We start from the raw sequence: 57,671 nt of genomic DNA on the forward strand, positions 1-57,671 counted from the left end.
CACATTGAAGAGATTAACAAAGCAGTTGAAGTTTTTTTAGCGGAAATAGAGCAAGACATGAAAAAGATTTTGACAAAAGCTGCTTAAAGCTATGGGGGTGCTCCTCTCCTCCCGAGCATCCCCGCCCATTTAATTAATATAAAAAAGAGAAAGGTAATGAGATGATATTTGATGATGGTGATAGATATGTAACGACATGTGAATGCGCAGAGCTTTTTAGCGTATCCACAACAACGATTCGCAATTGGGTGCTTCAGGGGTTATTTCCGGAGCCATATAAGCTAGGGAGAGCAGTAAGGTGGAGAAAGAAAGAGATCTTAGCCTTCACTCCAAAGAAAAATAAGGAGCAAATAGGAGCAAATTAGGTAAGATTGTATAAACCGTAGAAGGTGGTCTGAAAGGTGGTCTGAAAATAGCTCTTTAAAGAAAAAATCTATATATTACAGCGTGTTAAGAAAAGAAAATGGTGCCCAGACGCGGATTCGAACCACGGACACGCGGATTTTCAGTCCGCTGCTCTACCAACTGAGCTATCTGGGCACGTTTCACAAAACACGTGAAACGTGTGCGGTTATAACATTAAAATTTTCTCTGTCCAGTCATGAAACGAAAAATAATTGATTTTTTATAAGTTTATCTCCGTATTCTAAGCAATATAATGACTCTTTCCAATAAAATAAACTTGATAGCTATGTCACGTTAGTGTATCGTTATCAGGATGCTGTCTTTATCGTGGTGATGACGCGAGGAAATTATTTTAGAGAATCAATCTCGAAGCATGGTTTAAGAGAGATGTTTTTAAAAGATTTCCGCGTATTTTGAGCTTACGAAATAAATAGAAAACATTTTTGATTTTTGTTCGCAAAGACTATTGGCGCAGTCTTTGTCGTAAGACGCCTTTCTTTAAAGAAAGGCAAGCCGTCTAAAGGGGAGAAAGAATGATCACGTTAAAAAAACCAAGTTGTCGTCCAAATAATCCTAATTTTTCTTCAGGTCCTTGTAGTAAACGTCCTGGTTGGAGTCTTGAAGTTCTTAAAAATGCATTAGTTGGACGTTCACATCGATCGAAAGAAGCGGCATTAAGACTTGCTGAAGTCGTTAATTTAACCCGTGAGGTTCTTGAAGTGCCTTCTGATTATCGTATAGGAATTGTTCCTGCTTCAGATACCGGTGCTGTTGAGATGTCTCTATGGTCTTTATTAGGTGAGCGTGGCATTGATATGGCGGCGTGGGAAAGTTTTGGATCGGGATGGATTGCAGATGTTGTTGAGCAATTAAAACTTCCTGATGTGCGATGTTTTGAAGCCCCTTATGGTGAATTACCAGATTTAACACAAATTGACTTTGATCGTGATGTTGTTTTTACATGGAATGGAACGACTTCAGGTGTGTGTATTCCTAATGCAGATTTTATTCCAGATGAGCGAGCAGGGTTGACAATTTGTGATGCAACATCAGCAGCTTTTGCGCAAAATCTTGATTTTTCAAAATTAGATGTTGTTACTTTTTCATGGCAAAAAGTTTTAGGAGGGGAAGCAGCACATGGTATGTTGATTTTAAGTCCCCGTGCTGTTGAAAGACTTGAGAGTTATGTTCCAGCTTGGCCTATGCCGCAAATTTTCTCTATGACGAAAGAGAGAAAATTAAACGAAGATATTTTTAAAGGGGTAACCATTAATACACCTTCTCTGCTATGTGTTGAGGATTTTCTTGATGGTTTAAAGTGGGCAAAGGCGCAGGGAGGTTTAGGGGCATTAATAGCGCGCGTTGAGAAAAACTTTTCTGTACTTGATGCTTTTGTTCGTAAAACTCCGTGGTTAGAATATTTGGCAAAAGATCCTCACATACGTTCTCATACATCTGTTTGTTTGGATATTGTTGATCCCGTTATTACTGCTTTAGAGACTGAAAAGCGGGTATCTTTTATAAAAGCGGTGGTGAAGCATCTTGATGAGGAGGGAGCTGCTTATGATATTGGTTCATATCGAGATGCTCCTCCAGGACTGCGGATTTGGACGGGTATAACGATTGAGGCTTCCGATCTTGAAATTTTAACGCAGTGGCTTGAATGGGCATATCAAGTTGAAAAAGCTCGGCTTTAAGTCACTCTTAGCGATTTTTCCAGAAAAAAGAATACGGGAGATTATCATGATCTTTCGTATTTTTATATCGTACAAACAGTTTGCAAATGCTGTATAGATTGTAAAAGGTCACAAGGGGGGAGGGATGCTTTGTCAAGTGTTGACGACAAAACTAGCAAAAGCTCTCAATTTTTTTACTTTTTGTGAAAAAAATGACTGATTTAAAATAAAAATATATTTCATAATGCTAGTGTTTTTGCCTTTTATTATCATGAATCTGAAAATTTAATGACTTAAAGATTGGGAAAAAGCTGAAATGAAGAGTCGCACTTGCTCTAAGGTTTCGTTATAAAGAGGCACTTGTTTTTGAATGCTGGTTTTATTTGACAAAATGCGACGGAGAAAGTTATGGCCAATGTAGTAGTTGTCGGTACACAATGGGGTGATGAAGGCAAAGGTAAAATTGTAGATTGGCTGTCTGAACGGGCAGATATTGTGGTGAGATATCAAGGCGGGCATAATGCAGGTCATACATTGGTTGTTGATGGGGTTAGTTATAAATTATCGCTTTTACCGTCTGGTTTAGTTCGTGGAAAGTTATCAATTATCGGTAATGGTGTTGTTATTGATCCCCACCATTTTGTAGCAGAATTAAAAAAACTACGTGAACAAGGTATAAAAATTACTCCAGAAATTTTACGTATTGCTGAAAATGCTCCGTTGATTCTTTCTTTGCATCGTGATCTTGATGCGACTCGTGAAAGCGGTTTATCTGGTTTAAAAATTGGTACGACAAAGCGTGGTATTGGTCCAGCTTATGAAGATAAAGTGGGGCGTCGTGCTATCCGCGTGATGGATTTGGCAGAATCTGAAACGCTTATGGCTAAGATCGAACGGCTTTTGGGACATCATAATGCTTTGCGGCGTGGGATGGGTGTTGCAGAGATTGATTCTCAAACGCTTTATGATGAGTTGATGCAAGTAGCGGATGAAATTCTACCCTTTATGGATTGTACGTGGCGTCTTTTAGATGAAAGTTATCGGATGGGAAAGCACGTTCTTTTTGAGGGTGCACAAGGTGCTTTATTAGACAATGATTTTGGAACTTATCCTTATGTGACGTCATCTAACACAGTTGCTGGACAGGCATGTACTGGTTCAGGTATGGGACCTCACGCAATTCATTATGTTTTGGGGATTGCAAAAGCTTATACAACACGTGTTGGAGAAGGACCATTTCCAACAGAGCAGATAAATGATATTGGCGAATTTCTTGGGATGCGTGGGTATGAATTTGGTGTTGTAACGGGTCGAAAACGCCGATGTGGTTGGTTTGATGCGGTCTTAGTACGACAGATGGTATCGGTTTGTGGTGTTCAGGGGATAGCACTGACGAAGCTTGATGTTTTGGATGGTTTGGATGAAATTAAAGTTTGTATTGGTTATGAGCTTAATGGTAAAAAGATTGATTATTTACCCTCCTCCATGGGAGCCCAAGCCCGTGTAAAACCTATTTATGAGACATTAGAAGCTTGGAAGGAAGCAACAGCACATGCGTTGAGATGGGAGGATTTACCAGTACAGGCTGTCAAATATATAAGGTATATTGAAGAACAGATTAACACAAAGGTGGCTTTATTATCCACTAGCCCTGAGCGTGAAGATACTATCCTTATTACTGACCCTTTTGCAGATTAATCATTATTTATGATTTTTCTACGGGTTTTTCTGTGTTTTTATACCAAGAGAGTTTTAAGAGCAAAGGAGAGAAAAGTATAAATAGCATTGTTTATTTTTCACATTCATTTTAAATTATTACGATAGTTGTATCGATATAAATGACAATCAATTTAGAAGGCTAAGAGGAGGGGGTTTTTAGCTTCATGATTGGGGTTTCTTTTTTCAGTCTGAGAAAGACATAGAAGATATGGTAGATTTCGTTGGAATCTTAAAAAAGGCAATTAATGCGCAGAGTCATGGTACACCACAAGTGCGTAAGCGGATTTATAAACGGGCTATCGAAACATTAGAACATCAGTTTGTCGCGGCAAAAGTACCACACGCAATAATAGATGAGCAGAGAAAGATTTTACATAATGCTATTACAACTGTTGAAGAAGAGTATTTAGCAGTTGAAAAAAAGTTGCTTTCTTCAGTAATTGGATGGAATCCTACACACACTGCTGAAGATGACAAGCACATACAAAGTTCGAAATTGCCGCAGAATAATGCGTTTTCAGAGGTAGAAACAAAAGAAAGACAGGGGTCTTTTATAAGTTCAAAGGACAAAAAGGCACTTAATAAGCCTTATGTACCAGTTATGCCAGATGCAGAGCCTGTCAATATGAAAGCGGATTTTCCTTCTCAACATATTGATAACAATATGAAAGCTTCCCCTTTAACTTCTTCTTCGCAAGGTGATAATCCGCACATTGTTTCGCATATTTTTTCTCAGGCTTTGCGTCGTGCTCATCGGTCATCTATGCAGAAGCGGATTATGATAAGTACTGCTGCTTTTACTAGTTTTGTCCTTTTAACTGCTGGTATTTGTTTCGTTGGGGGGCGTGTGTTTGTATCAGATGATTACAAATTAACGGAGCAAAATCTTCAAGTTTCTCATACATTACCAAAGGCAATTTCGATTAACCAAAAATTCACGAAACGTTTATTAGAGGATGGAAGTGAAGTTGACGTCGGTTTAGATAAAACAGCAGATTCTTCGAATGAAGAAGGAACCTCAACAGTTGTTGCGAATAATATGCAATTACCTGAGAAACTAGGTGAAGCTGTTTTTTATCAAGCGCGTACAAATTCTGATACAGAAAAAATGGCAACAGGGAGTGCTCGTTGGACGCTTATAAAGGAGTCTCGTGTAAAGGGGGCTCCAGAAGAATCAGCCATACAAGGTGATATAACAATTCCAGATGAAGGGTTATCATTGCGGTTAATTTTACGTCGTAATACAGATATGTCTTTTCCTGCTGCCTATATGATGGATCTTATCTTTATTCCTACTGATAAATTTTCAGGTCAAGCTATAAGTAATGTTCAAGCATTAACTTTTAAAGCAAGTGAACAATCCATTGGACAGGCTTTAACAAGGGCTGTTGCAGCGAAGATTGACGATGATTTTTTTCTTGTTGCTTTGAGTGGCAATCATCCATTTCTTGACCGGAATTTACAATTGATGCGGGAATTGGATTGGGTGCGCTTGGTGTTAACTGATAAAAACGGACGTATAAATGAATTAACCTTTGCAAAAGGGCCAACAGGTGAGTCTATTTTTAATGAAGTTATTGGACAATGGCTTGCGCAAGCAGATAAGCTCACAGTTCTTGGTCAGAAAAAATAAAACACTAATGTGAATAATGGGAAAAACCATACAACAAACCCTTTTGCTAAAGGGGTTCTGTTGACCGTTTCAAGAGTACAAAGCCAATACAGCTTTTCTTCTTATCAAGAACATGCAAACAAATTGAATTTATATCTAATTTCGTAAGCTCTACACTTAACTTTGGGATAAAGCAGAAGCTTTGATAGAATTTTGTACTTTTTCAAATGCACGCATTTCAATTTGTCTGACACGTTCACGACTAATATTAAATTCACTTGAGAGCTCTTCTAGCGTTAATGGTTTATCGCTTAAACGACGAGCTTTAAATATACGCTTTTCACGTTCATTTAGGTTGTCCATAGCATTTACAAGCATGGAACGACGATTTTCCAATTCACTTTGTTCAATCAAAGCCTGTTCTTGATTGTCGGAGTCATCCACCAACCAATCTTGCCATTCACCGTTTTCACCTTCTTTTGTGCGAAGAGGTGCATTGAGCGAAGTGTCACCACCAAGTCGGCGGTTCATAGAAACAACTTCATCTTCTGTGACATTCAATTGGGTTGCAATTTCTTTTACTTGTTCCGCATTAAGATCGCCGCTGTCAAGGGCTTGAAGCCTACTTTTCAATTTACGAAGATTGAAAAACAAACGCTTTTGATTAGCGGTTGTCCCCATTTTTACCAAACTCCAAGACCGCAATACATATTCTTGAATTGATGCTTTAATCCACCATATTGCATAGGTCGCAAGGCGAAACCCCCGTTCCGGCTCGAAACGCTTAACAGCCTGCATAAGCCCAACATTGCCTTCTGAAATAACTTCCCCAATAGGCAACCCATAGCCTCGATATCCCATGGCGATTTTGGCTACAAGGCGCAAGTGACTCGTTACCAGTTTATGTGCAGCTTTTAAATCATTGTGTTTACGATAACGTTGAGCCAGCATATATTCTTCCTTTGGCTCAAGCATTGGAAAACGACGTACTTCTTCTAAGTAACGATTCAATCCTCCGTCACCTGTTGTGACTGATAGCAGATTCATATGGGCCATAAAGCACCCTCCTTTTGTATGAATTCCCTCATAAGGCAAATTCTTTTTCCAGATATTATAAACATCTTTTCAACTCTACCCTAGCATAATTTTCAAATTTGTTCAAAAAGAGATATCTATTGTGAAATCCTGATAAGGAAAAAAGTTTCAATTTATTTTTTAAAATGCTTGATAAGTGCAGCCATATCTTGAGGGAGTGGTGAAGAAAAAGACATAATTTGGCTTGTCGCAGGATGTTCAAAAGTAAGGCTAGCGGCATGGAGTGCTTGACGGTTGAATTGATCAATTGCATTTTTAAGGGTGGGATTGAGCATATTTGATTTTGTTCTAAAAGCATTTCCATAAACAATATCACCTATGAGCGGGTGTCCAATATGAGCCATATGAACACGAATTTGATGCGTGCGTCCAGTTTCCAAACGACATTCCAGAAGACTGGCAAAAGGGGGGGTATTTGCACAGGTTCTATATTTTTCGAGGAGAGAAAAATGTGTAACAGCATGGCGCGCATGAGTATTTTGGTTATGGACGACAGCTTGCTTTGTTCGGTTATGGGAAGAACGACCAAGGGATGCATCAATTGTCCAAACATTGCGACTAGGAGATCCCCAAATCAAAGCGTGATAACGCCGATCTAATGCGCAAGTACGTCCATGGTCAGAAAATTGGGCACTGAGGTTTTTATGAGCGAGATCATTTTTTGCGACAACCATAACGCCACTTGTGTTTTTATCGAGACGATGAACAATACCAGGGCGCTTAACACCGCCGATACCAGACAAACTGTTACCGCAGTGATAAATAAGGGCATTCACCAATGTTCCGGTCCAATTCCCATTGCCGGGGTGAACAACAAGACCAGCTGGTTTATTGATGACAATAACATGATCATCTTCAAAAAGAATGTCCAAAGTGATGGCTTCACCACGAGGTTCTGCATCACGAAGGACAGGCATTGTCAATTCAATAATTTGGTTGGGTCTTAATTTTGTTTTTGGTTCCTTTATGAGTTGACCATCAACTTTAAGACAGCCTTCACGGATGAGGGTTTGTAGGCGTGAACGTGACAGGGCATTGTGGTATTGTTTAGCAAGCCACTGATCGAGTCGTTGTCCAAGAGCATCTTCATCCGTTATTCGCTGTGTGATCATACAATTCCTATTAAGCTTTTAATAAGATCTTTTTACCAATATGAAATTGCTTTGGTATCGAGAAATTCTTTAATTCCCCAATGACTGCCTTCACGAGCACGTCCAGAAAATTTTACACCTCCAAAATAACTCCCACTAGGCAACCCATGTCCGTTAATTTCTACCATACCGGACCGTAGTTGGGCTGCGATACGACGACATTTGTTGCGATCTTGTGATTGTATATAGTTTGTAAGACCATATTCGGTATCATTGGCAAGAGCTACTGCTTCATCTTCTGTATTAAAGGAAAGAATTGAAAGAACTGGACCAAAGATTTCTTCTCGAAAAATACGCATATGAGGTTTTACATCGGTAAAGACAGTGGGGCGTACATAATAACCGCGCTCCATTTCCATTGGTAAACCAGTTCCACCTGCAACAAGAGTTGCACCTTCATCAATTCCGGATTGGATAAGATTTTGAATTTTATCGTATTGTTGTCTTGAAACTACGGGACCAATATGATTTCCTGCTTGATGGCTTGGTCCCACTTTTGTCTGTTCTGCAATTTCTTTGGCTGTTTGGATAGCTTTGTCATAGAGGGCTTGTTCCACAAGCATACGGGTTGGGGCATTACAGCTTTGTCCACTGTTATAAAAGCAGTGTCGTACCCCACGTTGAATAGCGTCTGTATCGGCATCAGCAAAGATGATATTAGCGCCTTTACCTCCAAGTTCCAGACAGACTCGTTTTAAAGTATTGCTGGCATTTTTAGAAATATCTTTTCCAGCTCTGGTTGATCCAGTAAAACTAATCATTTCGAGATCTGGATGAGCAGAGAGGTAAGAGCCAACGTTAGCACCATCACCATTGATTAAGTTAAAAACTCCGGCAGGCAAAGCGGCTTCATCTAAAATTTCAGCAAAGAGCATAGCAGAAAGAGGAGCAATTTCAGAAGGTTTTAATACCATCGTGCAGCCAGCTAAGAGAGCAGGGATGACTTTAAGTGTTACTTGGTTCATAGGCCAATTCCATGGAGTAATGAGTCCTACAACGCCGATGGGATCATAATGGAGAATTGCTTGTTCATTTCCTTCTATTAAAACCTCTTGGAATGAAAACTCTTTATAAGCTTTGATAAAGTTGCGAATATGAGAACTGCCGGTTGCTGTTTGCGCATTGAGTGCCATATCAATTGGTGCCCCCATTTCTATTGAAATGGTTTTTGCCATATCTTCCGAGCGTTTTTCGTAGATTTCTAAAATTTTTTCAACGAAACCAAGACGTTCACTAGGCTGGGTTGTTTTCCAAGTTTGAAAAGCTGCTTTAGCAGCGTTAATTGCTTTGTCTGCGTCTTTTACGCTACCAAGGCTAATGACAGCACAAGCTTCTTCTGTCGATGGATCAATGACGTATAGATCGTGAGGAGTGCTTGGATCATCCCATAGACCATTGATATAAAATTTCCGCTTATTAAACATGAACATTCCCTCATTTTTCTCTTTTTATATTGTTAAATTTTACCCTATTTGATCCTTTTTAAACAAGAATAACAAGGATAATTTTATCAAAGCAAGAAATTGATTTATTTTTATGACAACAAAGCATGGAGAATTGAAAGAGCACTTATGATAGGAGTTGTTTATATTATTGTGCTCATCATTTTTATGAAAGAAGCAAGGAAGAGAATAATTGACAGTTTTTTTATCAGAGAGTTTTCTTCAAAATAAAGAGAGTACAGCTTCATGACATCATGAATTTTGTGATTTATCCAGTGTTTACGGAGACAATCTCGTGAAAAGAAATTATGGCATTATTTTTTGTTAAAAAATGACAGCCAGCAAAATGTTATTAACCTTCATGCTATAGTCTCTATGTATTCTTTTTGAAGAGGCAATTGTTCTCATTATTATAAGTTTGTTGGGTATCATGCATAATTCGAAAAAAAAATCTGTTTCTACGTCTTCTTTTTCTGATGAGAATCCACAAAGTGCATCAGAAGGCAATGCTTCTACTAAGATTGTTGAGATATTTCCTTATCCGGAAGTATGGAAGAAGGCATTTTCTTTGGGGCAGAACGTGCGTTTTACAAGGACACCAGAAGTTGAAATTTTACGTCGTCGGATAGAAACAGATCCAGTTTTTGCAAAACAGTTTAAAATTTTTACAAAGCAAGAGCAAAAAAATCTGACAAATATTATACGTACACACAAAAAAACAAAAAATCTCTCATTAACAAAAAGAGTCATTAATTCTCAATCGATAGAGAATAAAACATCAATTTGTCATTCAGCGGTTTTGAAGCAGTTGTCACGGCAAGCTGTTAGTAGGCCACTTGAGAAGGATACAGAGGAGAACAAATTACAAGTAGAAAGTGTGGAAGAAAAAATAAAGCCTGTTTTTCATCTTTCTGATGATGCATTTTTTGAGTGTGAATCTTTTATGCTAGAACAGGTTGATGCTCAAATTTCAGGAGAGGATTTGTCAATTGAGTGCACAAATAATGAGAGTACATCCGATACGCCTTCTGCCTTTGATGAATCAATTACTGCTCTTTACCGTGTCCTTGAATATCGCTTTCCACAATTTTACGATTCAATTACAGCAGAAACTCCAGCGGGAAAGATTCGGGAAAGAAAGCAAATTTCTGATTTAATGTATGCAAAGAATCACCCTGTTAAAGAAAATCAAGAGTGTTATTCTAAGCTTGTTTTTAAAGACTCTTCTGATGGGTTAAGCGATGGAGAGGTTTCTATAGAAACCAAAAATACGAGCAATATTGCTTGCTCTACATCAAAAAATATCACAAAGAAATCAAAAGATTCTTCTGTAATGAGAGCAAAAGGCGAATCATTACGATCTACTAGCACGTTGTTAAGCAATTATAATTCCTCTTTTAGGTCAGATGTTCAATCTTTTGATGATGCTACTTATGAGTTTCCTCCAATTAATTTATTGCAGGAACCTGTTTTTCATGAAGGCACGGTGATTCCGCAGGAAACATTAGAACGTGGTGCTGGACTTTTGGAAAGTGTTTTGGAAGATTTTGGCATTAAGGGTGAAATTATCCATGTTCATCCAGGACCAGTGGTGACAATGTACGAGTTTGAGCCTGCAGCTGGAGTAAAATCATCGCGGGTCATTAATCTTTCTGATGATATTGCGCGTTCTATGTCTGCTATTTCTACACGCGTAGCTGTCATTCCTGGACGCAATGTTATTGGAATTGAGTTGCCAAATGCAGTTCGTGAAACCGTTTATTTACGGGAATTAATCCAAACAAGTTCTTTTCGTGAAAACCAATTTAAACTCGCTCTTGCTCTGGGGAAAGGGATTAATGGTGAACCGGTCATTGCAGAATTGGCAAAAATGCCTCATTTATTGGTTGCAGGAACAACAGGATCGGGCAAATCCGTTGCAATTAATACAATGATTTTGTCGATTCTTTATCGCATGACACCAAAGCAGTGTCGTTTGATCATGGTTGACCCTAAAATGTTAGAACTTTCTGTTTATGATGGTATTCCTCATCTTTTAACGCCTGTTGTAACGGATCCGCAAAAAGCTGTAACAGCTTTAAAATGGGCAGTTCGTGAAATGGAAGAGCGTTACCGAAAAATGGCTAAGTTAGGTGTGCGTAATATTGATGGTTTTAATGCTCGAGTTGCCCTTGCAGCACAAAAAGGCGAAACGATCATGTGTACTGTACAATCGGGTTTTGATAAGGAAAGTGGGGAAATACTGTATAATGAAGAAGCAATGGATTTAACGCAGCTTCCTTATATTGTTGTGATTGTTGATGAGATGGCTGATCTCATGATGGTAGCAGGGAAAGAAATTGAAAATGCTATTCAACGTTTAGCACAAATGGCGCGTGCAGCGGGAATCCATCTTATTATGGCGACACAACGTCCTTCTGTTGATGTTATCACTGGTACGATTAAAGCAAATTTTCCGACCCGTATTTCTTTTCAGGTTACATCGAAAATAGACAGCCGTACAATTTTGGGAGAACAAGGTGCTGAAACACTTTTGGGGCAAGGAGATATGCTTCATATGGCAGGTGGTGGACGTATTGTACGCGTTCATGGGCCTTTTGTTTCTGACGAAGAAGTTGAATCCGTTGTGGCACATCTTAAAATGCAAGGAAAGCCTGATTATTTAGCAACGGTAACGGATAGTGAAGACAAGAACACAGAAGATGAGTTGGCCGCTTCAGTTTCTGGAGTTTCAAAGGAAGAAAGACTTAATGAAGATGGTGAGGAACTTTATATGCAAGCTGTAAAGATTGTTATGCGTGATAAAAAATGTTCAACATCTTATATTCAACGCAGGCTTGCAATCGGTTATAATAAGGCAGCTTCTCTCGTTGAGCTCATGGAAGAAAGAGGCGTTGTTGGAGCTGCTAATCATGTAGGGAAACGTGAAATTTTACTTAATGAGTACACGTAGTAAGCAAGACAATTTTAAGAATATATGGCTTTAAAAATGCCTCACGATCATTATTTAAATGGTTAATGCTTGCTTTATGTTATGAGAGCGGGAGGGGGCTGTATTTGTTTTTAAACTGTGGAATATTGAATGGGGAATGCCAAAATAGAAGCGATATTTTGTATTAAGGTTATTGGTATGTAGCATAAATACAAAGAAGGGTTGGAGATGTCTTTTACATTTTTAGATTATCTGGAATGTGAAGAAATTAAACAAACCTTCATGCGAGGACAGAGGGCTTTTGTTCTTTCCTCTGATTGTAACAGTCTTCTTTGGTCCAATGGGGCAGCGGCATATTTTTTTGGTTTTTCTTCTGTAGCGGATATGATGAAAGACCGGTCTTTTTTAGACCAAGTGGAGCATCATAAAATATTGAAGAGTGCTCAATGTGCACGTTCTATTGCATTAGATGGTTTAAAGCATATTGCTGAATTTTCTGTAGTTTCTGTTGATATTATTGGTTTAGGCAAGGTATTTTTATTAGAAGCCTCTCTGGAAGAGGAAAGGATTTCTCTTATCTCTGGTTTGGATGATGCAACAATGTCCGTTGCAATAATTGGTGAACACGCAACAATATTAGAAGCTTCTTCTCATTTTTCTTTTGTTGATGAGACAATTCAAATTCTCCTACAGACGATTGATCATGAGAAGCCAGTTAAAACCATTTTATCGATAGCAGGTGTTTATACACAAGTTGGTATTATTCGTTTAGAAACAAAACCAGCAAGTTTTTTGGTTTTATGCATGCCATTAAAAGCGGAAGAGTTGAAGAGTAAACAGGAGCTTTTTCATTTTAGGCCCGAACTTTTACCACAACGGTTTACTTGGAGGATGGATAAAAATGGACGATTTTGTGATGTTTCAAAAGAGTTAGCTGAAATTGTTGGGCCTCTATCGTCTTCTATTTTAAGGTCTGATTTTTGTGAACTTACCAAGAGATTTAGTGATGAACGGTATCAACCCTTAAGTGACTTTATTAAAGCAGCTTTACCTTGGAGCAAATGGACTGTTCAATGGCCTATTGATGATTATCCAGAGTGGCTTGATGTTGAATTATCTGCTGTACCAATTTTTGATAACAAACAACGGCTTGAGGGATTTCATGGCTTTGGTATTTTGAGGATGCAAGAAAAGGGACAAGAGAAAAAGGATGAGAATCTGGAGAAAAAAACACCAACTCTTTCAGAGATAGAGCGTTCAGCATTTCGTGAAATTGCACAACGGTTGCGTGGAGAATTGGATTCATCGGTAGGATGTGATCATTTGGTTAAGGAGACAGCTGTTTTGTTGCCAAGTGCACAGACATTACCGGAAAATGTTATAGAACAAACTCTCATAAAAGAACCAGCAGTTGTTTTATCATTATTGGATACAGCAACGGATGGCATTTTTTGGTTGGATGAACAGGGGGATATTCGAGCGGCAAGCAGTGCTGCTTTGGCATTAACTGGCTATGAAATCAACGAATTATTGGCACAGCCATTATCATCATTATTGACTTTGCAAAGTCGATTTTTGTTTGAAAAATATTTTAAGTTGATCCGTGTGAAAGAAAAAAATCAGGTTTTTCATTGTGGTGAGAGAGCAGAACTCGTGACGAAAAGTCATAAAAATATAATGGTTTCTATGACGATTATCCCTTTGGCACGACAAGACAATTATGCTGTTATATTGCATAATATGACAGGAGTAATTCTACCAATAGATAAAAAAATAGAAGAGAATCAAATGGTTGTGGTGATTCATGAAATACGAACACCTTTAAATGCTCTCATTGGTTTTGCAGAAATTATGAAAGATGGCCGTTTTGGTCTGATAGACAATGAGCGGTATCGTGGATATTTACGCGATATTATCTCATCTGGAAAACATATATTATCGCTGGTTAATCAATTACTAGAATGCTCGAAAGCAAATTATTCTAGCTTAAATAACAAGATTAATATGTCCGCGGAAGCGTTTGATGTGATATCTTGTTTACGTGCCAGTATAACTTTTCTTGAAACACAGGCTAATCATAATGGCATTATGATGCGCATTGCTGCTCCATCGCATGTGCCATTTATTGGTGTGTCACAACAGATATTTCGGCAAATTATATGGAATCTTCTTTCCAATGCCATCCGTTTTACACCATCAGGCGGACAAATTATTGTTCACGTTTCTTATGGAAAAAAAGAGCACGTAAAGATTTCAGTAAGTGATAACGGTGTCGGGATGAGTGATGAAGAGATTATACAAGCATTGCAACCCTATGGACAGGTAGAGCGCAAAGATGGACGCTCTGGCGACAGCGCTTTTGTTGGAACAGGTTTAGGACTCCCGATGTGTAAGGCAATGGTAGAAGAAAGTGGTGGCCAATTTTTGTTATTCTCAAAACCCAATCATGGAACAACTGTGGAAATGTTTTTTCCTGTGTACCCTGCGTCAAAAGTTCCATGAGTTAAATCACGCATAAGTTTATTTTTTCTTAGCCAAAAGATCTCTGATTTCTGACAGAAGTTGTTCTTCTAGAGACATTTTTTTTGAACTTTCTTCTTCTTCTTGTTTTCGACGGAGCTTATTCATAGCTTTAACAAATAGAAAAAGGACCCAAGCAATAATGAGAAAATTAATAAGTAAAGTTATAAAGTTGCCGTAGCTAATGGTTGCTCCCGCTGCTTTAGCGGCACTCAATGTAGCTTGTTTTTCACCAGCAAGCTGAAGAAACATGTTAGAAAAGTCAATTCCACCTGTAATAAGTCCAATGATTGGCATAAAAATATCGTTGACAATTGAATTGACCAAACCACCAAAAGCTCCTCCTATAATCACGCCGATGGCGAGATCAATCATGTTACCTTTTAAAGCAAATTCCTTGAATTCTTTAAGCATTGCGTCTTCCCCTTTATGTATGCGATAGATGCTCATTTTAATTATCGCTTTTGATAAAAAAGAAAAGGGCAGTTATGATTTTCTTGGTAAGCATTATATTATAATATGAAAATTCTTTTTTTGAAAATATTATGATATATTTAAAAATTAACAAAGGTCATTGTTTGACTTCATATAAAAGAGTATCACATAGAGTACAGAATGATAAAAAGCTTTTTAAAGTGCTATCTATTCTCTTTTTTAACTAAATGCGGAGCATTTTGATTGATTTATAAAATTGTTTCAGGTTTTTTTATAATACAATTAAAAAAATGCTTCACTACACAATGTGAACAATTGTGAAAAAGAGAACAATTTTTTTAAAAATCAGAAAAATCTTTTTTTCAATGTTCATAAAGAGTATGAGCGATAATGTTATAAAATCTTTTGCCGGTGAGATTTCTATTCTTGTTTGAATAGCATACCATCTCTTATGGAATGTTATGCGTGTTAAAAAGAAAGTTTGTGCAAGACATAAGGGGACGTTTTTATGTTGTGGAGAAAAATAAATGAATTTTTTTCGTTGTATTGGTCGTTCTGCTTTATTTATGTTAGATCCAGAACATGCACACCGTTTAGCCATTATTGGTCTGAAAAGTGGATTGAACAGCTATCAAAAGGTCGTTGATAAGCGTTTAGAAGTAACAGTTGCGGGTCTCAAGTTTGAAAATTTTGTTGGTCTTGCAGCGGGATTTGATAAGAATGCAGAAGTTGTTGATGCTATTTTTCAATTAGGATTTGGTTTTACTGAAATTGGTACAGTAACGCCAAAACCTCAGGGGGGAAGTCCTAAACCACGACTTTTTCGCTTAAAAGAAGATGAAGCAATTATTAATAGAATGGGATTTAATAATGACGGATATCACGTTGTTTACAGCAGACTTTGTGCATGTAAACACCTTGGTATTATAGGAATCAATATTGGTGCCAATAAGGATACGGTTGATAAGATTAATGATTATACTGCTGGTATTGCCTATTTTTATGATGTTTCTGATTATTTTACGATTAATATTTCTTCGCCTAATACGCCGGGGTTGCGCGCTTTACAAGCGCGGGACAGTTTACATCTTTTGATGAATGCAATTTCGCAGGCGCGCAATGAGCAAAAGAAAAAACATGGATTTTCCGTTCCCATTTTTTTAAAAATTGCACCTGATTTATCAGAAAAAGAATTGGATGATATTGCTGAAGAAATGAAGTTTTCTGATTTTGATGGGCTTATTATTTCCAATACCACTCTTTCACGCCAAGGACTTAACAATAGTTTTTTCAGTGGTGAGGAAGGGGGGCTTTCTGGACGTCCACTCTTTGAGCGCTCTACCATTGTGCTTGCAAAAATGCGTCAAAAATTAGGTAAGGAGATAGCAATTATTGGCGTTGGTGGTGTAAAGGACACACAAACGGCTTTAGAAAAAGTTAAAGCAGGTGCAGATTTGATTCAATTGTATAGTGGGATGGTTTATGAGGGACCAGATCTTGCTGTCACTATTCTGAAAGAGATTTTGCAGTGTATGCAGCAAGATGGGGTTGAGAGCATAAAAGCTTATCGTGATCATAGTGTTGAGTATTGGGCAAAGCGCGCGCTTCCTTTATAAAAACTCTTTTTTTGATAAAAAATGCGGGATTTTTTTAAATGGGCTTGCAAACTCTTTTATTCTTCCTTATGTCACACAGACAGAGAATAAGTGTTTACAAAAGAGTAAACACTTATGATACATTAAGTTTTTATGCGGTTGTAGCTCAGTTGGTTAGAGCGCTGGTTTGTGGCACCAGAGGTCGTAGGTTCAAATCCCACCAACCGTACCATTTTTTACTCTATTTGATAGTGTAAGCAGCTTATAATGATGGTAAGGTCTCTTTTACCTTGATAGAAGTTGTGGCATTCTTTAAACATTACATTGATAAAGTTTTTTTGTGAAGTTCATAGATGGGATGGTACCATGAGGGCGGAATTTGGTTATTTTTTTTTGAGTTAATGTGTCATGGCTGTGAAAAATGGTAAACAAATGAAAAATGAGGTTTCTAAACCTGTTTCTGGCTTTCTAAAAAATTTACGTGGTGTAAATAATTGGGAGCAAGTTTCGCAGTGGCTTGCTTTCCGTAATGTAGAAGATATTGAGTGTATTACGCCTGATCAAGCAGGTGTACCACGTGGCAAGATGATGCTTTCTAAAAAATTTACATCAGAAACATCGTTGGCATTGCCTTCAGCCGTTTTTGTGGCAACAATTTCAGGCGATTATCCTGAAGATGGACATGGTTTTGAATATCCCAAAACAGATGGAGATTTACGCCTTGAACCTGACCTTTCTACGTTAAGCATTGTGCCATGGGAAGAAGCGCCTACAGCGCAAGTGATTTGTGATCTTGTGTATCAAAACGGGCAGATTGTGGATTATACACCACGCAATGTTTTGCGAACAGTGATTGATTTTTACACAAAAATGGGTCTAAAGCCGGTTGTTTCACCAGAAATCGAGTTTTATTTAGTAGAAAAAAATCCTGATCCTGATTATCCTTTAGTACCTCCAGTTGGTCGTTCCGGACGATCAATTGGCGGGGGACAGGGCTATTCGATTGCCGGTGTAAATGAATTTGATGAGTTCATTGATGATATTTATCATTTTTCAGAAGCACAAGGGTTGGAAATTGATACGCTCATTCATGAGGAGGGAGCTGGCCAGTTTGAAATCAATTTACGCCATGGTGATCCAATTGAATTAGCTGATCAAGTGTTTATGTTCAAACGCACAATTCGTGAAGCGGCACTTAAGCATAATATGTACGCGACTTTTATGGCCAAGCCCATTCAAGGACAGCCGGGTTCTGCTATGCATATTCACCAGTCGGTTGTTGATCAGAAGACAGGTATGAATATTTTTACCCAAGAAGATGGTAAGGAAAGTGTCTTTTTTCGCCATTTTATTGGTGGATTACAAAGACATATGGCGGGGGGACTTGTTATGCTGGCTCCTTATGTAAATTCTTATCGACGTCTTATGCCTGATATTTCAGCACCTGTTAATTTGCGATGGGGATATGATAATCGTACCACGGCTTTTCGTGTACCTCGCTCTGCTCCACAAGGACGGCGTGTTGAGAATAGACTCCCTTCGTCAGATGCGAATCCCTATTTAGCTCTTGCAGCTTCTTTGGCTTGCGGTCTCATTGGATTACAGCAAAAGCTTGAACCTGATGAACCGACAACAAATAATGTCAATGCTGATAATATTGAATTACCACGTGGACTCATTGAAGCGGTCACCTTATTTGAACAAGATACAGCGATACGTGCAATTCTAGGAGATGTATTTGTCAGTACTTATGCTGCAATCAAACGACAAGAGTTTGAAACTTTTATGGAAGTGATTAGTCCGTGGGAGCGTGAATATCTCTTGCTCAATGTTTGAGGTTTATCACGATGATGAATGACAATCCGATTTCTCCGGGAATTTCTTGGTATGAAGATGGTTTAAAAGAACGCCCCTCTTATCCGTTTTTGGATGAACAGATACAGTGCGATGTGGTTATTATCGGCGGTGGATTTACAGGCCTTTCAGCAGCTTATCATTTAGCTAAGGCTGGCGTTCATGTTGTTGTGTTTGAAGCTTCACGGTTTGGTGATGGTGCTTCAGGGCGCAATGGTGGGCAATTGGGTACGGGGCAAAGACAATGGGTAGAAACACTGGAAAAAAAATATGGTTTTGAGCGAAGTAAAGTCCTCTTTGATCTCGCTGAAGAAGCCAAAAGAGATGTTTTATCTTGGTGTGCGATGTCCAATTGTCAGTGTGACTTTATGGAAGGGCATCTTTCCGTTACTCATAAAAAACGTAAACTCACATCTTATCAACGGCATGTGGAAACGATGCAGCGTTATGGCTATCAGGGGCTTACTTTTATGGATAAAAATGAAACAGCTAAACGACTTGGCTCTTCTTTTTATCATGGTGGTATTTATGATGCGAACACTGGTCATATAAATCCTCTAAAGCTTGTTGTTGAGTTGGCAAAAAACGCAAAAAACGCTGGTGCTAAGCTTTATGAGAAGACACAAGTAACTGCAGTAAAACGCGATGGTAGCCATTATAGCGTGCTAACAGAACGGAGCAAAATAAAGGCTGAACATGTTTTATTGGCGACCAATGGTTATAAACTTGGACTTCAACATTTTATTGAAAAAAATATTTTTTCTATCCGCTCTTATATTGGAGCAACTGAACCCTTATCAAAAGACAGTCCCATTCTTCAGAGAGGCGAATCGGTAGATGATTCCCGTTTTATGGTACGCTATTTTCGTAAAAGCACTGATAATCGCTTATTATTTGGTGGAGTAGAAAGTTATGATAATCAGTATCCTGCAAATTTAGATGAGTGTATACGACGGCAGATGATTGAAATTTATCCTCATCTACACTCTATAAAGCTGACTCATCATTGGGGGGGGACGGTTGCAATCACAGTTGAGCGTATGCCTTATGTTCGCCAACTTCTTTCGGGTATAACTTATTGTGGTGGTTATTCAGGACATGGGGTTATACTTGCTCCTTTTATAGGGAAATTATATTCTGAGTGGCTCACTGGGAAGCGTGAACGTTTTGCGTCTTTTCAGGATTTAAAGATTTCATCTTTCCCAGGTGGGAAAGCTCTGCGTTATCCGCTTGTGTTTTTGGCAATGCGCTGGTTTTCTTTAATGGATCATTTGTAACTGGATATTGTTTAAAACGAAGAAAATTAATGGCTTGTTTAAGATCTGTCTGCTTTAATAATTGGAGCTTCTATAAATTGTTTAAGCTTTTATAATTAAATGGGAAGAGAGACAAGTTCATGGTGAGTCAAATTATTCCAGTCTCTTCCTTTGATTGTATTGTTTTTGGTGGCAATGGCGATTTAACGTCACGCAAACTTATTCCAGCTCTCTATCATTGCCAGTGTGTTGGACAATTGAGTGAGCCAACACGTATTATTGGGGTTTCACGCTCTTCACTGAATAGTGAAGAGTATCAAAATTTTGTTCGCGCTTCTCTAGAAAAACATGTTCATCCAAAAGATCTCAATCAAATTGAACTGAACCGTTTTCTTTCGCGTTTAACCTACGTTTCTGTTGATATTACATCAGATCGGGGATGGCGTGATCTTGCTCTAGTGCTGTCAAAAAATCCAGCTGATATTCGGGCTTTTTATTTAGCGATTGGTTCGCATCTTTTTGATGATATCGCGATGAGATTAGGCCAAAATGGTTTGGTAACGCAGAAAACACGGATTATTATTGAAAAACCTATTGGCCGTGATGTAAGAACAGCAATTGCACTCAATGATATATTTGCAAGAGTGTTTAATGAAGATCAAATCTTTCGCATTGATCATTATCTTGGCAAGGAAACAGTTCAAAACTTAATGGCATTGCGCTTTGTCAATACACTCTATGAGCCGTTATGGAATTCCAATTATATTGATCATGTTCAGATAACGGTTGCTGAATCTTTAGGATTGGAGGGACGTGCAGAATATTATGAAAGTGTGGGTGCACTACGCGATATGGTACAAAACCATATGCTGCAATTGCTCTGTTTGGTTGCTATGGAAATACCATTTACCAATAGAGCAAATGCTGTGCATGATGAAAAACTGAAGGTCTTACATTCTTTAACACCTCTTGATGTGCATAATGTAGAGCAATACACTGTACGTGGGCAGTATCTTTCTGGTATCTTGAATGGTGTTTCTGTAGGCTCTTATCTTGATGATTTAGGGAAAAAAGTCAGTAAGAGCGAAACATTTGTAGCACTTAAGGTTAAGATTAACAATTGGCGTTGGGCAGAGACACCTTTTTATTTACGAACCGGTAAACGCATGTCTACACGGATGTCTGAAATTGTTGTCGTTTTTAAACCCATCCCTCATAATATTTTTACTACGAATTTTGATGAAATTTTTTCTAATCGGCTCGTTATTCGTCTTCAGCCTAATGAAGGGGTAAAACAATGGTTGATGATTAAGGATCCAGGTCCTGGTGGTATGCGATTTCGTCATATTCCATTGGATATGAGTTTTGCATCTGCGTTTTCTGAACGTAATCCTGATGCTTATGAACGCCTCTTGATGGATGTTATTCGCGGAGATCAAACCCTATTTATGCGTCGAGATGAAGTTGAGGCTGCTTGGGGTTGGATTGATCCTATTCTTGAGGGATGGCAAGCAATACAGCAGCCTGTTCATGGATATAGTGCTGGTTCGTGGGGGCCATCTGCTTCGACACTTTTGATGGAACGTGATGGGCGTATATGGAACAACTTAGTTTAGAGTAATGAGTGTGCATGGAATGAATATTGACCGTTTAAATTTTGAAACACCGGCGACCCTAGCTTTAGCATTAGCTGATCATGTTGCAGCAGAGCTTAGTGTGGCTGTCCTTGAGCGTAAGCGCGCAATTTTAGCAGTTTCTGGTGGTAAAACACCAGAATTGTTTTTTCATTATTTGTCAAAAGCTGATATTGATTGGCAAAATATTATCATCACTTTGGTTGATGAACGCTTTGTACCTACTCAGCATGAGCGTTCAAATGAACATAAGGTACGGCGTCATTTGTTACAAAATTTTGCAGCTAAAGCGCATTTTGTAGGACTTTATCATAAGGCAATCACTGTTGAGCTTGCTGCTTTTTCAGCCGCTAGTCATATCAATACCTTGCCTAAACCATTTGATGTTATTGTTTTAGGAATGGGGAAGGATGGACATACTGCTTCTTTTTTTCCTGATGCTAATCGTTTGAAACAAGCACTTGATCTTCAAACGCAAGCACTTGTTTTGCCACTTCATGCAAAGAGTGCTCTTGAGCCAAGACTTACGCTCACTTTGCCAGTTATTATACAATCTCGTTGTATTGTTCTCCATTTTGAAGGTTTTCAGAAACGCGATTGTTTTGAAGCAGTTTGTCAGGATGGGGATGAAATAGAAATGCCTGTTCGTGCAGTTTTACGCAATGCCCATCATCTTGTTCAGGTTTATTGGTCACCGAATGAAAATGAAATAAGTGAAGTGAAAATGTGATACAGATGTAGAGGATACGCAATCTCTCGTTAATGATGGAAAGCGTAAATGAGGGGGTATAAAACTATGGCACTTTCTAAGATAATTGCTACGGTTACACGAAAGATTTATGAGCGTTCTCTATCAATACGAGAAATTTATTTAGATCGCATTGCGAAGGCGCAGGAAAATCTCCCCAAGAGAAGTTTTTAGGATGTGCCAATCAGGCTCACGGGTTTGCGGCCAGTGGTCAAATAGACAAAGAGCGACTAAAGCGTAATATTGTTGGAAATATTGGTATTATCACTGCATATGATGATATCCTTTCATCACATCAACCTTTTTCATCTTTTCCTCACCTCATTAAAGAGGCTGCCCGTATGGTTGGTGGTGTTGCACAAGTGGCAGGCGGTGTTCCTGCAATGTGTGATGGTGTAACACAAGGAAATGCGGGAATGGAGCTTTCTCTTTTTTCGCGTGAAGTGATTGCAATGGCGACAGCTATAGGCTTATCACACGAACTGTTTGATGCTGCTTTGTATCTTGGCGTTTGTGATAAAATCGTACCTGGTTTAATAATTAGGGCGCTCACATTTGGTCACTTACCAGGAATTTTTGTTCCAGCTGGGCCTATGACAAGAGGGCAAGGCAATGATGAAAAAGCCAAGATACGCCAGCTTTACGCAGAAAATAAGATAGATCGCCAAACATTGCTGGAATCAAAAGCGCGTTCTTACCATGGACCAGGAACATGTACATTTTATGGGACCGCTAACTCAAATCAAGTGATACTGGAGATGATGGGGCTACATATGCCGGGAAGCTCTTTCAGCAATGCGGACACACCATTGCGTGATGCTTTAACAAAGGAAGCTACTCAGCGTGTACTTGAAATGACAGCTCTTGGTGATGGTTATAGTCCCCTTGGTATGATAATTGATGAACGTTCTTTCGTGAATGCTATTGTAGGATTAAATGTGACAGGAGGATCGACCAACCATGCGATTCATTTGATTGCTATGGCTGCTTCTTGCGGTATTCAATTGACATGGCATGATATTGCAGAAATTTCCTCAGTTGTTCCTCTTTTAGCACGGATTTATCCTAACAGTTTGGCTGATATTAATCATTTTCATGCTGCTGGTGATATGGGATTTGTTATTCGCGAGCTCATTGAGGCAGGGCTTGTGCACGAAGATGTCTGTACAGTTTTTGGTAAAGACCTCAATGCTTATGCAATTGAAGTAAAACTTTCCGCTGATGGTAGCGTGATGCGTGTGCCTGCTCTCAAGGAAAGTGGTGATCAGAAGGTATTAGTAGGGTGGAAACACCCCTTTCAACCTGATGGTGGTATTCGTGTTTTATCAGGAGATTTAGGGACAGCTATTATTAAAGTTTCTTCTGTTAAATCTGAACATTGGCGAATTGAAGCACTCGTTCTTGTCTTTGATGATCAAGAGGGGTTACAAAAGGCTTTTAAATCTGGAGCATTGAATGACAAAGACTTTATCGCTGTCATCCGTTATCAAGGGCCAAGAGCTAATGGCATGCCAGAACTTTATAAATTAACGACAATTTTAGGTCTTTTACAAGATCGAGGTCAAAAGGTAGCGTTAATAACGGATGGTCGTATGTCCGGTGCATCAGGGAAAATTCCTGCCGCAATCTACGTGACACCAGAAGCTTTGGAGAGTGGTCCCATTGCGCATTTGCAAGATGGTGACATCATTCGTCTTGATGCGCATATAGGAAAATTAGCTCTTTTGGAAGATTTGTCAAAATTTAATGCACGAACGATCATACTTCCTGATCTTTCAAAGAATGAATATGGTGTTGGGCGTGAGCTTTTTCGTGTTTTTCGCCAATCCGTTAACCGTGCAGATCAAGGGGCATCTGTTTTGATAGTATGAGTAAACGAATATTCATTGCAATAAATATGAAAAATATGCGTAAGATTTCTTAAAATTTGGGTACAGGCAGATTGTGTGCTCGAGCAGCTGCTTTGAGCGTATTCACCATGAGCATGGCAATTGTCATAGGTCCAACTCCTCCTGGAACAGGGGTAATTGCAGCAGCTTTTCCTTTTATTTCTTCAAAATCGACGTCACCAACAAGACGTGTCTTTTCTATACCTTTTTCTGGAGCTGCAATGCGGTTAATGCCAACATCAATAACAATGGCACCATTTTTAACCCAGTCTTTTTTAATCATTTTTGGGTGACCTATAGCTGCTACTAAAATATCCGCGCTACGACATACATCATCAAGGTCACGGGTACGACTGTGGGCAATTGTTACGGTAGCATTTGCAGCTGTTAAAAGAGCGGCCATAGGTTTTCCTACAATATTAGAGCGTCCAATAACAACGGCATCAAGACCGGATAAATCTCGCCCGCATTGTTGTTCAATCATCATCATAGCGCCTGCTGGTGTACAAGGAATGATAGCATCTTCAAGGTTATTGGTTGCGAGTTTTCCTACATTGATATAATGGAAGCCATCCACATCTTTTTGGAAAGCAATGGCTTGTGTTATGCGGTTTGTATTAATATGGGCAGGCAGGGGAAGTTGTACTAAAATACCATGGATTTTAGGGTCAGAATTTAATGCAGCAATGCGTTGAAGAAGTTCGGGTTCTCGTGTTTCTTTGGAAACCATATGTTTAATTGAAAAAAAACCACATTCTTCGGCTTTTTTGCTTTTCGATGAGACATAAACCTGACTTGCAGGGTCATCTCCGACAATAATGACGGCGATACCAGGTTGTATATTGTAGTGATTGCGAAGTTTTGTTGTTTCAGCCTTAACTTTTACAATAATCTCTTCAGCGAGCTTTTTTCCGTCGATAATATTATTCATTTGAGAGAGATCCTTTCGATAGGGCTGTTTATTTTTTTGTAAAGCATTTGCTGACAATACAATAGCGTTTTATACAACTATTCCTATAAGAACAGTAAGAATGGTACGACGATATTATGTATTTTATAGTTTTTGGTAGCTTTTAAAATAATCACTTTGTAAAGAAGCAGCAACATTGCTGTTCTCATAAACTTTGGATAAGAACAAGAATAATGAAGTTGTTAAATGAGATAAGGCAAAATTTAGAATTATAGGAAGTTTTTTTAACGATCATTTAAGTTTGCTTTTAATCTTGTTATAGGAGTGAGAGTGTAGAGGAAGATTGTGTGCATTAGAATAATAAAATTTTTAAGCGGAATTTTTATTACAATTATTTTTTTGTTTGGAGTGGGTCTTTTTGTTTTACTTTATCTTGTTTCTACCGACACGATTCGTATTCGTTTAGCACAGGATTTGAGTACGTGGACGGGTTATAATGTGCAATTGCGTGATCCACCACGATTGAATCTTTTTCCTTCCCCTAAAGCATTTCTTTCTAGTGTTACTTTAACATCAAAGATAAATCATGTTGTGCCGTTGATGGAAGCTGAATCAATAGAGGTTGATCTTTCTTTGATCGATCTTCTTTTTGGACATGTTTCTTTTTCAGAAACGCGAATTGTGCGCCCTCAGTTTGTTATGGAAAAGCCTGTTAAAACAGCTGCAGATTTTTTTGATAGTTTTTCACGATCACGAGGTGCATTAGGATTAGCAATACGCAGTGCTCGTGAAATATTGAAGCATAATCCTGACCATCCCGATATAGAGCGTCTTTTGAAGCAACTGTTTGGGCGGATTGTGGTCGAAAATGGTGTTCTTGTGTATCATGATCGTATTTCCAGAATAGCAGAAAAAATAACGGGTTTAAATGCAACCTTAGATTGGCCCGAATCGACACAAAAAGTGAAATTTCGTGCGAATGCTCGTTGGCGCGGAGAGTTGACCAAGTTATCAATTGATGCCGATCAAGCGTTGCTGCTTTTAGCAGGAGGGAAAAGCCAGATTAAGGCAAGTCTCAATTCTGTGCGTGGTGGTGTAACCTTTATAGGGCAGGCACGATTATCTGAATATTATCGTTTTGATGGAAAGGTATCGATGCGTTCTCCTGGTTGGGATCAGACATTGTCTTGGATTGGAGGTAATCAGTTTTGGGGGCATAGATTAAAAGCACCTATTGTATGGGAGTCTGGTTTTTTAGCACAGCCCATGCATATCCAAATGAATAATGTTGTATTTACGATGGGTACAGCAAATGCGCGTGGAGCTTTAGAAGTTGATTTTCAGGACTATGTTCCAATTGTAATGGGATCTTTAGCATTTGATAACCTAGATTTTAATGTTTTGGGATCAATGTTTTCTTCCGTTAAAAAACAGGATTCATTCCTTGATAGGGAAATTTTTGATCGTATTGGGGTGGATATACGGCTTTTTTCACCACAAGCAAAAGTAGGGAAATTCGCACTTACCAATTTAGCTGCTGCAATACAAATAAAAAATGGGCATGGTATTTTTGATCTGGGACATGCAAATGTTTTTGGTGGCTCATTTCAAAGCAATATTGAAGTTGTACCATCTGAAAAGAAAATGCGTATTAAAGGACGCCTTTCAGGGACTTCTGTTGATATACAAACTGCTACAGAGGCTCTGGGAATAACTCCATTTGTACAGAGCAAAGCAAACTTTACTATGACGGCAGAAACGCTTAGTAGTTCTTGGTCAGAAATCTTTTCGAAGATGCAGGGTAAATTAACATTGAATATGTCTTCTGGTCGATTATTAGGATATGATTTGAATGATTTACAGATGATACTTTCAAAAAAGGAGCAATTTCTTTTAATGGGGGACAATGCCCTTTCAACAGCTTTTGATCTCTGGAATATTCAAACAAGTTTTTCAGACGGGACGATAAAGGTAACAGAATCACTGATGCGTACGGCAGATTGGAGTTTATCCATTTTGGGAACAATTTCATTTGCTGTTATGCAAGATCTACACAATGAATTTAGATTGCAGGCACGATTGCGAAAAACGCATAGCTCAAAGACGCTCTGTCAAGATGTTCAATGCCTTGCTAACAGTCTCGTTTGGCCTTTTACTTTTTCTTTTAGTTCTGAAGGACAAGAACGCGGCAATTTTTGGGTCAAAAAAGACATCTATGCGAATTGACCGCTATTTTTATTGGTACTGGAGAACATTTTAGAAAAACTGTTAAAAGCCTTATGTCATTATACAATTCTAGAGATAAGCTTTTCAGTACTTATTGAATCTCTGAAGAAATGCCATAGCCATCTTTAGTGACGGGGAACTTCCCATCTGCTCCTACGGAGCCGATTCCTACAGTAATCAGAATAAAAGCCAATAAGCTGATAATAGTAATAATTGTGGCTTTTTTAGCAGACATATTTTTCCTCAAACCATGTGATCTATGATTGAATGCAAAGGTGAATAATGTATTTTTATAAAATTACAGATAAACAGAATCACTTAGTGATCCATTTGTTCCCACTATTATCTCATAAAGCAAAAAAGACTCTATAATTCTTTAATATATTATAGTTCTATAGATATAATTCTCTCTTTTTGTTATATGTTTTTTTATCTGCTCGATGATTATATTTGATTTTGGCACAATTCTATGCGCGTAAATTATAAACTTAAAAGGTTATTTATCCGGCAACCACTTGCTTTGAATGAAGTAATCAAGATAGAGGGGGCGCGAGCTTCTTATCTTATACATGTTTTGCGGATGCAAGAAGGCGCTGAAATTTTACTTTTTAATGGACAGGATGGTGAATGGCTTGCTAAACTCACCGACATTAAGAAAAAATTTGTTGTGCTTCAGCTTATTCATCAAGAAAGATTGCAAACGGCGCATTCGAATCTCATTTACTGCTTTGCTCCACTAAAAAACGCGCGTTTGGATTATATGGTGCAGAAAGCTGTTGAAATGGGGGTATCGGTTTTGCAGCCTGTTATAACGCATCACACACAGGTTACGCGTATCAATATGGCGCGTATGAAAGCGAATGTTATTGAAGCTTCCGAGCAGTGTGGTATTTTATCTGTACCTGAGTGTATATCTGCTGTCTCGTTAGCGGAGCTCTTAGCACATTGGGACCATGCACGACCTTTGTTCTTTTGTGATGAAGCGCACAAACCGCATAATCTATTACATCTTTTAAAAAAGTATGAAATGACAACATTTGGTGTTCTCATTGGTCCAGAAGGTGGATTTAGTGAGGAAGAGCGGAACTTATTAAAAAAACATCCATTTGTGATTCCGATATCTTTGGGGCCACGTGTTTTACGTGCTGACACTGCAGCTGTTGCTGCTTTGGCTCTTCTTAATGTTACCGTGGGGGATTGGTCAATTAATTGAGAAGTTCGTAGAATCATTCTAAATGATTCATTTAAAATGATGGAACTGATGATAGGATACAATAAGTTATGGCGCTTGATATAACGGATGAAAGTGAAATTTATAACTTAGATTCCTTGGTTAGCTATTTCCAAGGGGGATGTAAAGCAGAGCATGATTGGCGTATTGGTACGGAACATGAAAAATTTCCGTTTTATATAGATGGTTTTCGTCCTGTTCCCTATGAAGGTTCTAAAGGAATTCGCGCACTTTTAGAAGGAATGCAAGAAGTTTTAGGATGGCAGCCTATTGTGGATGAGGGAAACATTATTGGGCTGATAGGATCAGTTGGTCAAGGTGCTATTTCTTTAGAACCTGGGGGACAATTTGAATTATCTGGTGCACCATTGAAAACCATTGGCCATACTTATTGCGAAGTGATGGAGCATTTAGCTCTTCTCAAAAAAATTTCAGGACCATTGGGTATTGGTTTTCTTGGTATGGGGGCTAGTCCAAAGTGGACTTTAGCTGAAACACCGCGAATGCCTAAGTCACGTTATCAGATTATGACAAATTATATGCCAAAAGTTGGTCATAGTGGACTTGATATGATGTATCGCACATCAACGGTTCAAGTGAATCTTGATTTTTCATCTGAAATTGATATGCGGCGAAAAATGCAAGTATCAATGAAATTACAGTCTGTTGCGACAGCATTATTTGCTAGTTCGCCTTTTACAGAGGGAAAACCTAACAGCTTTTTATCTTGGCGCTCAGAAATTTGGCGTGATACTGATAATCAGAGGTCAGGAGTTCTTCCTTTTGTATTTTCTGAGCATTTTGGTTTTGCGGATTACGTTGAATGGGCACTTGATGTCCCCATGTATTTTGTCGTGCGTGACGGTCGTTATTATGATTGTACACATATAACTTTTCGTCAGTTTATGAAGGGAGCATTAAAGGGACAGGTTACCAATTCAATACCCAATATGGGAGATTGGATTAATCATCTCTCAACTTTGTTTCCCGAAGTGCGCTTAAAGCGATTTTTAGAAATGAGAGGCGCTGATTGCGGTTCTTGGAAGCATATCTGTGCGTTGTCCGCTTTTTGGGTTGGACTTCTTTATGATAGTGAAGCATTGAATGAAGCAGAGGCTTTGACAAAAGATTGGTGTTTTGAAGAAGTTTTGGATATGCGCAGACATGTCCCTAAAGAAGGACTAAGAACCCCTTTTCGTCAGACCATAATTTTAGAAATAGCGCGTCAGGCTGTTGCTATTTCACGCAAGGGTTTAAAAAATCGCAGACAGTATGATGCATATGGTTTAGATGAGACAAATTTTCTGGTTCCCTTAGAAGAGGTGATTGCAATGGGACAAACAGATGCCGATAGGTTTTTGTCTCTTTATCATTCTATTTGGAATGAGACTGTGGAACCTATATTTTTAGAATGTGCCTATTAATTTAAAAAACAAAAACCCTCTTTTCAATTCTGAAGAAGTGCGCAGCATCAGAAAATTTAGCTTTTAAGGCGAGTTATTGAGTATAATAATTACTGCGATGAATGGCATTTACTTGATTTATACCTATGATATGGCTATGCGTTGTTTTTTTTGAGAATGTTTTCCAATTGATTATCTTGAGTAGTACATACAGTACCTAACGTCTTGTGTTTCAAGATGGCGTCATGAATTCAAAAATTTTTGCGTTTATATTTTTTGTTATTGAGAAGAAGCGTTATTTTATAACAGCAGAGAATTCATCACAGAGATTTCAATAAAAGAAGACAGAATTTTACCAAGAATTGGAACAAGAGAGGCTATTCCAAATGAGATAGGACAAGAGATCTTAATCAAAGCAGTTAAGCGGATATTGGTAATAAAATTAGCAAATCCTACTTGGTATTATCTCTTAGAAAAACAAGCTATGAGATTGTTTAGCAGTCTATTTATTGTTGATAGGAAAGTTTTTATTGCTTTAAATAGAGAGAATGATGAAATATCATATCAAATGATAAGGTCTATTGAAAGTACTCTTTTAGTGTTAGAATGTGAAAGAAAGCTATTCGTATTTTATTTCCGATGAAAAACATTTTATTTGCAAAAAGAATTTTATAAAAATAGAAAAATAAGTTTATTTGATTTTTTATCTCCTTTAAAGAGTTATTAATAGATAAAAAATTCTCTTCTAACCTATAAATTAAAAAAATAATGATTTTGCAAAAGCGTTGCAAGGTTTATATTCCATTTTCGAATATCAGGCATTGATTTTGAGCTATGCAGATTATTCAATATCAAGCATAACAATAGTGGACATAAACAATGGCATTTAATTTTTTCATCAATTTATTTCTATTTATTATTTTTTTGGTATGGCTTACTCAAATTAATAGGATGAAATGGAGTCTTTCACTCCGTGTTATGCTGGGACTTGTTCTTGGCATGATTTTTGGCAGTGTTTTACAGATTGTTTATGGAGAAGGCGAAGCCACTTTATTGAAATCCGTTGAATGGTTTAACATTGTTGGTAATGGCTATACCTTATTACTACAAATGATTGTTATGCCATTGGTTTTTGTCTCTATCGTCTCAGCGGTTGCTCATTTACATTCTGTTTATGCTGTTGGTAAAATGAGCACAATGACCATTTCAATATTGCTTTTTACAACTGCTCTTTCAGCCTTGGTCGGTATTTTTGTGGTTAATTTCTTTGGATTAACAGCGAATGGTTTGGTACATGAAGGGCAAAATGTTTCTGCTCTTCTCGATGATCGTATTGCGCAACTTGGAGATATGAATGTTCCAAAGATGATTTTATCCTTGATTCCTAAAAATCCATTTGCTGAATTAAGTGGAGCCAAGCGTACATCAATTATCAGTGTTGTTATTTTTGCATCCTTTTTAGGAGCTGCGGTTCTTCTTTTAAAGAAAGATGATCCAGAAAAGGGAGAAAAAGCGCTTTTGTTCATTCAAGTAGCACAAGCTTGGATTACACGACTAGTCCGTATTGTAATTGCTTTGACACCTTATGGTATTTTTGCCCTTATGACGAAGGTTGGAGCGACCTCATATATTGCAGATATTTTAGATTTATTGGTTTTTATCATCGCGTCCTATGTTGGTATTATTCTTATGTTTGTAATTCATGGTATTTTGCTTGGCATATCAGGGATTAATCCTTTTCATTTTTTCAAAAAAGTTTTGCCGGTTTTGACATTTGCTTTTAGCAGTCGTTCAAGTGCTGCAAGTATTCCTTTGAATATTGAGGCGCAAACGCAATGGATTGGTGTACCACAATCCATTGCAAGTTTTGCAGCTTCTTTTGGGGCAACAATTGGGCAAAATGGTTGTGCGGGTCTTTATCCAGCGATGCTTGCGACCATGATAGCGCCCTCTATGGCCATTAACCCCCTTGATCCTACTTGGATTGCTACTCTTGTTGGTGTTGTAACATTGAGTTCTATTGGTGTTGCTGGTGTTGGTGGTGGTGCTATTTTTGCTGCATTGATCGTATTGCCAATGATGGGGCTTCCTATTTCTTTGGTTGCTGTCCTTATGTCTATCGAACCCTTAATTGATATGGGACGTACAGCTCTCAATGTCAGTGATTCAATGTTGGCAGGAACTATAACCAGTCAAATGTTACGGACAACGGATAAAAGCATCTTTGAAAAATAATTTTTCATGTTGAGGCTATGGTTTTGGGAGCTGTTTTACTAAAGCATCTGCAAGAGATATTTGTGCCGAGCCAGGTTGGAGAGGTTTTTGCTGATTTGGGTGAGGTGACCAGCCAGAGAGCCAGATGAAAGAAAAATGCGCGCGAATGCGCCCATCCGGATCACTAAATCGTTGTGCATAGATTTCAGCTGCGCGGAGAAAGAAGCGTTTGGATACAGGGCGTCTTGAGCGATTGATAAGCGCATTTTGCATTCCCATAGCTTTGAGATCATCTATAAGATTAAACATTGTATTGTAGCGTATAGTGATAGTTTCAATGTCTGCTACAGGGAGAGCAAAACCAACACATTGTAAAAGAGCACCTACATCACGAATGTCGGCAAAAGGATAAATTCTAGGGCTTGCCCCACCATAGATTTCCATTTCGGCTTGTAGTAAGCATTCACGTAATTCTACAAGTGTACCCGCTCCCGCCATAACAGCCAGAAATAAACCATCTGGTTTAAGGGTATTTTTTATCTGACGAAGAACACCAGGGGTATCATTGGTCAATTGTAATGAAAGAAGTGAAACGATAAGGTCACAATAATTTTGAGGAAAGTCGAGAAATTCTCGAGGGCGTAAATGAAATTTTTTGTCATGGTTTTGATAAAGAATGTCAGTTTCAACGCGTTCTATGGAATGGACTTTTCCGGAGTGCAAAAGAGCTTGCGCGGCAAGATCTGTATGACTGTGTAAATCAAGAGCTAACGTAAAGAAACGATCAACAGTACTGAGACGTTTACAAAGATCCTCGGCCATGTAGGACAATAAAAAATCACACCCTTTTTTTGCTTTTTTAAAAGCACGTTTGCGGAATTGTTCAATCCGGTCATGATCAAAAATTAAAGGGTGTGGCATATGGTTAAGGCCTTTCAATCTATAATTAAAAGTCTATTTTGCAAAGGTTCATTTTTGTGCAAGCCCTGTCAAGCTTATGATATGAAACAAGAAAAAATTTATAAGAAGTAAGGATTTATAAATTAATTAAAATTAAAAAATACAAAAGATTTTTTTGTGCAGGGAAGCTGTAAAAGCCTCAATTAATGATGTTATGCTTTCAAGAGATAGCTTTAAATAGCGGAAATATATTAAGCAAGTTCATTGAGCGCTTTCTAACAATTTTGTATCCGCCGATTTGCCCTGGATGTAAACAACGTGTTTCTGCTTATGGTACGATTTGTTCTGTGTGTTGGAAAGATCTTCAATTTATCACAAAACCTTATTGTCCTGTTATGGGAATCCCTTTTGTTTGTGATATGGGGGATGGTTTTCTCAGTGGTGAAGCTCTTCAAAAATCTCTTCCTTTTTCGCGTGTTCGCTCGGCTATTGTTCATAAGGGGGTGGCGCAAACTCTGGTAACGCGATTGAAATATGGTGATCATATAGAACTAGCACCTTTTATGGCGAATTGGATGGTGTTTGCTGGGCGCGAGATTATTAATGATTGTGATGTTATTATTTCCGTTCCTTTACATTTTCGTCGTTTTTTGCAGCGACGTTATAATCAATCTGCTGAACTTGCTCGTTATATTGCAGTAGCACAGAAAAAAAATTTTAAGCCCGGCTGGCTTGTGCGTTGTCGACATACCCGTCCACAAGTTCGTTTATCTGCTAGGGAACGAAAATTAAATGTACTGAATGCTTTTGAGGTGCCACGTAAAGTTAAAAAATATCTAAAGGGGTGTTCTATTTTGTTGATTGATGATGTTTTCACAACCGGTGCAACAGTTACAGCTGCGGCTGCAACATTAAAACGCGCAGGTGCACGACAGGTTGATGTGTTAACATTTTCACGCGTATTAAAAGAGGCTTCTATGTTTCCTAGTTCTTGAGAGAAGCTTAAAGTTGATAGTATTTTGAAACCATTGGAGAATAACTATGAAAGAGATAACACTTTATACGCGTCCTAATTGTCCTTACTGTACGAAAGCACGTGATTTACTTGATAAAAAAGGAGTAAAATATACAGATATTGATGCATCAACGTTTTTTCGCCAAGAAATGGTGCAACGAGCAAATGGACGTAATACCTTTCCACAAATTTTCATAGGTGATTATCATGTTGGCGGTTGCGATGATCTTTACGCTTTAGAAAATGAAGGGAAGCTCAATTCTTTGTTGCAAGACGTATAGTCATGATAGATTATATCCGCTTAAGACTTTTTTGCGAGAAGCATATAGTTAACATCCATATCTTTTGAGCGATTCCAGCTGTCGTTTAATGGGTTATAAGTCATGCCGATCTTATCAATGACAGTCAGAGCATTTTTTGATAAAAGGCTTTTAAGTTCTTGAGGTTTTAAGAACTTTTTATAATCATGAGTCCCTTTGGGAAGCCAGCGTAAAATGTATTCAGCACCTACAATAGCCAGTCCCCATGCTTTCCATGTACGGTTGAGTGTTGAGACAAACATCAACCCTTGTGGTTTGAGGAGTTTTGCTGTAGCTGCCATGAAGAGGTGAACATCAGCTACGTGCTCAACAACTTCCATATTGAGGATGATATCAAATTGCGCTTCTTCATTGGCGAGTGCTTCTGCAGTCGTTGTGCGGTAATCAATAGAAAGGCCATTTTGAGTGGCGTGAATTTTTGCGACTTCAATATTAGTTTGTGCAGCATCCGCTCCTACAACTGTAGCGCCAAGACGTGCCATTGGTTCACATAACAAACCACCTCCACAGCCAATATCAAGAATTTTTAAATTTTCGAAGGGCATAAGTGAGATAGGATCGCGATTAAATTCTAAACAGATTTTTTCTCTGATGTATGCAAGACGTGTTGGATTGAATTGATGAAGTGGGCGAAATTTTCCTTGTGGATCCCACCATTCAGAAGCAATATGTGAGAAGTGATCAATTTCATTCTGATCAATTGTGGTACGTGTTTCATTTATCATATCGCTTTCCTTGTATTTTAATTTTTCAGTCAGATAGATTTTATCTCAAGTCAAAAGAAATAATATAAATATAACTAAACTTGCACAAATGGTAGATATTCTATATGTGAAAAATGGTTTGTTGATATGAGAGTAAGTTCTTATTCTCACTGTTAAAGGTAAGAGTGTTATTAATGGCGCGCATTGTCATGAAATTCGGCGGAACATCTGTAGCAGACATTGAATGTATTCAGAATGTTGCACGGCATGTTAAAAGAGAGGTGGATGCAGGCAATGAGGTTGCGGTTATAGTATCCGCGATGGCTGGAAAAACCAATGAGCTTGTTCAGTGGACATGTGACGCTTCACCAGTACAGAGAGATGCTTATGAATATGATGTTGTTGTTGCTTCTGGTGAGCAGGTAACAGCAGGCTTGTTGGCTCTTACACTCCAAGCGATGGGAATAAATGCGCGTTCATGGCTTGGTTGGCAAATTCCTATTCACACGGACAGCGCGCATAGTCGTGCGCGTATTACAGATATTGATGGATCTTTTTTGATACAACGTTTTCAGGAAGGTCAAGTAGCAGTTATTGCTGGTTTTCAGGGGCTAGCTCCGGATAATCGGATTTCGACCTTGGGGCGTGGGGGATCAGATACGAGTGCTGTTGCTATAGCGGCAGCAATACAAGCTGATCGCTGCGATATTTATACAGATGTGGATGGTGTTTATACAACAGACCCGCGTATAGAACCTAAGGCACGTCGTTTACCAAAAGTTGCTTTTGAAGAAATGTTGGAAATGGCTTCTCTTGGCGCGAAAGTTTTACAGGTGCGTTCTGTTGAATTGGCAATGGTTCACAAAGTTCGTACCTTCGTGCGCTCAAGTTTTGAAGATCCTGATGCGTTAGGCATGGCTGATCTCATGAATTCTTCTGGAACACTTATTTGCGATGAGGATGAAATCGTGGAACAACAGAATGTTACTGGTATTGCTTTTGCCAAGGATGAAGCGCAAATTTCTCTTCGTAGACTTGCTGATCGTCCAGGGATTTCCGCAGCAATTTTTGGTCCCCTAGCCGAAGAGCGAATTAATGTCGATATGATTGTGCAAAATATTTCTGAAGATGGCTCCAAAACTGATATGACTTTTACTGTACCATCAGGGGATGTAGAGAAAGCTGTTGCACTTCTTGAGAAAAACCGCAAAGAGACTGGATTTGATGTTATCCAATTTGAAAGCAATCTTGCCAAGATATCGGTTATTGGGATTGGAATGCGCAGTCATGCAGGTGTTGCGGCTACAGCATTTCAGGCTTTGGCTGAAAAGGGTATTAATATTCAAGCAATAACGACTTCCGAGATTAAGATTTCTATTTTGATTGATAGTGCTTATACTGAACTTGCAGTCAGAACATTACACGCTGTTTATGATCTTGATAAAAATTAAGTATTTTTTCAGTTCTAACAAAGATTTCCAAATGAGTATGAAGCGTTCATGTATGTAAGAGAAACGAAGGACTCTTGATATGAGTATTTAGTGAGAGAGAAAAGTGCGCTACTGTTTCAAATACGTCCGCTAGAGGAATCTTTGTGAAAGCTAAGTGAGATTATAGAGCCCATAAATTTTATTATTTACGTAATGATGTAAAATAGATTCGATAAGATATATTCCATTGATGTTTGCTTTTCTCAAATGATTGTTTAGAATTTTCCGTATTTCTTGCAGATGTAATTTTATTCTCATTTGAGAGAAAGTAACTATCTAAAGGATTTGTGCAGAAATTGCTCATAGAGAAATACTTCAATTGGGGGAATAAACTAAGCTTTTTTGCATACATGATTTATGGTGCTTGATTTGTCTTCTTTTGTTTGCCTTGGAGAAGGGATTATTTGCGTCAAATGCCACAAAAAAACTCTTTATAGTTTTCAATAAACAAAGTGATATGCGTTTTATTATCGAAAATCACAGTGTACACAGTTATAGTGACAGTAAATTGAGACGCTTGAAATTTGCATCTAAGATTTTAATACAAACAATTACAATGAAAAATTTATGCTATATTTTCTGTTTGTTTATTATCTCTCTACACATGATACATGTGCATTGATCGGTCAAGATTTCAATATTTCAATGATGTGAAGACATATTGTAATGTGCAAAATTGCACGTTCGTTTTGTTTAAGTCTCTTTCATAAAATCGATTAGTTGAATGAAATAGGTTTTAGGGCGTGAGATTTTTCACTTTTTGATCAATGAAGATATCAAATGTTCTCCTTAATTTATTTCTATCATTATAATGAACGATGCCTAACAAATGAACCAAATCATTTTTTAAAAAGTTCACATAAAAATGTATTTTTACTTGGTTTATTAAAAACTATGAGGAGTTTGTTTGTTGCGTTTGATGTAAATAATTCCATATCCAAGGCCGACAAGAGCAGATAAACCGGATCCACAAAGGACACCAATTTTTGCAGAATCAAGTAGGATAACATCTTTAAAAGCAAGCATTGAAACAAAGATAGACATTGTAAAGCCAATTCCCGCTAAAAATCCAATGAGCAAAACACCTGTCCATGTCATATGAGGAGGCAGGCGGCATAGTCCTGATTTTACGGCTAGATAGCTAGCAGCAATGATTCCAAAAGGTTTTCCAACAAAGAGACCAATGACAACACCAAGCACGATTAAGAATGATTCATGAGAAGAAAGATCGAAATTTGCAAAACTAACCCCAGCATTTGCGAAGGCAAAAATTGGCATTACACCATAGGCAACCCACGGATGCAATGCCTTCTGAACACGCGTTACTGGCGCAATCATATCACGTTGTCCTTTGCGCATTTTTTTTAATGCAGTTGAGATATGATGTAGATCTGTTTTTGTATTTTTTTCTTGGAGAACTTGCATTGCGTTGCTTAACATTGTGAGCGGAGCTACCAGAGTACGGGTAGGAAAAACCGGAGTCATCATGCCTAAAATCACACCAGCAAGTGATGGATGAACACCTGTTGCCATTAATCCCCACCAGATGATTGCACCAGGTAGAATATAAAGCCATGCCGAAGCGAGTCCAATCCATTGAAAAAATAATACTAAAGCAATCCCTGCTGCTGTAATAAAGAGACCATAGGGGTCAATATTCGTTGAGTAGAAGAAAGCAATAATAAGAACAGCGATAATATCATCAATAATTGCTAAAGATAAAAGAATGATATGAAGATTAGAAGGAATTTTTTTCCCAAGAAGAGCCAGAATTCCGAGCGCAAAGGCGATATCTGTAGCTGTTGGTACTGCCCAACCATGCGTATGGCCTCCATTAAAGTTAAAACTGAGGTAAATAATTGCAGGAATACAAACTCCACCTATTGCTGCAACAATTGGCAAAACTGCTTGTTTAAAATCGGCGAGAGCACCTTCATGAATTTCGCGTCGGATTTCCATTCCCGCAACAAGAAAGAAAACAGTCATGAGAGCATCATTAACCCAGAAATGTAAATCCCAAGAGAGGGTAAAATGACCAAAGTTAAAGCCAAAGGGTGTATGCCAGAAGGATTCATAGAGAGAAGCATATTGAGAATTGGCAAAAATGAGTGCGACCGCCGCTGCTAACAAAAGAACAATACCGCTGAGAGCTTCAATATGAAGAAAGCGCTCAATAGCAGAAAGCGCTTGATTTGTGACACGAGACGCGCGATTAGGCAAACGATTTGAAGATAAATCAGACATGAACAACTCCAAGTGTCGACAATTTTACCAATTATAATTTTTTATATAAACTACTCTGTATGATGTTTCCTTATATCATACAAAAGAAAAAAGAGGAATAAAGCTCTTAAATTTACAAACAAGATCATCATGTTCAAAGCTGACTCTATTTTTTAAGGTGATGCTTGATTCTTGACAGTGAGATGCACTTTATCCAGAACTTTGGACAAATCGTTTTGCAGAGCAGTTTCGAGATCAGCTAGTGTAAGTCCTTTGTTATCTTTTGCTTTTATTTGAATGACCAATGTTTGTGGATTTTTAGCAAAGTCTCCAAGAGAATTTGAAATATTTTCAGCTTTTTCATGATCTTTTAGCAAAATTTTGGGGGTTTGTGTCATCATCAGATAGAAATTGTCATAGAGTTCTTTTTTGAGATCATGTTTCATGTCACCAAGATTTCGTGCGAGATAAGAGAAAAGTTTATCAATGAAACCAGCGTCTGTATAGCTAATGTTAATATCAGTGACACTAAGGTCTTGAGCAGCAATAGTCATTAAATCTTTTTGAGCAGAAAAAAGTTTTTCATCAACATTAACAAGCTTCGCTGATACTTTTCCAGATCCAATATTTTTCATGTTGAAAGACATTGCATTAAGAGCAAGTGTACGCTTTTTCTCATCATAAGAAATATCAATTTTTTCTGAAAAATCAAAGTGTTCAATCCCTATTTTTTTGAAGAGCTCTAAGTCTTCTTCTCTCATTTTTTTAGGTAAAATTGAAATGTTATTGAGAGAGATAAGAAGTTTTTTTGGTATAAGTTGCTTCCATAAGCTTTGTGTAAACTGGAATGATTCGAGTGTTTCTTTAAATTGTGGTGTATCGATTTTGAGGTTAGTTACTTCTGCATCAGCTAAGGTAATAGCCAGCAAGTTATTTATGAGAATATCACGTTGTGCTGTTTTTTGAGTTTTCTTGTTAGTTACTTTTTTTTCGTTAAGATAAGCTTTGATCAAATTTTCAGTTGTTTGCTCCAATGGTTTCACTTTAAAACCAGATGTTTTAAATTTACCAAGAGATAAAGAGATGTTTTTCTCTTCTCCTTCAAAAATATCAACAATTAGATTTTTCAGAGAAATAGGACCGGTAACGTTTTTTATTTGATTGATAGAATTACTTTTTCCTAAAATAATAAAATCAGCATAGTTGATATCAATATCACGTGCTTCTATTGCATCACTTTTGCTGATAATATGCGTTTGTTTTTCACCATTCTTGGCTGTCATATTAAGGTCCATATTTTTGAAGCTAACAGAACCAATATGACCATTTTTAAAACCAGAAAGCTGGAAACCCTTTATCTCAAGTTTTTCGTTGAGTTCTTTCTCATCTTCTATAGAAAGCAATATATTGGGCGCAACAATTGAGGAAAGTTCAATACGCATAATTGATTGCAAAATGTCGGATGTGATAGTGGTATCCTTTTTCTTAAAGTATACACTATTAAGAGAAATTTTGGGAATTTTTATGTGAATATTATGACGCTTTAAGTCAACATTATAAAGTGTAAAAGTACCAGGAATAAAAGAAAGAGGAGGGCGGGCTGAAATGGCACCAATTTTAAGTGATGTATCAGCAGGCACTGGCAGAGTAACATTTGTCAAATTGACTTTGCCTATGATGCTAACTTCGGCTGTCTCTGCTTTTATAGAACGGCGGGCTATTTCTTGTTTTACAAAACTGTCAAGATAGGGTTTTGCTATATAAAAACCGCCGACAACTATGATTGTCAGAATAGCAATAAATCCAATAATACATGTTAGCCAGTATTTTAAATTTCTTCTGTATACATCATCAAGATTGGTCATTATTTCTTCTTTCGCTTTTATCACTCTCTGTGATGCTTTATTTACTCTATGTGAGAATGTACACAAATTTCTTTAAGCAATGACAAAGGCTCAAAATATAGCATGCACCAACCCAATAGTTATCTCTTTTTATTCTCTTTTACGTTTAGAGCTATTCTGCTTTTTTTGCAAAACATTTTTATCAACTGTCAGCAATTTTCTTTGGTTTCAATATTTTATGTTTCAATATTTTATAAAGAAGCATTTATAACCAAAGAGAGAAGTATGTGCTGATCATAATTGTATCACTCTAAAATGAGCTTATATCTGCTTTTATCTTGCCGCTTTTTATAGGAACAGTTAAAACAATATATTGTGTTTATTGTAATCTAATGGGGAGAGATGGGTATCATGACAGGAAATCAAATAATGGCTTTTTCTATCATTGGTCTCATGATGGTTGTTTTTATTTGGGATCGATTCCGTTATGATCTTGTCGCTCTTTGTACATTATTGGTTGCTTGCATTGTGGGGCTTGTTAGCCCAAAGGAGGCATTTAGCGGTTTTAGTAATGATATTGTTATTATTGTGGGGAGTGTGTTTGTTGTCAGTACGGCTGTATCGCGTTCTGGTATAATGGAATTTATGATCCAACGGATATGGCCAGATGTGAGATCAGTGCGTCTTCAATTGGCTTTTTTAGTTATTTGTGTAGTGTTTTTGTCAATGTTTGTTAAAAACATTGGTGCTTTGGCTATCATGCTTCCTATTGCTTTTCAGTTTGCGCGTCGTTCTCAGGTTTCCCCTTCTGTTTTTTTGATGCCCATGGCATTTGGTTCTTTATTGGGTGGTCTTATGACACAGATAGGAACTTCTCCTAATGTTGTTATTTCAGCTATACAAGAACGTTTAACGGGGTCTCCTTTTACCATGTTTGATTTTACCCCAGTTGGTGCGGCTGTTGCTACTGCTGGTGTATTATATTTGGTGTTTTTTTCTTGGCGTTTACCTGTACGTGTACGTTCAGGTGTATCGTTTGATGATGCTATTGATATTCGTAACTATGTTTCGGAAGTACATATTCCAACAAATTCACCTATTATAGGAAAAACGATAATGGACCTTGTTAAACCATCAGGTGGTGATGTCATGGTGGTTCAAGTTATCAGAAACAAAGTCTCTATTTCACCGTTGCCAGATTTTGTTTTGTCTGAAAACGATATTGTTTTGTTGGAAGGTTCGCATACGGGGCTAGATAGTGTGATGAATTCTGCTCGTTTGGAATTTTTCTCTGGTCGAACTATTCCTACGGGAGACAAGGACAGCGACGTTGATATTATTGAGGCAGTTGTTACGCATAATTCTCCTCTTATTGGTATCAGTGCAAAAGAGTTTTCGTATTTTGATCGCTATGATGTGAATTTTCTTGCGTTAAGTCGACAACATGAAAGGGTGCGGGGAAGGCTTGAGGATATTGTTTTCCATCTTGGAGATGTGATTGTTTTACAGGGACAAGAGAGGGTTATTCCAAATTTATTACGAGAACTGAAATGTTTACCCTTAGCAAAACGCAATATTGTGTTTGGCAATTTGCGTCATGGTTTTGTATCTTTAGCTATTCTCTTTATAGCGATCATTTGTACGGCTTTTCATATCGTACCCGTTTCCCTTTCTTTTTTCTCTGCTGCTACTGCCATGGTTATCTTTCGTGTCTTGCCAGCGCGTGATTTGTATCAAGCATTAGATGGCCAAATATTAGTTTTATTAGCAACTCTTATTCCAGTGAGTGAAGCACTAGAGAAGACAGGGTGTACGGATCTCATAGGTCAATGGCTGAGCCAATTGGCGGTATTTTTTCCACCCTCTGGCGCATTAGCGCTGATGTTGGTTACAGCCATGTTGGTAACGCCATTTTTGAATAATGCAGCGACAGTTATGATGGTAGCACCAATCGCGTCAAGTTTTGCTCATTCTCTCCATTATAAGCCTGAAGCTTTTCTGATGGCTGTTGCAATTGGTGCAGGGTGTGAGTTCCTCACGCCTATTGGACACCAAAGTAATATGCTCGTGATGGCGCCAGGGGGATATCGTTTTAGTGATTATCCACGCTTTGGTGCTCCGTTGGCGGTGTTGATAGTCATTGTTGCGGTTCCAATGCTCATGTGGATTTGGCCATTACAATAAAACATTTTTAGACACTATAAGTGACAGCCTCAAAAGGTTATCAATCGAGTGAAAATAAGTTAAAGAGAATATTTTTGCACAGAGTTTTACTTGAAGTTTGAATTTTAAATTGAGTTCTATCATGGAGTTTCGGCATTTCTTCCATTCTGGATAACAAAATTTGTTTATTTGGTTAAAAATATTTTCAATCATGGAAATAAAGCAATATTTCTTTATGAAAATTTTTTAATGGATTGCTTTTCCACTGAAATTCTACAATTGAGGGCTTTGAAAAGTGCAATAGGAGATTGTTGTTTTAAGATTTTAAAAGATGATTCTCGTATATAATATAACGAGGAGGAGATACGAACAGCTCTTGAGATTGTAGAGAGGCTTATATAATGGCCATGAGAAATGTGGTAACAGTTTAAAAAGGGATGTAAAACTATATTATGAACCAAAATGCGGTTCTATCGTTTTTGATTGATGGAGTTGCAAAAGTCCAAGTGGTTTGGATACACATTGATTTGAAATAAATAAGTTAGAAATTTTAAGTTTTTAGTTCATGAGGGCTACCATCTTTATGCATTTATGCGTAAAAGCACAAAAAGTGAATTTTTCCAAGGTATGATATATGTCGTATGATAGTTTTATTGCTGAAGTTAATGCAGAGGTTCGTCAGGAAAAAGCTCTTGCTTTTTGGAGACGTTATGGTTTTGCAATTATTATTGCAGTCGTTATTTTCATTTTGATGGTAGTGACTTATCAAATTTACCATCATGAACAAATAAAGAAAGCTGGTCATATTGGTGATGCATTTGTAAAAAGCCTTGATTTTGCGGATACACGTCATTTTGATGAAGCGATAAAGCAATTGGAAAATGTTAAAGTCTCTAACTTTGGGGGATATCCTTTTCTTGCTCGTTTGCGTGAGGCTTCTTTGTTCATGGAACAAGGGGATACTGTTAAATCAGTAGAAGCCTTTGATTCTGTTGCGGCTGATGAAAAAGCACCACAAATTTTGCGGAAAGTTGCAAAAATTCGTGCAGCTTATATTTTGGTTGATACAGGGACTTTGAATGAGGTCAAAAAGCGCGTTGAAGATATGGCAAATGATATTGATCCTATGCGTATGTCTGCAAGAGAGGCTTTGGGCTTAGCTGCGTATAAAGCCGATAAGGTAGAAGAAGCGGTTGATTATTTTAGGAAAATTTCTGCAGAAGGTGCTTTAGGATTAAAAGTAGCAGATCGGGCTCGTATGATGCTTGAGCTTATACAAGCAGAGGGCAAGGTGAGTAAGGAATAAATTTATGAGCCTTACCATTGCTATAGTTGGTCGCCCCAATGTTGGGAAGTCAACGCTCTTTAATCGTTTGGTTGGGCAAAAATTGGCTTTGGTTGATGATAAGCCAGGCGTTACACGTGATCGACGTGTTCATGCAGGAAAACTTCAAGATCTGCGTTTTGATGTGATTGATACAGCTGGGTTAGAAGAAGCGGGTGATTATACACTTGAAGGCCGTATGCGTTCCCATACAAAAGTTGCCATTGAGGAAGCCGATCTTATTTTATTTGTGTTTGATGCCAAAAGTGGAATAACGCCGAGTGATTTAAATTTTGCTTCATTGGTTCGCAAGTCAGGCAAACCGATAGTGCTTGTTGCCAATAAGTCTGAGTCAAAAGCAGCTACAGGGGGAGAGTATGAAGCGTGGTCATTAGGTTTGGGGGAGCCTTGTCCAATATCTGCTGAACATGGTTTAGGGCTTACAGATCTTCGTGATGCAATTGTAGATGCTGTTGGTCCGCAGCGCGCTTTTGAACACAAAAACGAACAAGAATATACTGCTGTACAGCCTGCATCCGTTGGTGATGATGTGGATGATTTGGAAGAGGGATTTGTTTACGATGAAAATAAACCCATTCGGATCGCAATTGCAGGGCGTCCAAATACAGGAAAATCGACGCTCATCAATAGCATGTTAAAACAAGATCGGTTGTTAACAGGACCAGAGGCAGGTCTTACACGTGATTCTATTTCTGTAGATTGGGAATGGAATGACTGTCATATTAAACTTTTTGATACTGCAGGTTTACGCCGAAAATCAAAAATACAAGAGAAATTAGAAAAACTTTCCGTTGCAGATACTTTACGTGCAATTCGTTTTGCAGAGGTGGTAGTGATCGTTTTTGATGCAACGGCACCGTTTGAAAAGCAGGATTTGCAAATTGCTGATCTTGTGATTCGTGAAGGGCGAGTTCCGCTTATTGCTTTTAATAAGTGGGATCTTGTTGAAAATAGTCAGGTGACATTGATTGATTTACATGAGAAATGTAGCCGCCTTCTTCCTCAGGTTCGTGGTTTAAGAGCTGTTCCTTTATCGGGCCAATATGGTCAAGGGATTGATAAACTGATGGAAAATATCATGATAATGCACCGTGTGTGGAATCGCCGTATTTCCACGGGACAACTGAATCGATGGCTTGAAACTGTTGTTGCGCATCATCCACCACCTGCAGTTTCCGGGCGTCGACTTAAGGTTAAATATATAACACAGATTAAGACACGTCCTCCTGGATTTGTGATTTCTTGTTCGCGACCACAGGTAATGCCTCAATCGTATTTACGTTACCTTTCCAATGGATTACGTGATGCGTTCGATATGCTTGGTGTACCAATTCGCATATCATTACGCGCATCTGATAATCCTTTTGCGGCACGTTTGAGAAAGAAATGATTCTTCTCTGTTTTTTAAGTGCATGAAGTCTATATTGAAGAACCAGTTTAAGAAAATAGACTTTTTCGTAAATGATTACGTTTTAATATTGAAAATGAACTGCTTTTTATCTCCAAAGAATGATGTTATTTTCAATAAAAGAAAAAACATTTTTTATTGAGCAATATATTGGTTTATAAAAATAATTTTAATCATTCTCTCTATTGAGTGAAATGAGTCATCATATGATGCTATTCTCTCGTTGCAATTTCTTGTAATCTAAAACAAAAAAGTCTTTTATTGATGCGTTATTGAAAGGAATAAATGTATGGATCAGGATTGTTTGAAGCAGAAGTCTCTTTAATAAAGCATTTTAATACAAGAGGAGTTACAACAATTGGGAATTAGAGAGTGTAATGATAGTGCGGGATAAAAAGAAGTTCTCATATCTATAATTATCAAGGAGAAAGCCGATTTGTGGCGGTTGTTTTCACAAAAAGTAGAAATATTTGCCATATCTAAAACATTTGAATGTAAAGAGAAAGACTTAAAAAGTTAATTACAAAGTGCTGTAGTGCTAGTATTTAAAATTTTGTTTATATAGGCTTCTTTGCATAACGGTAACGGAATTCATTACAGTTCTATGTCATACATTAAAAGATGTAGAAGACTCATCAATGTTATCTTTTATTTGTGAACAGGGATAAACGCTGTAAAAGAGGTTATTTTTTCAATATGTTTCTTGGTGTTTTGACACGAGAGCTTTATGGTTTGCTAAAGCTGAACAGCGATGTATTCTCTGTAGGTTGGAGTAATGATTTAAGAGTGCATAAGGGGTGAAGATTCCTAAAATGAAAAGACACGTTATTTATGGGATAAATTGTGATAGATTTCTTTTAGCGTCTTGACGAATAAATTCGAGAACAATATGATGCGCACGATTTTATAGATTAGCCTTTACTTTGCTTTTTGATTAAGGAGCCAATGATGGCAAAGGGGAATGAACCCATTGTGCCACTGCAGGAAACTGAAGCAGAAGGAAAAGGGCAAAAAGACTGTCTTCATTCAGAGGATTTGGAATGTCGAAGTAAGAAGTTAGATAGAGCTTTAATGCGTAAGAAAGCATTAAAGAAGCGCGAGTATGAAAATGAGGGGGAAGAGTCGCAAGGGAAGATAGCACATGCAATTAAGCTTTCGAGTGAGTTTCTTGCAAGTATTATTGTAGGTGTGGTTTTGGGAGTGGGGTTTGACAAGTTAGCAGGTTCATGGCCATGGGGGGTGGTACTTTTTCTTTTTCTTGGATTTGCTGCTGGTGTATTGAGTATTCTTCGGTCTGTGGGATATATTTCCTCCAGTCCATTAAGGCAAAGAGGCGTATTGCGCCAAGATAAAAGGTCCGATAAAGGGCTCGATAAATGAGGTTGAAGTGACATCACACGCTCCAGATCCTATCCATCAGTTTGAGATTTCACGACTGATTAAGATTTCCATAGGGAATATGGATTTGTCCTTTACGAATGTATCATTTTTTATAATAGCTACAGTTGTTGTAACTTCGGTTTTTCTCTTTGTTTCGTCATCAAGTCGTGGGTTAGTTCCAACACGGATGCAGTCTCTTTCAGAAATGGCCTATGAGTTTGTAGCAACAACTTTGCGGGAATCCGCTGGTGTGCAGGGGATGCAATTTTTCCCTTTAGTTTTTTCCTTGTTTACTTTTATTTTGGTTGCAAATTTTATTGGTCTTTTTCCCTATTTTTATACGATTACCTCTCAGATTATGATTACGTTTTCATTGGCTATGGTGGTAATTTTGACAGTCATTGGCTATGGTTTTTATAAGCATGGGATCAATTTTTTGAAACTGTTTGTTCCCAGTGGTGTGCCTGTTGTGGTTTTGCCTCTAGTTACGATGATTGAGATTATTTCTTTTCTTTCTCGTCCTATCAGTCTTTCACTTCGTCTTTTTGCTAATATGCTTGCTGGTCATATTACCCTCAAAGTATTTTCTGGTTTCGTTGTCTCAATGATTGGAGTAGGGGTTGTAGGTATTGGTGGTTCAATTTTGCCACTTATCATGACCGTAGCGATTACTGCTCTTGAATTTTTGGTAGCATTTCTTCAGGCATACGTCTTTACGGTTTTAACTTGTATGTATCTTAATGATGCAGTTCATCCAGGACATTAATAAAACTGGCGGTTTTACGTCGAATAGTGTAATTTCGCTTTAAAGGAGAATAATATGGAATTAGTGCTTGCAGCAAAATATATTGGTGCTGGTCTTGCTTGCTTTGGAATGGCGGGGACAGCTTTAGGCCTTGGAAATATTTTTGGTAGCTATCTTTCTGGTGCATTACGCAATCCATCGGCAGCAGATAGTCAGTTTGGCCGTCTTGTCTTTGGTTTTGCTGTGACAGAAGCTTTGGGCATTTTTTCATTGCTTATTGCTTTATTGCTTCTTTTCGGAGTTTAATCATCATCAAAAAGGGATACCTGTTTTCTGTATGAGAGGGAGGTATACTTTTTGTTTCTTAATGAGAAAAATGTTAGTCTATTGCCGTCGGTTTTAGGGGAAGTGAGTTGTTGAAGGATGAAAGAAGATGTTTGTTTCCAGTGCTTATGCACAAACCACTGACAAGCCGATAGAACATGTACAAAGTGTTGCAGAGCATGCAGATCGTGTGTTTCCGCCTTTTGATTTTGTGCATTTTGCTTCACATTTTTTTTGGTTGGCAATTTCTTTTGGGCTTTTTTATCTTTTCATCTCTCGTGTGATTGTGCCTCGTATTGGTGGTGTTATTGAAACACGCCGAGATCGAATCGCATCTGATTTAGATCAGGCGATGCGTATGAAGCAGGAAGCAGATACTGTAGTTGAAACTTACGAGCGGAAATTGGCAGAAGCGCGTTTACAGGCTCATGTTATAGCACAAGCAGCTGGTGAAGAGTTAAAAGAGAAGGCTGAGCTTGAACGAAAGGAAGTTGAAGAAAGTTTAGAAAAAAAGTTAACAGATGCTGAAAAACAGATCACAAAAATTCGGGATAAAGCTATGCAAAATGTTGGCTCTATCGCTGAAGAAGTAGCTCTTGAAATTGTAAAAAAGTTGACTGATGTTCATGTCAGCAAAGAATCTGTTCGTTCAGTTATTAAAGCTGCGGATTACTGAAGGATACAAGAATGACAGATACTTTTTGGGCGTTTGTTGGATTAATTCTTTTTTTGGTTCTTTTGGTTTATTTCAAAATTCCGCAGAAAGCTGTGCGTCATCTTGATGCGCGTGCAAAGCGTATTAAAGATGAGCTTGATGAAGCTCTTCGTCTTCGTGAAGAAGCGCAGGAAGTGCTTGCGGAATATCAGCGTAAACATGCGGAAGCAGAGAAGGATGCACAAGAGATTATTGCAGCGGCTAAGCATGAAGTTGCATCTATTATCGCCGAAGCTCGTACAAAAGCAGAAGAATATGTAAAAAACCGCAATAAATTAGCAGAGCAAAAAATTGCTCAAGCGGAAGCTAATGCGATACGCATGGTTTCTTCATCTGCTATTGAATTGGCCGTTTCTGCTGCTCGCACGCTTATCGCAAAAGAATTAGATTCTCATAAAGCGGATGAACTTATTAAAGAGTCTCTTTGTAAAGAATCTCTTAATAAAATGAAAGCATATCTTAATTAATAGCAGTTAAAGTGCTTAAAGAACCAGTTTTTTAGGAGAGTGGTTCCTTTTCAAAATTGAGTATTTCTTTCAACTTTGTCTTGCATGAGTAAGTATTTACTTATTTTGAAAAAACATCTCTCAAGCTTTTATATACTATCTGTGAAGGGTATCATGTAAGATATCATAGGATACGGCTATCTTACGCTTATGAAGGCATAAATCACTATTGTTATGTTATCACCTCAAAATGTTGGCATTTCTTTTGTCTTGAGACAATTCAAAACCTATTTTCTCAAATTTGAGCTGAAAGACTTGTATTGTTTTCGTTTTTCTCATTTAATATGTAAATGGATAAACTATTATTATAAACAAAATGGTTGTATTATAATAATTGATTCGATTTTTTGATTAGTTATTATAAAGTACCATTTACACGATAAATTCTGCAATAAAATCATCTCAAGCATCGTATGGAAATTTTTTCATAATGTTTTTAAAGGCTCAACGACCAGAACAATAAAAAGTAGAAAGATTCTCTTTTTATTATGTCAATTGATAGAGTGTTTATTTAAACTACAAGTTTTGAAAAATCTGCGACTGTTTCTGTAATGCTATGGATCTGTTTCAGAAGAGCGAGACGATTAGTGCGAATATCGGGATTTTTATCGTTCACTAATACTTTTTCGAAAAATATATCGATAAATTTTCCGAGTGGCGCTAGCGTATTGAGTGTGTATGAAAAATCTGTTGCATTGATGTGATCACGAACCTTACTTTCTATCTTCATAATTTCTTGATAGAGTTGTTTTTCTTCTGCTTCAATAAAGAGTTCAGAGTTAATTTTTTCTGCTATTATCGTGCCTTTTTTAAATTCATTCTCAAGAATATTTACAGTCCGTTTTACAGCGGCTAAAAAGTTGCTTCCATCACTTGTATTGATAAAGGCAATGAGTGCTTCAACACGACGGGCGATTAATAAAAGATCATCAGTATCTTTGTTTAAGATTGCATCAAGAGCGTCATGACGGGCTCCTTGTTCTTTTAGATAGATTTTCAGACGTTCATGAAAGAAAAGTAACAGATCTGATAAAATATGTTCTGTTTTTTTCAGAAATAAATTTTGTGATTGCGTATCTTCTCTTTGAGATGTTTCATATTGCATTTTTTGTTGTAAAAAAAGATTTGTTGCCAATTTAAACAATGGCATAAGATTAATTTTCCAGTCACGCAAAAGCACAAGCCTAATAATCCCCAATGCGGCTCGTCTTAATGCATAAGGGTCTTTGGAGCCGGTAGGTTTTTCATTAATAAGCCAAAAACCGACGAGCATATCAATTTTATCAGCGAGCGCAATTGTGATAGCAACAGGTTCTTGCGGAATACGATCTGTTGGTCCTAGAGGTTTATAATGGTCTTCAATTGCTTCAGCTATGCGAGGATCCTCTCCTTGAAGGAGGGCATATTTTCGTCCCATGAGTCCCTGCAGTTCAGGAAATTCTCCGACAACTTCTGTTTGCAAGTCAGCTTTTGCGAGTATTGCAGCACGTTTAGCTAAGAGAGGGTCTGCTTGCACTAAGGGGGCAATTTTTTGTGCTAAGGCAGCGATGCGTTCCACTCTTGTACCTTGTGTTCCTAATTTTGCATGGAAAGTTACATTTAAATGATCTAATCGCGCCATTCTCTGATCGAGAGGTTTTGTTAAATCAAGATCAAATTTCTTTGCAGAAGATTCTAAATCTTTGATATCGGGCAAATTTTGTTGGTCGGTTTGCCAAAAATAAAGCGCATCAGAAAGACGAGCACAGACAACTTTACTATTTCCTTTAGAAATTTCTTTGCCTTCATCGTTTGCAAGGATATTAGAAACAAGAATAAAATGATGAGAAAGTGTGATCTTTTCGCCTTGTTTGCGGGTTACAAAACATTTTTGATGAGCGCGAATGGTCAAACGAATAATTTCCGAAGGAATCTCAAGGAAAGATTTGTCAAAATTGCTCATAAGGACAACAGGCCATTCAACGAGTTCTGCAACTTCTTCTAAGAGGGCATTATCCTGAACCAGTTCTAAACCATTTGCAAAGCAAAGATTTTGTGCATCGGCCAAAATAATATTTTTTCGCCTTTCTGCATCGAGAATAACTTTATGGGCTTTAAGTTTAGTAATATAATCATCAAAGCGGCGGATTTGGAGAGGTTTTCCATCACTTAAAAAACGATGACCATAAGTTAGATTATTGCTTTTGAGAGAACCGACAGTAAAGGGGATAACGTGCGTTTCACCAATTTCGGGTCCGAAGATGCAAAGAATATTTTGTAAAGATCGAATCCATTTCAGTGCTCCGCTTTTTGCTGAATCTTCGCCCCAACGCATGGACTTCGGCCATGGAAAATTACGGATAATATTTGGTAAAATATCAGCTATAATTTCTTCTGCCTTTCTGCCTTTTTTGATGATTTTAGCGATATAAAAATCGCCTTTTTTACTATCATGTGCAATATTTGCTTCAGAAATATCATTTAGCCCCGTTGTGCGCAGAAAACCATCAATCACATGTTGTGGTGATTTTGTACTGGGGCCTCTACGTTCTTCATGGGTGTCTTTTGAGCATAGAGAAAGACCTCGTACGTCTAATGTTAATCGACGGGGTGTCCAATATTCCTGAGCAGCTTTATAGGTTAAATCTGCTTTTACAAGTTGATCCGTGAGACATTTTTTGAGGTCAGCAGCAGCTTTTCGTTGCATACGCGCCGGGATTTCTTCGCTGAAAAGTTCAAGAAGAAGATCAGACATGAGACTTTTCCTTTAGTGTGCTTTGCCCAGCTTCTGTGCGTAAGAACGCTTCTCCACAACGGCGTGCAAGATCGCGAACGCGAAGAATATAACTTTGTCGTTCAGTGACAGAAATAACGCCACGTGCTTGCAAGAGATTAAAGAGATGGCTCGCTTTAATACACTGGTCATAAGCTGGAAACACACACAGATGTAAGAGATTTTCTTTCTTTGGTTTTCCAGCTTCAAGGAGTGCAATGCATTCACATTCTGCATCGATAAAATGTTGGTGTAATAGTTTAGTGTCAGCAAATTCAAAATTATAATATGAATATTCTTGCTCTGCTTGTAAAAAAATATCTCCGTAACTTATTTTATTTTCGTCATCTAAACCATTAAAGTTAAGATCATAGACGTTATCCACACCTTGTATATACATTGCTAAACGTTCAAGCCCGTAGGTAAGTTCTCCTGAAACTGGAGCGCATTCAATGCCACAAACTTGCTGAAAATAAGTAAATTGAGAAATTTCCATTCCGTCACACCAACATTCCCATCCAAGTCCCCAAGCACCAAGCGTTGGACTTTCCCAATCATCCTCGACAAAGCGAATATCATGAAGCTTTGTATCAAGATCGATAGCCTGTAGCGACTTAATATAAAGCTCTTGTAAATTGGGAGGGGAAGGTTTGATAAGCACTTGAAATTGATAATAGTGCTGTAAACGATTTGGATTTTTACCATATCGTCCGTCTGTTGGACGTCTGGAAGGCTGGACGTAAGCGACTTTCCAAGGGCGCGGTCCTAGTGAACGCAATGTTGTGGACGGATGAAAAGTTCCCGCCCCAACTTCCATATCGTATGGTTGTAAAATTGCGCATCCATAATGAGCCCAATAATTTTGTAAAGTTAAGATAAGTCCTTGAAAAGAACGTTTGGGATTAAGATGTTCAGGCAGTTTCACGCTTTATACTCTTTTAATATTTAACTCATAGATAGCAACCAAAAGGACTTCATCTTCTATACGTGTCTATTGTCTCATAGGGTTATGGTCAAGCATCGTTATTTACTGTAAGCCATATTTTAGTTTTTTTTGGATTTTTAAGAAGTCTTTTGCTTCCCCATCAATTGCATGATTCCACTGAAATATTGCTTCACGTTTGCGCCCAACTTGCCAATAAGCATCGCCTAAATGATCATTCAATGTTGGATCTTCAGGTTGCAATCTGACAGCGTTTTCCAATATTTGAACAGCTTGCTTATATTGCTTAAGCTTGTAATAAGCCCATCCTAGAGAATCTAGGATATGACTATTTTGAGTTTGTAATGCAGAAGCTTTTTGCAGCATACGGAGCGATTCTTCAAGTTTTTCATCACGTTCAATAAGTGAATAGCCCAAGTAGTTAAGGACTTGTGGCTGATCAGGGAAAAATACAAGTGCTTTTCGCAAATCAATTTCAGCTTTTTGCCATTGCTGTAAACGCTCGAAAGCGATACCGCGCTGATAAAAAAGTTTCCAATCATCCTGTTGAAAATTTGTTATTTGCGCAATAGCACGATCCATAGTTTTAGCAGCTTCAGCAAATTTATTTTCTTGCATATAAAGAGCGGCTAACGTTATCACAATATGGCGATCTTGAGGGAATTTTTTCTTTAATGCGTGAAGTAATTTAATGGCTTCGTTATGCTTGTTGTTATTTGCAAGAATGAATGCAAGCCGCAGCTGCCCACCTTTATAATAAGGAGAGCTCGGTGATAAAGCTTGGTAAAGCTTAATGGCTTGATTAAGATCATTTAGTTTTGCAGAAATATTTGCTAGTTGAAACAGTGTTGCCTCATTTTGAGGAAATAAGGCAAAAGATAATTGTTTAAAAATACGTGCAATTTGTCCTGAATTTTTGTGGTTTAAGGCTGTTCCAAAGTTGTATAATACTTCACCCGCTCCTTGTTGGGGTGTTTTAACCAATCTTTCCAAGGAGGCACCTTTTTCAACTTTTTCTCGGATATTTTTAAGTATTTCGCGGCCTGGCAACATCTGTTCGCCGTGCTTGAGAGTCTGAAGAGCTTGATTGCGCATTTTATGACGCAATTGGAATGAGGCATAAGCTATGACAATACGTTCATAAGTATTGGGGGCGATGAGAATAGCTTGTCGGTTATTAAATGCTTGAGTGAAATATTTTTCTGCATCCTGTGTGTGTTTTGCTAGATCACTCATGAGTGCAAGATGGTAGCGTATAAAAAGACCATACCAAGCAGGTCCTTGGATTTTTTTAAGATCAGCGATTGCTTGAGATTCTTGTCCAGCCCCGAATGTAACCCAAGCGCCGATAAGTTCAGGTATTGGATTGTTTGCAGCGGGAGGTGCTTTTAATTGTAGAAAAAGTTTGGCATCTTGGTAGTTTTTTTTGATGAGATTTTCTATTGACAAGGTTAAGGAAACAAAGGGAGTTATAATACCTTGCTCTTTAAGTTTTTTTGCTTGTTGAACAGCTTCTTTGAAAGTTCCCACGGAGAGCATAGATTCAAAGAGTTCTTTTTGTGTTTCGATGTTATCAGGTTTATAAACAAGTGCTTGTTTAAAATAATTGATGGCAAGATCTGTTTTGTTTTCATAACTTGCAATTCTTCCAGCTAGATAAGCGCCTGTAAATGAGGTTGTATGAATTGTGGCGTTTATTTTGCTGTAGGTCGCTGATAGCATCAGTATTATACCCGCGATAAAGAGAGTAAAAAAGCGGGATACTGCTGCACTGCACATAGAGTTAATCCTTTTCAAGATAATCAATCGATTGTATAGGTTATAGATCATATCCGATTACTTTATTGAAAAATACTGTGATTCTTGCAAACAATCAGTTTACGCGCGCAATACAAAAATCAACAGTTTCAATGAGAGCATGGTAAGCAGGGTTTTTGTTTATTGAAGCAAGCGCATTGGTTGCACGCTTACCATAGATGCGTGCTTGCTCTATTGTATCTGTGAGGCTATCATATTTTTCTATTAAGTGTTGTGCATGTGTGAAAGCTTCATCATCGTTATTACCGTTTTCAAGAGCTTGTTTCCAAAATGCTTTTTCTACTGTATTACTCCGTGCATATGCGAGGATAACAGGCATTGTAATTTTGCCTTCTCTAAAATCATCCCCTATATTTTTTCCAAAATGTTGTGTAGCACCACCATAGTCCAGTGCATCATCAATCAATTGGAAAGCGAGACCTAGCAATGTTCCATACGCACGCAATGCAGAACGATCTTTCTCTTTATAACCCGCGATAATTGGTCCCACTTCAGCAGCAGCTGAAAAAAGTGCTGCTGTTTTTGCGTTGATAACTTTGAGGTAGTCTGAAGCACTTGTTTCTAGATTTTTTGCAGCAGAAAGTTGCATTACTTCTCCTTCAGCAATGATTGCAGCAGCATTTGCTAGGACAGAGAGCGCTTCTATAGAACCAACATCAACCATCATTTTAAAAGCTTGTCCTAAAAGAAAATCTCCAACAAGGACGCTTGCTTGATTTCCCCAGATCATTCGTGCAGTAGATTTTCCGCGTCGTAAATTACTTTCATCAATCACGTCGTCATGTAACAAAGTTGCCGTATGCATAAATTCAACAGCTGTTGCGAGTTTTATATGTCCATCACTTTGATAACCGAACATATGAGCGGAAGCTAATGTAATCATTGGGCGTAACCGCTTTCCACCTGATGAAATCAGATGATGGGAAATTTCAGGGATCATTTCAACCTCTGATTTTGCCATAGAGAGAATAAATTGATTTACACGCTCCATATCATGTTGGGTAAGGTTGATAAGGGATTGGAGAGATACTTGATTATTGCTTGTCTGATTTAATTTTGTGGCGACACTCAATATGTTTGCTCCTAGAAGTATTGCAATGGACAGATATGAATTCTATTTTTATTTGCTAGCATAAAGGGGGTTTTGTTTTGACTCAAGCTTTTGATGTCATTTTTAAGAGCAGAAGTTTTGAATGATATTGGCAAGGAATATTTTAAAAGCTTGTGTGAGGTTATTGTTATGAAGTTATGGGCAAAATTTAAAACAGCTTTTTAAACGACAATTGTATAAGGAAAAGTGCAATTCATAAAGATGAACATTAGGCTTGTAAATGAATGATATAACGAATCAGAGTGATGACACAATTGACAGTTTTCATCATGGAAAGTTTTATTTGGTGCAACCACGTAAATATGGTCATCGTTCTGGTATGGATGCTATGTTATTGGCCAGTTTAGTTCCCAATGATTTAAAGGGAAAGGTTGTTGATTTAGGTGCTGGTGCTGGTGCAGCAGGGTTGGCAGTTGCTTCGCGTTGTTTAGAGGTTCATGTTACATTGGTTGAGCGATCAGCTTTTATGGCATCTTACGCGCAAAAAACGCTTATGCTAAAACAAAATGAAAAGCTTTCTGAGCGAATTTGTTTATTAGAAGCAGATGTTACTTTGAAAGGTAAGAATCGCTTAAAAGCAGGATTGGCAGATAATTCTTTTGATTTTGCAATTATGAATCCACCTTTTAACAGTCCCACGGATCGCAAGACACCTGATAAACAAAAGTCTGAGGCACATGTTATGTCTGAAGAGATGTTTGATCATTGGTTGCGCAGTGCAGCAGCAATTGTTAAGCCCAGTGGATATTTAGGGTTAATTGCTCGTCCACAATCACTGACTGATATTTTGCGCGCTTTAGAAGGGCGCTTCGGTGGTGTTTGTATAATTCCTGTTCATGCACGCGCGAAAACAGCGGCAATTCGTCTTTTATTTTATGCAAAACGGGGAAGCAAAGCGGCTTTATCCATATTGCCGGCGTTGGTTATGCATGAGGGTGATGATCATGCTTTTTCACCGCGGGTTGATGCAATTAATAATGGATGTATAAGTTTGTGGGAACTTTTAAAATGATCTCTTGTGTTTTCCGGTTTATTGCTTAAATTCAGTTGAAAGCTTCGTTTTTAGGAGTTTAAACTTTGTATAAAGTTTTATTTCTAGTTGTAATGTGGGGGGTATTGCTTTTGGAGGTTACAGCGTTCTTCCTTTCTGTTGTCTTTTCTGATTTGGTTTGTCTTAAATTTATGAGGAGATTTTGTTTTGTTGGACGTTATTAAAAATCTTGTTCCACGTCGTTTTTGTTCTAGTAAACTTGAAATTCCTGTGGTGCGCCTTCATGGGGCAATTATGGATTCAGCGTCACCAATAGCACGGTCGCTTTCATTAGGCAGGTGTGCGAGTCTTTTGGAGAAGGCTTTTGCACATAAAAAAGCACCGGTTGTTGCACTTATTATTAGCTCTCCTGGAGGGTCTCCTGTGCAATCGCGTTTTATTTTTAAGCGTATCCGTGATTTGGCAGAGGAAAAAAATAAACAGGTTCTTGTCTTTATTGAAGATATAGCGGCGTCAGGTGGCTATATGATTGCTTGTGCAGGGGATGAGATTTTTGCTGATCCTTCTTCGATTATTGGTTCTATCGGTGTTGTTTCAGCATCCTTTGGTTTTCCTGAGCTTTTGAAGAAAATTGGTGTTGAACGACGTGTTTACACAGCAGGAAAGAACAAGGTTACCTTAGATCCTTTTCAGCCTGAAAAGAAGGCAGATATTGAGCATTTGAAATCTCTACAACTCGAAGTTCACCAAACTTTTATTGATTTGGTTAAAGAGCGACGTGCAGCGAAGTTATCAAATGATCCGAATATTTTTACAGGAATGTTTTGGAGCGGAAAGAAAAGCGTTGAACTTGGACTTATTGATGGATTGAATGATGTGCGTTCCATTATTAAGGAGCGGTTTGGGAATGATACCAAGCTTCGATTAATCACACCCTCAAAAAGCCTTTTAGGACCTAAAGTTCCTTCAGGAGTTGCTGCTCATGCGGTTTATACAGCGGTTGATAGTGCTTTGATGCTAGCAGAAG

The 57,671-nt window shown here is 38.0% G+C and carries 42 protein-coding genes, 2 tRNA genes and 2 pseudogenes (1 of these 46 running past the window's edge); 31 read left to right on the forward strand and 15 right to left on the reverse strand.

Going from position 1 to position 57,671, the window contains the following annotated elements; translation table 11 throughout:
- Window positions 1-87, forward strand: a pseudogene (locus tag J7R10_RS04170) (lambda exonuclease family protein); the annotation flags it as partial.
- A 74-nt stretch (window positions 88-161) separates the two neighbouring features.
- Window positions 162-365, forward strand: coding sequence for a helix-turn-helix transcriptional regulator (locus J7R10_RS04175; protein WP_010704800.1), 204 nt, complete (start codon window positions 162-164; stop codon window positions 363-365).
- Window positions 366-464: 99 nt separating this feature from the next.
- Here the strand turns inward: J7R10_RS04175 and J7R10_RS04180 are convergent.
- Window positions 465-540: transfer RNA gene (locus J7R10_RS04180), tRNA-Phe, on the reverse strand.
- 398 nt (window positions 541-938) lie between these two features.
- Between J7R10_RS04180 and J7R10_RS04185 the strand changes: the two genes are divergently transcribed.
- From J7R10_RS04185 to J7R10_RS04195, 3 genes are all read left to right on the forward strand, one after another.
- Window positions 939-2,102: a phosphoserine transaminase gene (locus J7R10_RS04185; RefSeq protein WP_010704801.1), complete on the forward strand. Its 1,164-nt coding sequence runs from the start codon at window positions 939-941 to the stop codon at window positions 2,100-2,102.
- 387 nt (window positions 2,103-2,489) lie between these two features.
- On the forward strand, window positions 2,490-3,779 hold the full coding sequence (locus J7R10_RS04190) for an adenylosuccinate synthase (protein ID WP_010704802.1): 1,290 nt from the start codon (window positions 2,490-2,492) through the stop codon (window positions 3,777-3,779).
- A gap of 229 nt (window positions 3,780-4,008) precedes the next feature.
- Entirely contained in the window at window positions 4,009-5,433 is a 1,425-nt protein-coding gene (locus tag J7R10_RS04195; RefSeq protein ID WP_010704803.1) for a hypothetical protein, read from the forward strand.
- Between the two features lie 156 nt (window positions 5,434-5,589).
- Here J7R10_RS04195 and rpoH read toward each other — a convergent pair whose 3' ends face one another.
- From rpoH to J7R10_RS04210, 3 genes are all read right to left on the reverse strand, one after another.
- Window positions 5,590-6,468, reverse strand: a complete 879-nt coding sequence (rpoH, locus tag J7R10_RS04200; RefSeq protein ID WP_010704804.1) for an RNA polymerase sigma factor RpoH — start codon at window positions 6,466-6,468, stop codon at window positions 5,590-5,592.
- 152 nt (window positions 6,469-6,620) lie between these two features.
- Entirely contained in the window at window positions 6,621-7,619 is a 999-nt protein-coding gene (locus J7R10_RS04205) for an RluA family pseudouridine synthase (protein ID WP_010704805.1), read from the reverse strand.
- Between the two features lie 32 nt (window positions 7,620-7,651).
- A complete protein-coding gene (locus J7R10_RS04210; protein WP_010704806.1) occupies window positions 7,652-9,082 on the reverse strand; it encodes an aldehyde dehydrogenase family protein in 1,431 nt (476 codons plus the stop codon).
- A 448-nt stretch (window positions 9,083-9,530) separates the two neighbouring features.
- On the opposite strand from J7R10_RS04210, the gene J7R10_RS04215 reads away from it, so the two are divergent.
- Both J7R10_RS04215 and J7R10_RS04220 read left to right on the forward strand, forming a co-directional pair.
- The gene (locus J7R10_RS04215; RefSeq protein ID WP_010704807.1) at window positions 9,531-12,053 is read left to right on the forward strand and encodes a DNA translocase FtsK; all 2,523 of its coding nucleotides are present in this window, start codon (window positions 9,531-9,533) and stop codon (window positions 12,051-12,053) included.
- A 207-nt stretch (window positions 12,054-12,260) separates the two neighbouring features.
- Complete coding sequence (locus tag J7R10_RS04220) at window positions 12,261-14,534, forward strand: PAS domain-containing sensor histidine kinase (RefSeq protein ID WP_010704808.1); 2,274 nt, start codon at window positions 12,261-12,263, stop codon at window positions 14,532-14,534.
- A gap of 18 nt (window positions 14,535-14,552) precedes the next feature.
- Here J7R10_RS04220 and mscL read toward each other — a convergent pair whose 3' ends face one another.
- Window positions 14,553-14,966: a large conductance mechanosensitive channel protein MscL gene (gene mscL / locus J7R10_RS04225; protein ID WP_004864449.1), complete on the reverse strand. Its 414-nt coding sequence runs from the start codon at window positions 14,964-14,966 to the stop codon at window positions 14,553-14,555.
- 548 nt (window positions 14,967-15,514) lie between these two features.
- Between mscL and J7R10_RS04230 the strand changes: the two genes are divergently transcribed.
- The 7 genes and pseudogenes from J7R10_RS04230 to edd all read left to right on the forward strand — a co-directional run bounded on the left by J7R10_RS04230 (window position 15,515) and on the right by edd (window position 23,945).
- Entirely contained in the window at window positions 15,515-16,603 is a 1,089-nt protein-coding gene (locus J7R10_RS04230; RefSeq protein WP_010704809.1) for a quinone-dependent dihydroorotate dehydrogenase, read from the forward strand.
- Between the two features lie 134 nt (window positions 16,604-16,737).
- Window positions 16,738-16,814: transfer RNA gene (locus J7R10_RS04235), tRNA-His, on the forward strand.
- A gap of 176 nt (window positions 16,815-16,990) precedes the next feature.
- Window positions 16,991-18,418 (forward strand): glutamine synthetase family protein, encoded by a 1,428-nt coding sequence (locus J7R10_RS04240; RefSeq protein ID WP_010704810.1) that lies wholly within the window; start codon window positions 16,991-16,993, stop codon window positions 18,416-18,418.
- 11 nt (window positions 18,419-18,429) lie between these two features.
- Window positions 18,430-19,713, forward strand: a complete 1,284-nt coding sequence (locus J7R10_RS04245) for an NAD(P)/FAD-dependent oxidoreductase (RefSeq protein WP_010704811.1) — start codon at window positions 18,430-18,432, stop codon at window positions 19,711-19,713.
- Between the two features lie 119 nt (window positions 19,714-19,832).
- The gene (gene zwf / locus J7R10_RS04250; protein WP_010704812.1) at window positions 19,833-21,308 is read left to right on the forward strand and encodes a glucose-6-phosphate dehydrogenase; all 1,476 of its coding nucleotides are present in this window, start codon (window positions 19,833-19,835) and stop codon (window positions 21,306-21,308) included.
- A gap of 10 nt (window positions 21,309-21,318) precedes the next feature.
- Window positions 21,319-22,056, forward strand: a complete 738-nt coding sequence (gene pgl / locus J7R10_RS04255) for a 6-phosphogluconolactonase (RefSeq protein ID WP_015398810.1) — start codon at window positions 21,319-21,321, stop codon at window positions 22,054-22,056.
- Between the two features lie 66 nt (window positions 22,057-22,122).
- Window positions 22,123-23,945, forward strand: a pseudogene (gene edd, locus J7R10_RS04260) (phosphogluconate dehydratase).
- A gap of 49 nt (window positions 23,946-23,994) precedes the next feature.
- Here edd and folD read toward each other — a convergent pair.
- Complete coding sequence (folD, locus tag J7R10_RS04265) at window positions 23,995-24,894, reverse strand: bifunctional methylenetetrahydrofolate dehydrogenase/methenyltetrahydrofolate cyclohydrolase FolD (protein WP_010704815.1); 900 nt, start codon at window positions 24,892-24,894, stop codon at window positions 23,995-23,997.
- A gap of 324 nt (window positions 24,895-25,218) precedes the next feature.
- Here folD and J7R10_RS04270 point away from each other — a divergent pair, with 324 nt between their 5' ends.
- Window positions 25,219-27,099 carry an AsmA family protein gene (locus J7R10_RS04270; RefSeq protein WP_010704816.1) on the forward strand — a complete coding sequence of 627 codons (1,881 nt, stop codon included), beginning with the start codon at window positions 25,219-25,221 and terminating at the stop codon, window positions 27,097-27,099.
- Window positions 27,100-27,190: 91 nt separating this feature from the next.
- Here the strand turns inward: J7R10_RS04270 and J7R10_RS04275 are convergent, their stop codons facing one another.
- Window positions 27,191-27,334, reverse strand: a complete 144-nt coding sequence (locus tag J7R10_RS04275) for a hypothetical protein (protein WP_010704817.1) — start codon at window positions 27,332-27,334, stop codon at window positions 27,191-27,193.
- A 234-nt stretch (window positions 27,335-27,568) separates the two neighbouring features.
- Between J7R10_RS04275 and J7R10_RS04280 the strand changes: the two genes are divergently transcribed.
- From J7R10_RS04280 to J7R10_RS04290, 3 genes are all read left to right on the forward strand, one after another.
- Window positions 27,569-28,312: a 16S rRNA (uracil(1498)-N(3))-methyltransferase gene (locus J7R10_RS04280; RefSeq protein ID WP_010704818.1), complete on the forward strand. Its 744-nt coding sequence runs from the start codon at window positions 27,569-27,571 to the stop codon at window positions 28,310-28,312.
- Window positions 28,313-28,380: 68 nt separating this feature from the next.
- A complete protein-coding gene (locus tag J7R10_RS04285) occupies window positions 28,381-29,754 on the forward strand; it encodes a glutamate--cysteine ligase (protein WP_010704819.1) in 1,374 nt (457 codons plus the stop codon).
- 858 nt (window positions 29,755-30,612) lie between these two features.
- Window positions 30,613-31,968 (forward strand): L-cystine transporter, encoded by a 1,356-nt coding sequence (locus tag J7R10_RS04290; protein WP_010704820.1) that lies wholly within the window; start codon window positions 30,613-30,615, stop codon window positions 31,966-31,968.
- Window positions 31,969-31,983: 15 nt separating this feature from the next.
- Here J7R10_RS04290 and J7R10_RS04295 read toward each other — a convergent pair whose 3' ends face one another.
- Window positions 31,984-32,868, reverse strand: coding sequence for a methyltransferase domain-containing protein (locus J7R10_RS04295; RefSeq protein ID WP_010704821.1), 885 nt, complete (start codon window positions 32,866-32,868; stop codon window positions 31,984-31,986).
- Between the two features lie 188 nt (window positions 32,869-33,056).
- Here J7R10_RS04295 and J7R10_RS04300 point away from each other — a divergent pair, with 188 nt between their 5' ends.
- The gene (locus tag J7R10_RS04300; protein ID WP_010704822.1) at window positions 33,057-33,842 is read left to right on the forward strand and encodes a ComF family protein; all 786 of its coding nucleotides are present in this window, start codon (window positions 33,057-33,059) and stop codon (window positions 33,840-33,842) included.
- Window positions 33,843-33,888: 46 nt separating this feature from the next.
- Window positions 33,889-34,143 (forward strand): glutaredoxin 3, encoded by a 255-nt coding sequence (grxC, locus tag J7R10_RS04305; RefSeq protein WP_010704823.1) that lies wholly within the window; start codon window positions 33,889-33,891, stop codon window positions 34,141-34,143.
- A 20-nt stretch (window positions 34,144-34,163) separates the two neighbouring features.
- On the opposite strand, the gene ubiG is transcribed toward grxC, so the two are convergent.
- Window positions 34,164-34,907 (reverse strand): bifunctional 2-polyprenyl-6-hydroxyphenol methylase/3-demethylubiquinol 3-O-methyltransferase UbiG, encoded by a 744-nt coding sequence (ubiG, locus tag J7R10_RS04310; protein WP_010704824.1) that lies wholly within the window; start codon window positions 34,905-34,907, stop codon window positions 34,164-34,166.
- Window positions 34,908-35,080: 173 nt separating this feature from the next.
- On the opposite strand from ubiG, the gene J7R10_RS04315 reads away from it, so the two are divergent.
- Entirely contained in the window at window positions 35,081-36,337 is a 1,257-nt protein-coding gene (locus tag J7R10_RS04315; RefSeq protein WP_010704825.1) for an aspartate kinase, read from the forward strand.
- Between the two features lie 924 nt (window positions 36,338-37,261).
- On the opposite strand, the gene nhaA is transcribed toward J7R10_RS04315, so the two are convergent.
- Together nhaA and J7R10_RS04325 are read right to left on the reverse strand one after the other, a co-directional pair.
- Entirely contained in the window at window positions 37,262-38,620 is a 1,359-nt protein-coding gene (gene nhaA, locus J7R10_RS04320; protein ID WP_010704826.1) for a Na+/H+ antiporter NhaA, read from the reverse strand.
- Between the two features lie 152 nt (window positions 38,621-38,772).
- Window positions 38,773-40,464 carry a hypothetical protein gene (locus J7R10_RS04325; RefSeq protein ID WP_010704827.1) on the reverse strand — a complete coding sequence of 564 codons (1,692 nt, stop codon included), beginning with the start codon at window positions 40,462-40,464 and terminating at the stop codon, window positions 38,773-38,775.
- 390 nt (window positions 40,465-40,854) lie between these two features.
- Between J7R10_RS04325 and J7R10_RS04330 the strand changes: the two genes are divergently transcribed.
- The 8 genes from J7R10_RS04330 to J7R10_RS04365 all read left to right on the forward strand — a co-directional run bounded on the left by J7R10_RS04330 (window position 40,855) and on the right by J7R10_RS04365 (window position 48,990).
- Window positions 40,855-42,627, forward strand: coding sequence for an SLC13 family permease (locus J7R10_RS04330; protein ID WP_010704828.1), 1,773 nt, complete (start codon window positions 40,855-40,857; stop codon window positions 42,625-42,627).
- 613 nt (window positions 42,628-43,240) lie between these two features.
- Complete coding sequence (locus J7R10_RS04335) at window positions 43,241-43,912, forward strand: DUF2659 family protein (RefSeq protein WP_010704829.1); 672 nt, start codon at window positions 43,241-43,243, stop codon at window positions 43,910-43,912.
- A 4-nt stretch (window positions 43,913-43,916) separates the two neighbouring features.
- Window positions 43,917-45,341 carry a ribosome biogenesis GTPase Der gene (der, locus tag J7R10_RS04340; protein ID WP_010704830.1) on the forward strand — a complete coding sequence of 475 codons (1,425 nt, stop codon included), beginning with the start codon at window positions 43,917-43,919 and terminating at the stop codon, window positions 45,339-45,341.
- A gap of 966 nt (window positions 45,342-46,307) precedes the next feature.
- Complete coding sequence (locus J7R10_RS04345) at window positions 46,308-46,739, forward strand: AtpZ/AtpI family protein (RefSeq protein ID WP_010704831.1); 432 nt, start codon at window positions 46,308-46,310, stop codon at window positions 46,737-46,739.
- A gap of 7 nt (window positions 46,740-46,746) precedes the next feature.
- Window positions 46,747-47,505, forward strand: coding sequence for a F0F1 ATP synthase subunit A (locus J7R10_RS04350; RefSeq protein WP_010704832.1), 759 nt, complete (start codon window positions 46,747-46,749; stop codon window positions 47,503-47,505).
- Between the two features lie 54 nt (window positions 47,506-47,559).
- Window positions 47,560-47,790, forward strand: coding sequence for a F0F1 ATP synthase subunit C (locus tag J7R10_RS04355; protein WP_004860748.1), 231 nt, complete (start codon window positions 47,560-47,562; stop codon window positions 47,788-47,790).
- A 127-nt stretch (window positions 47,791-47,917) separates the two neighbouring features.
- Window positions 47,918-48,484, forward strand: coding sequence for a F0F1 ATP synthase subunit B (locus J7R10_RS04360; protein WP_010704833.1), 567 nt, complete (start codon window positions 47,918-47,920; stop codon window positions 48,482-48,484).
- A gap of 11 nt (window positions 48,485-48,495) precedes the next feature.
- On the forward strand, window positions 48,496-48,990 hold the full coding sequence (locus tag J7R10_RS04365) for a F0F1 ATP synthase subunit B (RefSeq protein WP_010704834.1): 495 nt from the start codon (window positions 48,496-48,498) through the stop codon (window positions 48,988-48,990).
- 550 nt (window positions 48,991-49,540) lie between these two features.
- Here J7R10_RS04365 and glyS read toward each other — a convergent pair.
- From glyS to J7R10_RS04385, 4 genes are all read right to left on the reverse strand, one after another.
- Window positions 49,541-51,763, reverse strand: a complete 2,223-nt coding sequence (glyS, locus tag J7R10_RS04370; protein ID WP_010704835.1) for a glycine--tRNA ligase subunit beta — start codon at window positions 51,761-51,763, stop codon at window positions 49,541-49,543.
- Window positions 51,756-52,706: a glycine--tRNA ligase subunit alpha gene (locus J7R10_RS04375; RefSeq protein ID WP_010704836.1), complete on the reverse strand. Its 951-nt coding sequence runs from the start codon at window positions 52,704-52,706 to the stop codon at window positions 51,756-51,758. The genes glyS and J7R10_RS04375 overlap by 8 nt, the downstream gene beginning before the upstream one ends.
- Before the next feature lie 102 nt (window positions 52,707-52,808).
- Window positions 52,809-54,503: a tetratricopeptide repeat protein gene (locus J7R10_RS04380; protein ID WP_010704837.1), complete on the reverse strand. Its 1,695-nt coding sequence runs from the start codon at window positions 54,501-54,503 to the stop codon at window positions 52,809-52,811.
- 94 nt (window positions 54,504-54,597) lie between these two features.
- Window positions 54,598-55,614: a polyprenyl synthetase family protein gene (locus J7R10_RS04385; protein WP_010704838.1), complete on the reverse strand. Its 1,017-nt coding sequence runs from the start codon at window positions 55,612-55,614 to the stop codon at window positions 54,598-54,600.
- A gap of 259 nt (window positions 55,615-55,873) precedes the next feature.
- Here J7R10_RS04385 and J7R10_RS04390 point away from each other — a divergent pair, with 259 nt between their 5' ends.
- Complete coding sequence (locus tag J7R10_RS04390) at window positions 55,874-56,665, forward strand: tRNA1(Val) (adenine(37)-N6)-methyltransferase (protein WP_010704839.1); 792 nt, start codon at window positions 55,874-55,876, stop codon at window positions 56,663-56,665.
- 186 nt (window positions 56,666-56,851) lie between these two features.
- A protein-coding gene (locus J7R10_RS04395; protein ID WP_010704840.1) for a S49 family peptidase crosses the window boundary here: on the forward strand, window positions 56,852-57,671 show its 5' portion. 32 nt of this gene lie beyond the right edge of the window; the window shows 820 of its 852 coding nt (coding positions 1-820); the start codon lies at window positions 56,852-56,854; the stop codon falls past the right edge of the window.

Origin of the sequence: Bartonella vinsonii subsp. berkhoffii ATCC 51672, from assembly GCF_902825225.1 — a bacterium.
GTDB classification, from domain to species: Bacteria; Pseudomonadota; Alphaproteobacteria; order Rhizobiales; family Rhizobiaceae; genus Bartonella; species Bartonella berkhoffii.

Excerpts from the sequence above, each read along its gene's own strand:
- J7R10_RS04175 (WP_010704800.1), top strand. The coding sequence starts at position 162 with ATGATATTTGATGATGGTGATAGATATGTAACGACATGTGAATGCGCA.
- J7R10_RS04185 (WP_010704801.1), top strand. The coding sequence starts at position 939 with ATGATCACGTTAAAAAAACCAAGTTGTCGTCCAAATAATCCTAATTTT.
- J7R10_RS04190 (WP_010704802.1), top strand. The coding sequence starts at position 2,490 with ATGGCCAATGTAGTAGTTGTCGGTACACAATGGGGTGATGAAGGCAAA.
- J7R10_RS04195 (WP_010704803.1), top strand. The coding sequence starts at position 4,009 with ATGGTAGATTTCGTTGGAATCTTAAAAAAGGCAATTAATGCGCAGAGT.
- rpoH (WP_010704804.1), bottom strand. The coding sequence starts at position 6,468 with ATGGCCCATATGAATCTGCTATCAGTCACAACAGGTGACGGAGGATTG.
- J7R10_RS04205 (WP_010704805.1), bottom strand. The coding sequence starts at position 7,619 with ATGATCACACAGCGAATAACGGATGAAGATGCTCTTGGACAACGACTC.
- J7R10_RS04210 (WP_010704806.1), bottom strand. The coding sequence starts at position 9,082 with ATGTTTAATAAGCGGAAATTTTATATCAATGGTCTATGGGATGATCCA.
- J7R10_RS04215 (WP_010704807.1), top strand. The coding sequence starts at position 9,531 with ATGCATAATTCGAAAAAAAAATCTGTTTCTACGTCTTCTTTTTCTGAT.
- J7R10_RS04220 (WP_010704808.1), top strand. The coding sequence starts at position 12,261 with ATGTCTTTTACATTTTTAGATTATCTGGAATGTGAAGAAATTAAACAA.
- mscL (WP_004864449.1), bottom strand. The coding sequence starts at position 14,966 with ATGCTTAAAGAATTCAAGGAATTTGCTTTAAAAGGTAACATGATTGAT.
- J7R10_RS04230 (WP_010704809.1), top strand. The coding sequence starts at position 15,515 with ATGAATTTTTTTCGTTGTATTGGTCGTTCTGCTTTATTTATGTTAGAT.
- J7R10_RS04240 (WP_010704810.1), top strand. The coding sequence starts at position 16,991 with ATGGCTGTGAAAAATGGTAAACAAATGAAAAATGAGGTTTCTAAACCT.
- J7R10_RS04245 (WP_010704811.1), top strand. The coding sequence starts at position 18,430 with ATGATGAATGACAATCCGATTTCTCCGGGAATTTCTTGGTATGAAGAT.
- zwf (WP_010704812.1), top strand. The coding sequence starts at position 19,833 with ATGGTGAGTCAAATTATTCCAGTCTCTTCCTTTGATTGTATTGTTTTT.
- folD (WP_010704815.1), bottom strand. The coding sequence starts at position 24,894 with ATGAATAATATTATCGACGGAAAAAAGCTCGCTGAAGAGATTATTGTA.
- J7R10_RS04275 (WP_010704817.1), bottom strand. The coding sequence starts at position 27,334 with ATGTCTGCTAAAAAAGCCACAATTATTACTATTATCAGCTTATTGGCT.
- J7R10_RS04280 (WP_010704818.1), top strand. The coding sequence starts at position 27,569 with ATGCGCGTAAATTATAAACTTAAAAGGTTATTTATCCGGCAACCACTT.
- J7R10_RS04285 (WP_010704819.1), top strand. The coding sequence starts at position 28,381 with ATGGCGCTTGATATAACGGATGAAAGTGAAATTTATAACTTAGATTCC.
- J7R10_RS04290 (WP_010704820.1), top strand. The coding sequence starts at position 30,613 with ATGGCATTTAATTTTTTCATCAATTTATTTCTATTTATTATTTTTTTG.
- J7R10_RS04295 (WP_010704821.1), bottom strand. The coding sequence starts at position 32,868 with ATGCCACACCCTTTAATTTTTGATCATGACCGGATTGAACAATTCCGC.
- J7R10_RS04300 (WP_010704822.1), top strand. The coding sequence starts at position 33,057 with ATGTTATGCTTTCAAGAGATAGCTTTAAATAGCGGAAATATATTAAGC.
- grxC (WP_010704823.1), top strand. The coding sequence starts at position 33,889 with ATGAAAGAGATAACACTTTATACGCGTCCTAATTGTCCTTACTGTACG.
- ubiG (WP_010704824.1), bottom strand. The coding sequence starts at position 34,907 with ATGATAAATGAAACACGTACCACAATTGATCAGAATGAAATTGATCAC.
- J7R10_RS04315 (WP_010704825.1), top strand. The coding sequence starts at position 35,081 with ATGGCGCGCATTGTCATGAAATTCGGCGGAACATCTGTAGCAGACATT.
- nhaA (WP_010704826.1), bottom strand. The coding sequence starts at position 38,620 with ATGTCTGATTTATCTTCAAATCGTTTGCCTAATCGCGCGTCTCGTGTC.
- J7R10_RS04325 (WP_010704827.1), bottom strand. The coding sequence starts at position 40,464 with ATGACCAATCTTGATGATGTATACAGAAGAAATTTAAAATACTGGCTA.
- J7R10_RS04330 (WP_010704828.1), top strand. The coding sequence starts at position 40,855 with ATGACAGGAAATCAAATAATGGCTTTTTCTATCATTGGTCTCATGATG.
- J7R10_RS04335 (WP_010704829.1), top strand. The coding sequence starts at position 43,241 with ATGTCGTATGATAGTTTTATTGCTGAAGTTAATGCAGAGGTTCGTCAG.
- der (WP_010704830.1), top strand. The coding sequence starts at position 43,917 with ATGAGCCTTACCATTGCTATAGTTGGTCGCCCCAATGTTGGGAAGTCA.
- J7R10_RS04345 (WP_010704831.1), top strand. The coding sequence starts at position 46,308 with ATGGCAAAGGGGAATGAACCCATTGTGCCACTGCAGGAAACTGAAGCA.
- J7R10_RS04355 (WP_004860748.1), top strand. The coding sequence starts at position 47,560 with ATGGAATTAGTGCTTGCAGCAAAATATATTGGTGCTGGTCTTGCTTGC.
- J7R10_RS04360 (WP_010704833.1), top strand. The coding sequence starts at position 47,918 with ATGTTTGTTTCCAGTGCTTATGCACAAACCACTGACAAGCCGATAGAA.
- J7R10_RS04365 (WP_010704834.1), top strand. The coding sequence starts at position 48,496 with ATGACAGATACTTTTTGGGCGTTTGTTGGATTAATTCTTTTTTTGGTT.
- glyS (WP_010704835.1), bottom strand. The coding sequence starts at position 51,763 with ATGTCTGATCTTCTTCTTGAACTTTTCAGCGAAGAAATCCCGGCGCGT.
- J7R10_RS04380 (WP_010704837.1), bottom strand. The coding sequence starts at position 54,503 with ATGTGCAGTGCAGCAGTATCCCGCTTTTTTACTCTCTTTATCGCGGGT.
- J7R10_RS04390 (WP_010704839.1), top strand. The coding sequence starts at position 55,874 with ATGAATGATATAACGAATCAGAGTGATGACACAATTGACAGTTTTCAT.